We start from the raw sequence: 57,671 nt of genomic DNA on the forward strand, positions 1-57,671 counted from the left end.
CCGCGGAAAGCGAAGCGCCTGGAGTGGAAATCAACAGCCAAGTATACAGAGCCTTTTATAATAAAATTCCTACTTAAATAAAAAAGTTTATGGACAGACACAATTTCCCTTTTCCTTCATAGGAATTAATAATAGGCGAATAAGCCAAAAAAGACGGGGGTAGATGTGGATGTCTGGAATCTTAACAGCTCTCGGATATTTAATGAAGGAATTCTTATTTCTTGTTTCCTATGTAAAAAATAATGCCTTTCCTCAACCCCTATCTGCCGCAGAAGAAAGAAAATATCTTCGATTGATGGCAGAGGGAGATTCCCATGCGCGCAATATGTTAATTGAACACAACCTAAGATTGGTCGCGCATATAGTAAAAAAATTTGAAAACACTGGGGAGGATTCGGAAGATTTAATATCAATCGGAACCATTGGGTTAATTAAAGCGATTGAGAGTTACTCCGAGGGGAAAGGAACAAAGCTCGCCACCTATGCCGCACGTTGTATTGAGAATGAAATTTTAATGCATTTACGAGCTCTTAAGAAAACAAAAAAAGATGTTTCCTTGCATGATCCAATCGGTCAAGATAAGGAAGGAAACGAAATATCATTAATCGATGTGCTTAAATCAGAATCAGAAGATGTGATTGATACGATTCAGCTGAACATGGAGCTGGAGAAAGTGAAAAAATATATTGAAGTGCTGGATGACCGAGAAAAGGAAGTAATCATCGGGCGATTTGGTCTTGACCTACAAAAAGAAAAAACACAACGGGAGATTGCCAAAGAATTAGGAATATCACGAAGTTATGTTTCAAGGATTGAAAAACGTGCCTTAATGAAAATGTTCCATGAATTCTATCGAGCCGAAAAAGAGAAGAAGAAAAAATAGAAAAGCGGAAGCGTCCGTTTAGCGGCGCTGGAGCTAAACAGTTATCTTCGTTCCAAATTTTATATTTTTTACTTGTAACCTAAAAAAACAGAGCTAAAGATTATTTCAGCTCTGTTTTTCCATTTTGTAAAGGATTATTCCACTTCATTCCACCATCAATAGATTCATATACATCATTCTTATAAGTAGTGAAGGCGATTTGGTTCGGATCTCTTGGATTAATCGATAAGTAAGTAATTGGATTATCATAATCAAGGAATGGGAAAGCGATATTCTTTTGTTCTCCAGTTGCAGGATTGATTGTTTTTAATAGTACTTTTTCATTTTCCACACTTGAAAATAAAATTGAGTCTCCACTAAATGTAAGTGCCGTAACCATAAATGGATCTGTAATTTGCTTCATGGTGTTCCCATTGTCGGTCGAATAAAAAATACCAGACCTTGTCGACATCGCGATGATATTGCCATTTTTCGGATGAACCGCGATCATCCCAAATGAATCAGAGTTAAAATCCTTTAATGCACTTTTTTTCCACGTCGCTCCATTATCCAGAGAATAATTCACGCCTTGACCCAGTTTTCCATTAGGTTCTTCGTTAATTACATAAAGACCTTTTCCTGAAAAACTCGCACCTACGAAATGGAAGAGCGACTGATCATAAAAGGATATTTTCTTGAGGGTTTGTCCTTTATCAACACTCTGAATTACACCGAGAGGGTCCTTAAGACCCGAACCTTTTTGAGGTTGACCGCTTGCGATAAAACCAGCACTTATAGCTTGAAAGCCAAAGTAATCATGTTGGTTCGTTGTTGTTTCATACCATTCAGAACCATTATACATTTTTAGGCCGTCATCTGTAGCTACGTACAAAGCAAAATCATTTCCTGGATAGCCAATACCCAGAATTTGACCTACTTTTAATGATTTCGCCTGGATAATATCAAAGTTTACTTTTGCTATCTTTTCCTGTTCTGGTTTCTGTTCTTGGCTTTTATTTGTGCAGCCTGAGGCCAAAATCAGCATGATTCCTGTCAAAATAGCAAGATAGACTTTCATTGTAATCTTCACTTTTTTCCCTCCATATTAAACTATGAGGTATTCATTTATGAATCCTTATCCATCCACTTATACCCCAGTCCCCATACGGTTGTCAAATAATCGTCAACAGGAAATCCCGTTTTCCGTAATTTATCCCGTAAATTCCGAACATGGGAATCAATTGTCCGGTCTTCTGTTGGAGCCGCATAGCCCCATATCGTCCTCAATAGATGTTCCCTGGTAAACACTTTGTTATGATTCTTTAGTAAAAGCGCTAATAAAGAAAATTCCTTTGGTGTGACAGGTATATGCTGATTCTTGTATGAAACATCAAAAGAATCCTCGTTTAATGAAAGACCATTAAAGTCAATGAATGTTGGATGACCTGTTTGTCTTCTTAAGACAGCGTCGATACGGGCAGTTAACTCCTCTTCGTCGAAGGGTTTAGAAATATAATCATCAGCACCCATTTTTAGGCCTTTAACAATATCATTTTTTTCACTGCGAGCGGTTAGCATAATGATCGGGATGTCCCAGTTTTTTCGAATCTCCTTACATGCTTCCCACCCGTCCAATTCGGGCATCATAACATCTAACAAGATTATATCTGCTTTCTCCTTTTCCAAGTAACAAATTGCCTTGAGAGCGGAAGACATTTTAATGCATTTATACCCTTTGGGAGTTAAATAAAGAGAAAGTAAATCTAACATTCTTGTTTCATCATCAACGAGCAGTATTTTTTTCACTAGTTTCCTCTCCCGCATATTAAATCTTGGATTAAATTATACTACATACGGTTGAAAAACAAATTTGAAGATTAGGTGAATTTCTTTTTTATTCCCTTTTGCATTCCATCCTTCGGGAAGCGTAATGTATAGAATTTTTAGAAAAATAACTATATAATAATGAAAGTACATAAATAAAGGAGGTATATTGAATGACAGCCACTCCATATTCGGATGTGTGGGACCTGGAAATAATTTTTAAAGGCGGCAGTGATTCCAAAGAATTTGCAGACCACTTAACCCTTACTTCAGAGTTAATTGATCTTTTCCAAGCAAAAGCTAGCAGTTGGACTCCACTCAATACAACCGAGGATTCAAAATTCCTACAAGAGTTACTTGAAGACTTTGAGCATGCCGCCAAAAAGCTTCGTCAAGCTGGTGCCTTTGTTGGATGTTTGCAGGCACAAAATACCGAAGACAAGAAAGCATATAACCTTGAAGCAAGAGTGACCAGTTTAAGCGCTGCTTTCCAAACTGCTCTTGGTAGATTTGATAGCTTATTAACAACAATCAACGATGACGTTTGGGTACAGTTGTTAGCAGATGAAAAACTCAAAGTGCTCTCTTACATATTAAATGAACGACGAGATCGTGCAAAAGATAAGCTATCTAAAGAAGAAGAAGCTATTATCAGCGCCCTTGGTGTGGACGGTTACCATAGCTGGGGTCAACTGTATGATTTAATCGTTGGAAAAATTAAAATCTCATTTAACGAAAATGGCAAAGAGAAACTACTCTCTGTCGGGCAGGCTTTCAACAAATTTTCCAGCCCAGACAGGGAAATTCGAACAGCTATTTTTGAAAATTGGGAAAAAGCTTGGGGAGATCAAGCAGACATCTTGGCTAAAACTCTTAATCATCTTTCTGGTTTCCGTTTAAATGTCTACAAAAAGCGTGGCTGGGAGGATGTTTTGAAGGAACCGCTTAGTATTAACCGCATGGAAAAGAGAACGCTGGAAACAATGTGGACAGTTATTTCGGAAAATAAACAAATGCTGGTTAAATACTTAGAGCGGAAAGCTACGCTGTTAGGACTTGAAAAATTAAGTTGGTATGATTTAGATGCTCCATATGGAAAAACAGCCTCAAAGGTTTCTTATCAAGAAGGTGCTGAATTTATCGAACAGAACTTTGCTATCTTTGGTGAGAAAATGGCTTCATTTGCTCAGAAGGCGTTTAAAGAACAATGGATCGAAGGAGAAGATCGCCCTGGAAAAGCACCTGGCGGCTTTTGTACTTTCTTTCCTGAAAGTAATCAATCTCGTATTTTCATGACTTATTCAGGCACTCCATCTAACGTCTCAACCCTTGCACATGAACTGGGACACGGATTCCATACATTCGCAATGAAGGGTGTTCATCATCTCAATCGAAATTATGCGATGAACGTTGCTGAAACCGCCTCAACCTTTGCCGAAATGATTGTAGCTGACGCGGCAGTGAAGAATGCGAAGGACGAAGAAGAAAAGCTCGTTTTATTAGATGATAAAATCCAAAGAACGGTTGCACTATTAATGAATATACATGCCCGTTTCTTGTTTGAAACGCGTTTTTATGAAGAAAGAAAGCAAGGTCCTGTTGCAGTAGAACGGTTGAATGAATTGATGCTTGCCGCACAAAAAGAGGCATATAGCAATGCTTTGAAAGAATATCATCCGTTATTCTGGGCTTCGAAGCTCCACTTCTTTATAACCGGTGTTCCATTCTATAACTTCCCATATACATTTGGTTATCTTTTTTCACTTGGTATCTATGCTCATGCTCTTGAGGAAGGCAGGGGCTATGAAGATAAGTACATTGCCTTGTTAAAGGATACAGCCTCAATGTCGGTCGAGGACCTAGCGCAGAAACATTTACAAGTAGATTTGACGCAACCGGACTTTTGGGAGAAGGCAGTCCATATTTGTCTTGATGATATTAATGAATTCTTAGCTTTGACTGAAGATAAATAAGATAAAAAAATAAAGCATCGACCGATTATTTTGGTCGATGCTTCTTAATTATTCCACACTAATTTCAGCTGAAATAACACAGCCGATTGCCGCAGTAATGACGATAGCCATCACAACCATGAACATACTCTCCACCCCTTAGATAGATCCTGTTCTTTCTAATATGAATTTATCATATTTTCACAGTAACTAGCTTAAGGAAATGTGGAGATTTTGTTAACAAACACTTACGGCTATTAGCAATTCGATTTCAATATGATATCATTATGACCCTTTTTTCTTTGGTATAAAGAATAGCGACAATAATAAGATATGCAGCGGCATGATTGTTACCTCCTAAATTTTATGACTAGCTAGGTGGTATCCTTCGAAACCCAGAGACTAGCGCCACGACCTTGCATTAGTAAAAACAACATATTTAAAACCACCTTTCTAATCAGCAAATTTTTTTCTAATTACATACCACGGTACATAGATGCTTGACGGTCTTTGTTTTGTTCGTAGAGCTTCTCAACCATTTCTTGATGAATAGCTTCTTCCGTGCTTACTTTTCGTTTCTTAATCGTAATTGAAAAGAAGATTATATTTAGCGTCATTTCTGTTCACTTCCTTATTTCATTCATTAATTATTTCCACTTACATATAGCGATACATGGAAATTTGCCTATCCTTGTTTTGTTCATAAAGCTTTTCAACCATTTCCTGGTTTACTGCCTCTTCAAGACTCACTTCAAGTTTTTTAAAAGTAATTGAAAAAAAGAATATATTTAGGGTCATGATTAACCACCTCCTTTAAGTAATCATTTGTAGTGAAATCGCAACAAATTCAATTTATGCTGTACATATCCAAAATGCTCGTAAAAAGGGCACAAAAAGGCCGCAGAAGAGTATCCCTGCGGCTCTGGTTTTTTAGGCACAAAAATACCGCAAGACGTCATTCTCCCTGCGGCATGGATATGTATAGTAACTTAATTTAAAATTAAGCAATCCATTCCAGACTGGTCGAATGTTTGATATTCATATTCAATTGTTGCGATCATTCCAGTTGCTGATACCATTCCGTTTAACGCCATCGCTCCAGTTAATGTAAACATCATTTTCTTCGACCTCCTTTTTGGAATTTTTTACTTACTACGGTAATTATATCCACACACAAATCCTTTGTAAACCTTTTTATGGAAAATTTTTTAAATTAATTCAAAAGCCCAAAAAGGTGTCAGGCACCATGTGAATTTTTCACATGGTGCCTGACACTCAATCATTTTAATGCATTCTCTAGGTCTTCAATAAGGTCTTCTACGTCTTCTAGGCCTACTGAGATTCTTACTAGGCCATCGGTAATCCCTAGTTCAGCTCGGCGCTCTGCTGGAATTGACGCATGGGTCATCCTTGCTGGTACTGAGATTAAGCTTTCAACTGCGCCAAGGCTTTCTGCCAAGGTAAAATATTTCACTTTACTAAGTAATTTGTCTGCATTTTCGGCACTCCCGACATCAAACGAAACCATACCGCCAAACCCTCTTGTTTGTTTTTTAGCGATCTGATGATTGGGATGGGTTTCAATTCCTGGGTAGTAAACTTTTTTTACATTTGTGTGCCCTTGTAAAAATTCCACAATTGCTTTCGTATTTGCTTCCATCTCTTCCAAGCGAATTCCGAGTGTTCTAATTCCGCGAATTAACAGCCATGAATCTTGCGGACCCAAGATCCCACCGGTAGAATTTTGCACAAAATGGAGCTCCTCAGCAAGCTTTTCACTATTTACCACAGCTAAACCTGCGACAACATCACTGTGGCCGCCAAGGTATTTTGTGGCACTATGCAAGACAATATCCGCCCCAAGTTCGATAGGGTTTTGCCAATATGGCGTCGAAAATGTGTTATCAACAATAGTTAAAAGATTATGTTCTTTTGCAAGCTTTGCGACTGCTTCAATATCAGTAATCTTTAGAAGCGGGTTTGTAGGTGTTTCTAAATGAATGGCTCTTGTATTTGGTCGAATCGCGCTTAATATCGTTTCAGATTTACTTGTATCCACAAAGGTAGAGTCAATTCCCAATCGATTCAATACTTTCGTCATTACCCGAAACGAGCCGCCGTAAACATCATCAGTTAATATCACATGATCCCCACTGTTAAACAGCATCATCACAGCTGTCATAGCTGCCATTCCAGAGCCAAAGGCAAATCCAGCCTTGCCTCCTTCAAGTTCTTTGATCAATTCCTCAAGCGCATGTCTGGTCGGATTTCCTGTTCGTGAATATTCGAAGCCTTTATGCCCGCCGACACCTTCTTGCTTAAATGTACTCACTTGATAAATGGGAAAGGTAACTGCACCAGTAGCTGGATCGTTACTAATTCCTCCATGAATTAATTGCGTTTTTCTTTTCATTTTAAATTCCTCCTTCAAAAATCTTCTTACTTAAGTAACGCTCACTGCCGTCTGGAAAAATAACCACAATATTTGTACCAGGCATTGCCTTTTCTGCCTCTTTAAGTGCAGCATAAAAAGCGGCACCAGAAGAACTGCCGACTAGAAGTCCTTCCTTTACAACTAATTCCTTTACATGGTTGAAGGCTGTCACATCCGGAACAGTATGGATTGCATCAAAGTAGTCCGGGTCCATATACCCTGGCAAGAACTCCATTCCGATGCCTTCGGTCCGATGCGGACCAGATTCCCCGCCATTTAGGATCGATCCTTCCGGTTCAACGATAACCGTTTTAACTGCTTTTTTATGGTCCTTTAAATACCGAGCAGTCCCCATAAATGTTCCGCCTGTACCTGCGCCAGCAACAAATATATCAATTTGACCGTCCATTTGATCCCAGAGTTCAGGGCCAAGCGTTTTATAATACGTAGCGGGGTTAGCAGGGTTGGCAAATTGCTGCGGGCAATAGGACCCTGGAATTTCTTTTAGAAGCTCCTCAGCCTTTGCAATCGCGCCCTTCATCCCCATTTCTGTTGGCGTGTGAACGATTTTGGCCCCTAGTGCTTTCATCAGCTCTTGCTTTTCGATACTAAACTTTTCAGGAACACATAATATTACTTGAATTCCTTTGTTTATAGCCGCAAGCGCTAGGCCAATCCCGGTATTCCCTGCCGTTGGCTCAATAACTGTTCCGCCCGCCTGCAATTTCCCACTTGAAAAAGCTTCGTTTAACAGTTCGATCCCAAGGCGGTCTTTTACACTGCCTCCAGGGTTCATAAATTCTAGTTTTGCAAAAATTCGAACTCCCTCAGACAAAGGAAATTGTGTTATCTCGACAATAGGTGTATGCCCAATTAGTTCATGTACATTTTTGTAAACCTTCATTTTTCCACCTCTACTAACTATCGTAAAGCTGCCACCATTTTCATAACTAATGTCGCAGAATTAGTTGCCGCTTTATCGATAAATTGGTCAAAAGAAACTTCAGATTCTTTTCCAGCAATATCAGAAAGTGAGCGAATAATGACAAAAGGTACTCCAAATCGATGAGCTACTTGTGCGATTGCCGCTGCTTCCATTTCCACGGCTTGCAGGTCATGAAATTTTGACCGGACAAAATCGACACGGACAGGGTCCTCCATAAAGGAATCTCCAGTGACAATTAGGCCTTTAACAATTTGGAAGTTTTCAAGTTCTGATGCTGCTGCTTCTGCGACTGTAATTAATTTTTCGTCCGCTAAAAAGGCTGCTGGCAACTGCGGAACCTGGCCATATTCATAACCAAAAGCAGTTACATCTACATCATGATGGCGAACCTCCGTTGAAATAACGGCATCTCCTACATTTAGTGCAGGATTAAAGCCACCAGCAGACCCTGTATTGATGATGCAATCAGGCTTATATTTCTCAAGCAGTATAGTAGATGACATGGCAGCGTTGACCTTACCAATTCCAGAACGAAGCAGAATGACATCCACTCCATGCATTTTTCCAAAGGTAAATTCACAGCCTGCTATAGTTTCCTGTGTTTGATTGTCGATATTATCTCTAAGTAAAGTTACTTCTTCTTCCATTGCTCCAATGATTGCGATTTTCATACTGTGACCTCTTTCTTGTATTCATAATTATTATCAGATTTACTGCTTATAATCTTCCTCGGAACCATACATTGTATCCGCAAACACTATTCTACCGCTTTTGATAAAAGCATGCTACAATGTGCTGCACCTTCTTACATATTCACTCCTAATTGAATACATCAATCCTATGAGTATACTATGGGTTCGTGAAAAACCTGTTCCCAACTTATCATATTTTACAAATTCGTCAATATTTTCGTTGTGAGAATGCCTCGAAATGTCTAAAATACCGCAAAAAACCTCTCGAGATTTCGAGAGGCTTTTTCAATATCGATTACTGATTTAATTCAGCCAGTTCTTCTACCTTGGTAGGTTTCCAACCTTGACCATCAACCCATTGGAGATATACATTAAACTTTTGCTGTTTATCCTTTGAAGCGACGGTGCCAAACGAGCCATTTGTTGTAGATCTATCTCTTCCCAGCCAATAAACGGTCATATTACCTTTGTCTAAACCAGTTGCATAAGAAATGGCATTCAACATTTCTTGCCAGTCAGCCGAAGACTGGTCATAAACTGGAGTATGCTCGCCTGTTTGCGATGTACCAACAGGTTGCCAAGCAGGATTTTCAGTTGCTTTCACCACATTCGAATTGCCGTCTCCCTCTGTCACGACAGCCTGTGATTCATCTGCACCTTCCGGTGTCGTATTATCCTCCGATGTGGAAGAATCCTCTGTTGTCGCAGCATCTTCACTTAGTTCTTCTTCGGCAGCAGGATCAGTTACACTGTCATCGTCATTTGTAGTGACAGTTTCAGACTCTTTTTGTTCATCTTTATTATCCTTTTGCTCTGTTTTTGTACTTTCCTTTTTTGGTGATGCATTGTCATTTCCAGTAGCAAAGATATTATATGCGACAAAAATAATTAGTAAGAGCACAACGATAATTAAACTATTTAAGACGATATTGGTCTTTTTTCTTTTCGAACGGTAACCTGAACGCGAATTAGAATTCAAATCATTAGTCAAATTAATTCCCTCCTAAAATAAATACGGAAGCTCCCTTGGTACAGGAGCCAGACATTTATAGACTCTCAATATTCTAACATGATTTTATGAGAACTTGAAGGAAAAAACATTACCTATTGCATCCCTTTATCTTTTTCATACAGCATTTTAACCATATCAGCAAACAACAAATTTACCCCGCCCTCTGTATCTAGTACATCCAAATTCACTGCCACAAGTACATATTTGGGATTCTCGTAAGGAAAGTAACCAGCGAACCATTTATTATGCAACTGCCTGCCTGCTTCATATTTTCCTGTTTCAGCTGTGCCTGATTTTCCTGCTACCTCATAAGGCAAGTCCTTAAACCATCTTCCTGTGCCATTCGGGTTCAAGACAACTTCCCGCAATAACTTTTGCAACTTCATCGCGGTATAGGGAGAAATGGTATCTCCCTGGAAGCTTTGCTCCGGAAAATTAACCATCGTCGTACCGTTTTTGTATTCAATTTTTGATACGACCCTAACCATCTCTTTTTCACCACCCCTTGCGATCGTCGCCATCATATTAGCGACGGCTAAAGGGGTAGCCCGTACTTCATGTTGTCCAATTCCGGACATCGCGGCGAAATTAGCGTCCTTCCTAGCGTCCTCAGAAAGAAACACTCTTCCTTTATCCTCATCAGCGAGCTGTTTAAAATCATTCGTATGATAGATATCCCCCTGCCAGCCAACCGAACCGGTAAGCGACAACTTTTCTGCATAATCTTCTAAAAGGTTGGGATTTATTTTTTGTAATTCACTAGCTAGCTCTCCAAAGGTACGATTACAACTCCTTGCAAAGCTATTCGTGAAATCCAACATTCCATAATTGTATATTAACTCTGGTTTACCATTGATTTTCTTACTGCAATCAAATAGACGCTTCGGGTCATCAAGATTATGGTCTATGGCAGCAGCCGCTACAACCGTTTTGAAAACTGAGCCCATTATCTGTTGTTTCAACATCATATTTGTCATTCCAGCACCATTGTAAGGGTCATTTTTATTAATCGTTGGCCGCGAAACAAGTGACAACACGCTATTATCCTGAATATTAAGGAGAACCAAGCCCCCTTTTTTTATCTGATAGTGGTCAACTAAATTCTCCGCTTTTTGCTGAAGTGTCCTATCCAGGGTTGTCCGAATATTGACAGGATAAAACGGATTTGCCGGATCTACATATCTTACATTAATTCCAAAAAGCGGTGCACCACCGCCGTCTACATGATAAACCAGCTTTGATTTACCTTCAGGGAGCAGGAATTCATCAAAACTTTCCTCCAGCCCAGACACGCCAATTAAGGTTTTCTCCGACAATTCCTTACTCGGATATCGCTTCTTTAACTCTTTAGAATTTTCACCTGTCATCCCAAGCAACTGTTCCGCTGGTACTTGGGCACGTTCAAACTTTTTTTCTATCGCAAATACACCAGGTATTTTTAAGCTATTGATTCTTTCCATTTGTGAACTAGTAAGTTCATATGGTTCAGGGTCCCCATAGGCAAAAGGCTTTTTCGCCCCTTCAACAGCCATTTTAAGGACAGTTACTGGTATTCCAGAAATACTTGAAACCTTGTCGGTCTCCCAATCCATTTTTTTCAAAAAGGGAAAAAGGACGAGAACTGCCACCTTTTTATGCGTGAGCATTGCACCATTTCGGTCAAGAAAGTTACCTCTGCCATTATCAATTACCAGTTCTTGAGTTCTTTGTTTGACACTTTCTTCAAGTAAATTTACGTTATGTTTAGAAAAGGTCTCTGTCTCAATTAACTGAATTTGCATTAAACGTACTAAAAGCAACAACAAACCTGTAATAGAAATAATAAGCCACCCAATGGCTCGTCTTCGCCACATAAAAAACACCTCGTCAAAAGTTTTGACGAGGTTTTCTTATTTCAAACAATATTCAAAAGAATAGTTATAATTTCGATTATTTAATGCTGACGATACGGACGCTCATTTCACCGCCGGGAGTTTGAACCGATACTTGGTCGCCTACTTTTTTACCTAAAAGGCTTTTAGCGATTGGTGAATCGTTTGATATCTTCCCTTCAAATGGATCAGCTTCAGCGCTTCCAACAATGGAATACGTTTCTTCATCCCCATCTGGGAGCTCAACAAATGTAACGGAACTTCCTAATGTTACAGAGTCACTCGCCATAGCGGCTTCTGCAATAATCTTCGCATTGCGAACCATATTTTCTAAAGTTGTTATACGCCCTTCAACAAAAGCCTGTTCTTCTTTCGCAGAATCATACTCAGAGTTTTCAGATAAATCCCCGAAACTTCTTGCGATTTTAATTCTTTCAACCACTTCTTTACGTTTCACTGATTTTAAGTATTCAAGTTCTTGGACAAGTTTTTCTTTACCTGCTTGTGTCATTGGAAATACTTTCTCTGTTGCCAAAACCCTCACTCCTTCTATTCATTAAGAATTGTGTATGTAAAATATGTAATATTATGCCAATCGGCATAATAGATAGTAGCGCGTCCTTAAATAAAAGGGCGCGCAACAAAAATAATTTTTCCAGTCTGAATTTTTCTATTTAGACTTTTCTTTTGTTATTGTTTCATAAAATTGACTTTTGTTCAAGAATTGTTTGAATTTTTGTGACCATTAAATCAATCGCCACATGGTTATGGCCGCCTTCAGGGATAATAATATCTGCATATCTCTTCGTAGGCTCAATAAATTGGTTATGCATCGGACGAACAACATTTAAGTATTGGTCAATGACAGAATCAAACGTCCGCCCGCGATCTCTAATATCACGAGTCAAACGGCGGATTATTCTTAAATCAGCATCTGTATCAACGTACAACTTGATGTCCATTAAATTCCGGAGTCGCTCGTCCTCAAGTACTAAGATTCCCTCTAAAATAATAACATCTTGGGGTTGAACTGGAATCACTTTGTCAGAACGGGTGTGAATTGAATAATCATAAACCGGTTTTTGAATCGTCTCATAGCGTAAAAGCTTTTCGATATGTTCGATCAGTAAGTCGTTATCAAAGGCAAGTGGATGATCGTAATTTGTCTTCAAACGTGCTTCAAATGGTAAATCACTCTGGTCCTTATAATAATAATCCTGTTCTAGCACCAAAATGGAATGATCTTTCAAACTTTCATAAATTGCTTTTGTTACACTGGTTTTTCCGGAGCCGGAGCCGCCGGTTACACCAATAACAACGGGTTTGCGCATCATGCTAGTTCTCCTTTCGCATCATGTTGTTAGGGTAGACCGGTTTGTCCACTTTAAATTGTACAATTTGAAGTGGATGTCTTGCTGCGTCCAATTCAATACCTTTTTCATCCCAGATTTTATCAATGACATGGGTAAAGTTTTGTATCTCAGGTCCGAAAAACTCAACTTCTTCCCCTGGTTTAAAATGATTACGTTGTTGAAGTGTAACCATTTTAGTTTCTTCGTCATAATCCAGAACAAGGCCTACAAATTCAAAATTTGTCTTCTTGCTATGATTACCAAACATTTGCTCTTTATACCCTGGCACACCTTCAAAAAATGCAGGAGCCGTTTCCCGGTTTGCACATTTGTCGAGTTCCAATAGCCAGTCTTTCTGAATGACAAAATTCTCAGGATCCGCGCAATAGGCATCGATCACTTTCCGATAAACACTGACAACGGTTGCGATATAATGAATCGATTTCATTCGGCCTTCGATTTTCAAACTATCGATACCTAGTTCGATCATTTGTGGAATGGCTTGAATTAGATTAAGATCCTTCGGGCTCATTGCAAACGGAGCGTCACCTTCTTCATAAAGGGCAACTTCCTGGTTACTGCCTTCTAACTTGTAAAGGTCATAATCCCAGCGGCATGATTGACAGCAGCCACCGCGGTTCGAATCCCTTGCAGTCATATGGTTGCTCAAAGTACAACGTCCGGAATAGGCAATACACATCGCCCCATGAATAAAGGTTTCAATCTCAACATCGACCTTTTCTTTCATTTCTCTAATTTCTTCTGCACTTACTTCACGTGCCAAGACAACACGTTCTGCCCCTGCCTCTTTCCAAAACTGGGCAGCTTTCCAGTTGGAGAGTGATTGCTGTGTGCTTATATGGATTTCAATTTCCGGAGCAAGACGGCGGCAAGTTTCAATAATTAACGGGTCAGCGACAATTATTCCCGCAATCCCAGTTTCCTTCAACCCAAGGATATATTCATCTAAACCGTCCAAATTTTCATTATGAGAGAAAATGTTGGTGGTCACGTAAATTCTTGCTCCGTATGCTCTTGCAAACTCCACGCCTTCCTTCATTTCTTCGAAGGTAAAGTTATCGGCATTTGAACGAAGTCCATATTCTTGGCCGCCGATAAATACGGCATCTGCACCATAATGTACAGCAATTTTTAATTTTTCAAGATTACCTGCTGGAGCAAGGAGTTCCGGCTTCTTAATAATGACACGTTTTCCGTCGATAATTTCAGAAATCTTATCTTTAACTGTATTCACAGCTGAACCCCTCCAATTAATTAATGTCTAGCTACAGCGCCCCTGAGCAGGGACTTCTGCTTTTCTTCTTTTAATAAACCGTCTCTTTGAAATAAAATCCTGTATCTAATGAACGATTGGCCGGCTGAATTTCTTCAATTGCCGCTAACAACTCGTCCTTTTTATCTTCATAAGCGTCCGGGTCTTCGCTAAACAAATCAATTGCTTCACGGTAAGCCTTAGTTACTGCAAGAATATATTCAGAGCTTTTTAGGATTCCGTCGATTTTAAACGAGTCGACACCCGCTTCAAGCATCTCTTGAAGTTCATCAATGATACAAATATCATTTGGACTCATAATATGTGTACCGTTTTCGTCTTCAAAGATTGGATATTTATTTTCTCGTTCCTTATCATGTAAGAACATGTTTTCTTGCATATTTCGATTTTCAATTTCCATTACTTTTCCTTGGTACTCATAATAATTTCCTAGAAGCGAACGTTTGGATTGGAACATACAGCTCATACCGTGAACCTGCACTTCGATTTCCACTTCCGCATTTTCTTTCATTTCAACGATCGCATCCATATTAATTTCTCGAGCTATCACTGCCCGTTTCGCACCTTTTCTACCCCAATAATTGCAAGTGTACCAGTTTGTTCCTGTTGTTTCGGTACTCCAGTGCAGTTTCATATCTGGGGCAACTTCTCTTGCCGTCATTAAAACAGCAGGATCACCAAAAATGATCGCATCAGCCTTTGCCACTGACACAAATTGAATATATTCGCCGAGCTCTTCAATTTTTTCATTATGAAAAATCGCATTCATGGCCACATATACTTTTTTCCCTTTTGAGTGGGCTAGTTGGATCGCCTTTTGGACATCTTCTCGGTTAAATTCCCCTGCAAGTCGTAAGCCATACCGTTGTTCACCGACCACAAATGCGTCTGCACCAGCTTCACATAATGGCAAGATATCATTGACAGTCAAAGGAGTTACCAGTAATTCTGATTTTTTCATATCCTATCACCTCTCCTTTTGCTTATCGCAACCCCGTCCCCGACGGGCAATATAACAGAATCAAAATCCGGATGATTCATTAACCAGTGATTAAATTCATCAATCTTTTTGACGAGATTCCGTATTCTTTTTGTTTCAATTACAGGTTCTGCAACCAGGCCTTTAAACAAAACATTATCGGTAATAATTAGACCATTATCCGTTAGATATTTAGAATAAATTTCAAAAAACTTTTTATATTGACCCTTCGCTGCATCAATAAAAATCGCGTCAAAAGAGGCATGTCCACTTACGGCATCCTCAACCTCAAGTGCATCACCCTTGATTAAAGTGATTTGATGACTATGTTCCGAGCGACTGATAAACTGTTCAGCCAAGTGTATACGGTCCACATCGCGCTCGATTGTAACAATTTGGGCATTTGGGAGCGCCTCTGCCATTCGTAAAGCAGAATAACCTATCGCTGTTCCCACCTCAAGTATTTTCTTTGAATCGTGAATTCGTAATAATTGCAGCATCGTTTCTATACCTGACAGTTCCATAATAGGAACATTATGAACACTCGCATAGTTTTCCATTTCTGTAAACAATAGATTTCGTTCAGAAATAAGACCTTCAATATAAGAATGCAGCTTCTCATTTAACAAGCTGCCCTCACCTCTATCCCTAATAAGAATTGCGCTTGGGCTAGCAATTCTCTAAGTCAAATACTTTTATTATTTCTATAGATAAAACTATTTAGACATGAAAAAATAGCGTTCACAGTAATCTTCAGCATTAACGGGTAGAATTCCGACATAATGCGTTCCAGGCAGCTATGGCCAGGTTACCTTACTGTGAGTTACGCTATGGATCATTTATTAAAACACTTGAACTATTTTAACATAGATCAGTATAATATTTCAATAGAAAAACGGAGGAATGATAACATTTCCTCCGTAATGCAATTAATTTTTACTTGTAATATGCTTTGCTTTTTCCTTATTATGCTCTTCCAGAGTTTTTGTAAAAATAACATCACCATCTGCCGTTGCCAAGAAATAATAATAGTCAGTCTTCTCAGGCTCAAGTGATGCTTCAATCGAAGATTTTCCGGCATTGGCAATTGGACCTGGAGGCAGACCCGTATTTTGGTATGTGTTATATGGTGAATCCACTTCAAGATCTTCATATAACACCCTTTCCTTGTGTTTCCCTTGAGCATAGAGAACGGTCGGATCGGTTTGGAGCATCATACCCTTTTCGATCCGATTATAAAAAACACTCGCAATCGTTTTACGGTCCGCTTTTTCGGTCGCTTCCTCTTCAACTAATGAGGCCATGGTTAATAGTTGATGAACAGATAGCTTTTTTTTCTTACTTTGCTCTGAATAGGCAGATACAATCGTCCGGGTTTTATCAAGCATAGCAGTGACCATTTCTTCAACAGAGGGATTATTTTTGTAGAACGGATAGGTCGCCGGGAATAAATAACCTTCCAGTGGATATTTTACTGAAGAATTTAAGATTTCCTCGGTTAATATATCCGGATATTTAGCCATTAGCGTTTTAATAAATTCTTTGTCATTTAATTTATTAAAAACAACATCTTCCTTCTGTTTGGTTGCTTTTGCCATCATGGCCGCAATTTCTTTCAGTTGTTTTCCTTCAGGAATGGTAATTTTGAAACTGGCCTTAGCCAGTACCTTACCGGTTTTTAGACGGCTAACAATTTCGGGGACATCCATGGAAGGACTTAGTTGATACTCCCCTGCCATAAACCCGCCTTCATTCTTTAGCTTTACATAATATTTAAATACTTTTGCACTTTTTATGATCCCACTTGATTCTAACTTTTCGCCGATACCTGTGACTGATGAGCCAATCGGAATATCCACTGTTTTCAGTTTCTTACTACCTGCGTCAACAGGATTAAGTGCTGATTCTATGTACAAATATCCTCCACCACTAATTAAGACTATTAATAATAGCAATAAAATTGAAATAATCAAAACAATTTTTCTGACAACTTTTGCTTCGTTTTGATGTTCAAGCATTTTTTTACGGATAACATCTTTTTTGTCTGTTGTCATTTGACTCCCCCTTCCCTTTATACCGACGCAGATCTAGGTTTTGTAAACTACTAATGTGTAACATTAAAAAAATAGACATCTTAATTATTTCAGCACATAGTAAGAAAAATGTCAATTTAACAATAAATTTGTCAGTTTTTAATACAATAAAGACAAAAAAAAACCGGCTATTAAACCAGCCGGTTTATCCATATTCTATTCTTCTTCCGCTTCTTGGTCCTCATTGAAGGTATTGAACACTTCTTCAACCATGTCCCATTCCTCGTCCGTTTCAATTTGCAATAACGGACCATATCCGCCATCTTCCGTAGGAATATAAGCGTAAACATGAATATCAACATCTTCTTCATCATCATCAAAAGATCCTACAGGATAAAAGAATACATAAGATTTTTCGAACTCATCAGAATCAAAAGTAAAAAGCACTTCATGTAATTGTTCGTTACCATTTTCGTCTACTAGTGTAATAAATTGTTCTTCATCATGTTCGTGTTCGTGATCATGTGCCATTTCTTCACCTCATTAATTTTTACTATCCAGATAGCCTTGCAGGATCATCACTGCAGCCATCTTATCAATTACTTTCTTACGTTTTTTCCGACTTACATCGGCTTCAAGTAATACGCGCTCAGCTGCCATTGTTGTTAGACGCTCATCCCAAAGGACAGTTGGCACTGCAAATTTACTTTCAATTTCTCTTGCATATTGCATACTCGCTTCTGCGCGCGGTCCAATCGTCCCGTTCATGTTCTTAGGCAGACCGATGACAACCGTATCTACTTGATACTCTTTTATTAATTGACCAATTTCCTCAAAACCAAACACATTTTTTTCTTCATTGATTTTGAGAGTTGTAAGGCCCTGGGCAGTCCAGCCAAATTCATCGCTTAAAGCGACACCGACTGTCTTAGTGCCTACATCTAAACCCAATACGCGCATGCATTAACCCTCTCGCTGTTGTTTTAGATAGGATTTCACTAATTCTTCAATAATTTCATCTCGTTCAAGCTTGCGAATAATATTGCGGGCATCGCGATGACGCGGAATATAGGCAGGATCTCCTGATAAAAGATAACCAACAATTTGGTTGATCGGATTGTAGCCTTTTTCCTGCAAAGCTTCATAAACTTGAAGAAGAACGTCATTTATATCATGCTCAAACGGTTCTTCAGGAAAATTAAATCGCATCGTTTTGTCAAATGAGCTCATTGCATACACCTCGCTTTTTATTTGAGGAGAGAATTGTATTGTCTAGCGGAAGCGCCTGGGCACTTCCGCTTTTTAGCTTAGTTACCTACATTTTACACTACTTTGTCCTATTATCAAATGGATTTTACCCATTCATCAACGAATTGAAGTGCAGCATCCAGTTTTTCCGGATCCTTACCACCTGCTTGAGCCATGTCAGGACGACCGCCGCCGCCGCCGCCGCAGCGAGAAGCAACTTCTTTGATCAACTTTCCAGCATGATAACCTTTTTCAATTAAATCCTTGGTAACTGCTGCAATTAAGTTAACCTTTCCTTCATGGGCACTACCCAAAACAATTACGACCGAGCCCAGTTTTTGCTTCAAATCATCAGCCATATTTCTTAAGTTATTCATATCAGCACCTTGAACATTTGCAGCTAACACTGTTACCCCATCAATTTCTTTCGCCTTTGATACGAGATTTCCGGCTTCAATATTCCCAAGTTTTGTTGAAAGAGATTCGTTTTCTCTGTGAAGTTGTTTGATTTCTAGCATTAAACTATCAATTCTATTAACAATTTCTTTCGGATTGGTTTTTAGTTTCTCAGCTGCATCCTTTAACAAGCTCACTTGCTCATTTAATGATTTGTAAGCTGATTCACCGGTTACCGCTTCAATCCTTCTCGTTCCAGCACCAATTCCGCCTTCAGAAATAATTTTAAACAACCCAATCACAGATGTATTTGGAACATGGCAGCCGCCGCAAAGCTCTAGGCTATAATCGCCAACCCTTACTACACGGACAATATCACCATATTTTTCTCCAAAAAGAGCCATTGCCCCCATTTCTTTTGCTTCAGCAATTGGCTTTAGGCTGATGTCCAGCTCGATGTTTCTCCAGATTTTTTCATTGACGATTTTCTCGACTTGTTCAAGTTCTTCTGGTTTAATTTGACCAAAATGCGAAAAGTCAAAGCGAAGACGATCTGGTTCTACAAGGGAACCAGCTTGGTTCACATGTTCGCCTAGAACGTCTTTTAAGGCTTGGTGTAACAAATGGGTCGCTGTATGGTTTTTAATAATTTTCACGCGGTTTTCAGCATCAACTTCAGCTGTCACCTTGTCGTTCGTTGTTAATGTTCCTGATTTCACAACTATTTGGTGAAGGTTTTGACCATTTGGTGCTTTTTGAACATCCTTAACCGTTATACTAGAATCTACACCTGTTATCAAACCACGGTCAGCAATTTGTCCGCCACTCTCTGCATAAAACGGTGTCACATCTAGAATTAGCTGAACTTCCTCACCGCTCGATGCTTTGTCGACAAGTTCACCATTTTTAATGATTGCTGCCACAATAGAATTCGTTTTAAGTTCGTCATAGCCGACAAACTTACTTTCGACCTTAACATCTCTAAGGACACCGCCTTGGACCTGCATAGAGTCGACATCTTGTCTTGCTGCTCGGGCACGCTCACGCTGTTGCTCCATTTCTACTTCAAAGCCTTCATGATCAACCTTCATGCCCTCTTCTTCAGCATATTCCTCTGTTAATTCAACCGGGAACCCATATGTGTCATAAAGTCGGAAAATATCCGCACCAGTGATGGTTTCACTGCCTGTCTCTTTTTCCTTCTTAATCACAGTTGCTAAAATCGCTAAGCCTTCATGAAGTGTTTCATGGAAGCGTTCTTCCTCACTTTTGATGACTTTTTGAATAAAATCGGTCTTGTCTTTCACTTCTGGATAGAAATCATCCATGATTTCGCCTACGACAGGAACGAGTTCAAACATAAATGGACGATTAATATTAATTTGTTTAGCATACCGAACAGCCCTGCGAAGTAAGCGGCGCAGTACATAGCCACGACCTTCATTTGAAGGCAATGCCCCATCGCCGACTGCAAAGGCAACCGTACGAATATGGTCTGCAATTACTTTGAAGGCAACATCGGTCTCTTTGTTCTGTCCGTATTTTTCGCCGGAAATCTCTTCTGTTGCACGAATAATAGGGATAAATAAATCTGTATCAAAATTGGTAGGGACGTTTTGAACAACGGAAGCCATTCGTTCTAATCCCATTCCAGTATCAATATTTTTCTTTGGCAGCGGTGTATAGGTACCATCCGGGTTATGATTAAATTGAGAAAATACTAGGTTCCAGACCTCAAGATAACGGTCATTTTCACCACCTGGGTAGAGTTCAGGATCCGTAGGATCATTTCCATACTCTGGACCTCGGTCATAGAAAATTTCTGTATTCGGACCGCTTGGGCCTTCACCAATATCCCAGAAGTTTCCTTCGAGGCGAATAATGCGCTCCTCCGGGAGACCGATGGTGTTATGCCAGATTTCAAAGGCTTCGTGATCTTCAGGATGGATCGTAACCGAGAGAAGTTCTGGATCCCAGCCAATCCAATTTTCAGACGTTAAGAATTCCCATGCCCATTCAATAGCTTCTACTTTAAAATATTCACCGATTGAAAAGTTACCGAGCATTTCAAAGAATGTATGGTGGCGGGCTGTTTTTCCGACATTTTCAATGTCATTGGTTCTGATAGATTTCTGCGCATTTGTAATTCTAGGATTTTCAGGAACGACACGTCCATCAAAATACTTCTTTAAAGTTGCAACCCCACTGTTAATCCATAATAGTGATGGATCATCATGCGGCACAAGTGATGCACTCGGTTCAATAGTATGACCTTTTTCTTTACTAAAAAACTCTAAAAACATCGAACGAATTTGTGAACCTGTTAAATTTTTCATTATTAGACCTCCCTTTTTAATAAAAAAGCACACAAAAAAGCCCTCATCCCAAAAACAGGGACGAGAGCTTGTCTCGCGGTACCACCCTGATTACGGATACAAAACACGTATCCATCTCTCAATAATCCCTTAACGCAGGAATACGGCAGTGGTTAGCTGCACTCCAGATTAGCTTTCTGTCGTCCTTCATCTAGAGCTTCTTTCAGCCAGGGAAGCTCCTCTCTTCTACGCAAATGCGTTACAGATGGTCTACAACATACTCAATCCTTCAACATTTTCATACAAATAATCATTCTATATCACGAATTATAGCTACCCGAAAAAAGTTTGTCAATCTATCACCCGCTTATGTGGAAGGTTCTTTTGCTTTCCTGCGAATAAAATGATTTTTCGCGTGAATAATAGCCACTTTTATTACCACTAAAACAGGAACAGCCAAGATAAGTCCAAGTATTCCACCGACTTCCCCCCCAGCGGTTAACGCCATCATGATTATTAAGGGGTGCATATGAAGACTTTTACCTACAATCAATGGAGAAAGGATGTTTCCTTCTAGAAATTGAAGCCCAAAAACAATCACCATTGTAATCACAACTAATTTTACGGAAGATGTGGCAGCGATGATGATTGCTGGGACAGCTCCGATGATGGGTCCAAAATAGGGAATGACATTGGTCACTCCAACAATCAAGCCCAAAATTAAAGAGTACTTTAGATGAAATATCCAAAACAAAAGGGCTGAGACACTGCCAATGATCACACATACCAGGAGTTGACCTCTTATGTAGCTGCCCAGCGATTCATCAACGTCTTTTAGGAAAAGTGTCCCCTTCTTCCTCCACTGTTTAGGGGTAATATACCATAGGGATCGTTTAATCAATTGAAAATCCTTTAGCATATAAAAGGCAATGAATGGAATGATCATCATAATTAAAGCAGAATTAAAAAAACTAATTAAAATATTTACAATGACTGACAACAAGGAGTCAAGCTTTTCTTCAAACGCATCAATCCCATCATCAATTCTAGTTTGCAAGCCGTCGGGCCATTCTCTTGTATGCGATTGAAGTTTATCAACCCAACCTCTGTATTGCTCTGCTAAAACTGGCGCGCTCTCAGAGAGGTCTTTTATTTGGTCGATCATCGCCGGAATTCCCTTATATATGCAAATGCCCAGACCACCAAAAAATAAAATATAAATAAGAAAAATAGCGAGCCCTCGATGCAAGCCTTTTTGGTGTAATTTTTCGACAATTGGATGCAGCAAATAGGTGATAAATCCTCCGATTACAAAGGGGAGGATAATAATTATAGCTACCCTAAAGACAGGCATCCAAACAAAGCGGATTTTTAGAAACACATAGATGGCAATTAATAAAAGGAGTAAAAACCCGATGCGGTAATACCATTTCATTTGAATCTCCACGTGTTAAGCCTCCCATTCATGTTAGTTTTAGAGACACTTGGTGGAATTATGCATCAGAAAAGCGGTAGCGCATGTTAACAGGTATGAACCGAAACGCAAAAATCCCCCTCGAATTTGAGGGGGGATTCAGTTCTAAAATATCGCGCGCCTTACTTTCTTTGTCATTCTTTTCATATTTCGGGCTGACATCATATTGTTTCTTGAGGCCACAGTATAGGCAGCCATCCCAGCACCAATAGCAATCATCGTCGTCGTCATCATTTTATTCATACGTTTCACCTCTTTAATAGACGTTAAATAAGTTTCATGGTTAACTTTGATAACGGTCTAACACAAGCGTTTCGCTTTTTTATCTTAAAGGGTGTAACGACGCTCTTCTTCTTCAAACAAATCATCTAAGGAACTAAGTGACCCGTCTTCTTCGACTTGATGGGTACTGATTAGGCCTTTGTTTACTGTAAGTTCAATAAAGCAACTCCAGCAATAATATTGGTTGATACCAATTTTACCGATATCCTTACTTTGACAATTGGGACACTTAAACATGGAAAGACACCTCACGTATTATTTACATCTACGATAATGGCATCCTTTCCGATAGCTAAGGGCTTCCCGGATTGAATGACTTGTTTGCCTTCCGTAAGATCCGAAAAGAAGCCATCCGTGATTTCGTACCCTATGATTGTGCCCAATTCTTCCTGAAAATATACATCTTTTAACAATCCAAGCGATTCCCCGCTCTTAGATAGCATCATCATTCCATCTAGAGAATGCTGATGAGTAAGTGTATATTCTGGGTCATCTTTCAGTTTTACCAAATGGCCGTCGTCATCAATCATTATTCCATCTAAGCCGAAGGAAGCCACTTTCTCGATGTCCAGAAAAAAGGTTTGTTTGAAAAAAACGCCTTTTTTAATCAATAAGCCCTTTACCTTACCGTTACTTGAGATACATAAATCACAAACCTCACCAATTTTCTGGCCGCTTTTTGTATTAAAAACAGGCTGTCCTTTCAGTAACGAAAATGTCCGCAAAGAGTGTCCCACCTCCTGTGAACATTTATAGTGTTAGTCATTCAACATAAAATCATAAGGTGAAACGTTTTCCATGCCAATCATTGGATCTTCCTGTATGAATAGATCCTCGTAGGACAAGCCATCGGTAGAATTTTCACCTTCTGCTGCTTTGGGAACGATTGATTCATGATTTTCTCCAGCATTTGGTCTAGCTGTAATCGATTCTTGGAGCTTTTGGCATAAGGTTGTTTGTCTAGAGAGTTCATCCGCTCTTTCTACGCCCATTTTAAGCGCATCTACTTCCCCGCAAAGGATCAAGGATTGTTTACTTCTGGTAATCGCTGTGTAGATCAAATTTCTACGTAACATCCGATAATAACTTCTTGTCACCGGTAAGATGACAATCGGGAATTCACTGCCCTGCGATTTATGAACAGAACAGCAATATGCATGCGTGATTTGATTTAAGTCCTGCTTTGTATACTCGACTTCATTCCCTTCAAAGGAAATATAAACCATATCCTGCTTTTCGGTATTTTCCTTCGCATAAATTATCGAGATGATTTCCCCAATATCCCCGTTAAAAACATTACTTTCAGGTTGGTTTACAAGCTGTAGAACCTTATCACCGATCCGATACTTTACCTCACCAAAAGCAATTTCCTTCCTCTTGCCGTCAGGGTTCGGATTAAATATCTCTTGCAGCAATACATTTAAACGGTCGATTCCAGCAGGCCCTCTATACATGGGGGCTAATACTTGAATATCCTTTGCCGAATATCCTTTATTCTTGGCATTTAGAGCAACTTTTTCAACAACCTGAGATACCTGCGCTGTTGAACATTTGATAAATGAACGGTCTGCTTGCTTCACCGTAATATCGGCAGGTAAATAACCCTTTTTAATTTCATGGGCAAGTTCGATTATTGACGAACCTTCTGCCTGGCGATAAATATCGGTTAGGCGGACCGTGGGAATCCGTTCTGATTCCAGCATATCCTTTAAAACCTGGCCTGGTCCTACGGAGGGCAATTGATCCTCATCCCCAACTAGAATGACTTGAATATTTTCAGGGAGTGCCTTAAACAGTTGATTAGCAAGCCAAATATCAAGCATCGACGTTTCATCGACAATGATAATTTTCCCTTCAAGCGGGCTCGCATCATCACGGTCAAATCCTTCCTGCCCATTAAATCCGAGGAGACGATGAATGGTTACCGCTGGAAGTCCAGTCGATTCACTCATTCTTTTTGCCGCTCTACCAGTCGGTGCTGCAAGCAAAAATGGGAATGGCTCCCCCTTTTTATGGTAATCCTTAGGCTCTAAGGTACAGCCATGCAATTCGGCATAAAGCTCAACAATCCCTTTAATAACAGTCGTTTTCCCTGTTCCAGGTCCACCTGTTAAAATCAACATCGGCGACATTAACGCCGTTTGGATGGCTTCTCGCTGCGTCGGTGCATATTGGACCCCAAGCCGTTCCTCTAAACTTCCTAACGATAGCAGAAACTCAGATTCGGGAAATTGATCTTTATATTCGGTTTGTTCAAGGATCCGGTGGATATTCGTCACAAGCCCTTTTTCTGCAAAATATAAAGAAGGCAAGTAAACGCGTTTCTCTTCCCCAATTAATTTACCCTCTTCTTGCAGCTTAATGACCTCATTGGATATATCTATGTAGTCGATTTGATCACGCTTGTTATCTTCTAATAATGCTTTTACTTGCTCCAATAAGTCTTCAGCATTTATGTATACATGCCCTGTTTGCATACTTTCATTTTCCAGGATGTAGAGACAGGCTGCTTTGATCCGGTCAGGATGGTTCCCGGAAATACCCAGCTGGTAGCCAAGCTCATCGGCCCGGCCAAAACCGATTCCTTCAATATCCTCAACCAGTTGATATGGATTCTTCTGCATAATGTCAAGTGTTTCATCTTTATAGGCTTGATAAATCCGCATCGAAATCTGCGGTCCAAATCCATATTGATTTAAAGCAACCATTACTTGCTCGAGTCCTTGATGCTCCATCAACGTATCGTAAAGTAATTTTGCTTTTTCAGGAGGGAGTTTTGGGATGGCGTCTAGCAATGACGGCTGATTAAGAATTTTGGATATGGCGTCTTCTCCTAAGGTTTCTACAATGTTTTCAGCGGTCTTTTTTCCGATCCCTTTGAACATTTCTCCAGATAAATAGTTGATAACCCCTTGTTTCGTTTGGGGCATGTCCTTGCGAAAATGATTGGTATGAAATTGCATCCCAAACTTTGGATGATCCTTAAATTCTCCGAAAAAGATATAGGTTTCTTGTTCATGAATTTTCGGAAAATAACCGGTGACCACTGCTTCTTTGTCCTCATAAGGATGATTTGTTTCATCGACGCGAATCCTTAGCACGGTGTAAAGGTTTTGTTCATTGTGAAAAATGGTCACAATCGGTCTCCCTTTTACGAATTTTCCTTGTTCAGTAAATAAATCAAGTGTATCTTGCTTTTCCATTCGGCTCCCTCCTTTCTGAAAAAATAAGAAAAATTACTGGTTACCCTCGATTAACCTTTTCGCGTGACCAGCAAGTAAATGGTCGGGTTGAATATCAAGTGCTTTATTAAACATTTCAACTGCCTTCGCAGGATTTTCTTGAAAAGCGTAGGTGACACCTAAATTATAATAGGCATCGGAATGTTCCGAATCTAGTTCAATACATTTTTCAAATTGTATCACCGCTTCAGAAATTAACTCAAGCTGTGCAAGACATAACCCATATTGAAAACGTGCTTCCGCATCATTTTCATTTAACTCGACGCTTCTTTGTAAATACGGAAGCGCAAATTTCCCTTGGTCCAACTGAACAAGTGTCAACCCTAACATGAAGTAATTGTCACTTGATTGCAGACCTTTTTTCATAGCTGTCTCAAACATATTCTTGGCTTCGTTGAAGAGGTCGTTACTAAATAACAAGGTTCCAATACTATAATAAGCCGCCGCAGCGTTTTCATCTATTTCAATTGCTTTTCGATAAAAATTCAGTGCCTTTTCGTCGTCCCCAACAGCGGAAAGTACATTTCCGAAATTAATATAGGCAACTGGGTCGTTTGGGTTTTCTTGAATGGCTTCATTAAAGGCCTTTGCCGCCTCTTCCAGGTTGCCATCCTGCATGTATTGCACACCTAATTGGTTTTTATCCATTTATTTCAGCTCCAATCCTAAGTGAAAGTATATCATATTTTATTAAAAAAAAGCCTGACTCCTAGAAAAGGAATCAGGGTCTTTATTAGCCAACATATGTTAATCGTTCACGATTTTTAAAGACGTGGTCAATTGTCCCTCCGCCTAGACATTCATCTCCATTGTAAAAAACAACGGCTTGGCCTGGAGTGATGGCACGAATCGGTTCATCAAAAACGACCTCAACTTGAGCATCTTCTAAAAGACGCACGGTTACTTTATGGTCTTCCTGACGATAGCGGAATTTTGCCGTGCATGTAAATTCAGCATTCTTTTCTCGGTCCGATACCCAGCTTACGCCGACAGCAGTAATGGAATCTGAATAAAGTTTTTCATGATGAAAACCTTGGCCCACATAAAGAACATTTCTTTCTAAGTCCTTACCGATGGCAAACCACGGTTCACCCGCTCCACCAATTCCTAAGCCATGTCTTTGACCGATCGTATGATACATTAACCCCTCGTGCTTGCCTTTGACCTCACCATCGAACGTCTCCATGTTTCCTGGCTGAGCCGGCAGATATTGACCTAGGAAATCTTTAAAATTTCGTTCCCCGATGAAACAAATCCCTGTGCTATCTTTCTTTGTAGCAGTGGCAAGATTCGCTTCTTTGGCAATTTCACGAACTTTTGGTTTTTCAAGATTACCTATCGGGAACATAACTTTACTAAGCTGTTCCTGCGTCAACTGGTTCAAGAAATAAGTTTGGTCCTTATTGTCGTCAAGACCGCGGAGCATCTTATATTCTCCATCACGATATTCAACTTGTGCATAATGACCAGTAGCCAGATAGTCCGCACCTAATTTCATTGCATGCTCTAAAAAGGCTTTAAATTTAATTTCCTTGTTACACATTACATCCGGATTAGGTGTCCTGCCTGCTTTATATTCTTCAAGGAAATAGGTAAATACCTTGTCCCAATATTGTTTTTCAAAATTTACCGCATAATAGGGGATCCCGATTTGATTGCAAACGCGAATGACATCCTCATAATCTTCGGTTGCCGTACAAAAACCGGTATCATCCGTGTCATCCCAGTTTTTCATAAAAATGCCGATGACATCGTAGCCTTGCTGCTTCAACAAAAGTGCTGCTACAGAAGAATCTACTCCCCCTGACATTCCAACAACAACCCTTGTGTTTTTTGGATCTTTTCTTTCCATTGATTTTCACCTCTCTAATGCTGCAAAGTCGTCGAAGATTTATTTTTTCAGACGAGTAACAACTTTAGCTGTTTCCTCAGCCGCCTTGATTACTTCCTCGGTTGTCGTATTAAAGCCAAAGCTGAAACGAATCGAATTAGTTAATCGTTCTGATTGTTTCCCAAACATGGCAACAAGTACGTGGGAAGGTTCTATTGAGCCCGCAGTGCATGCCGAACCGCTCGAAACAGCAATTCCCGCTAAATCGAGATTAACTAGCATCGCTTCCACACTTGTCCCAGGAAAGCTTAAGTTTAATACATGTGGCAATGAATATTCAAGCGATCCGTTTCTGTCAAATTCTACATCTAGCTGACGGAGCCTTTCCATCAAGGTCTTTTTCAAATCAAAGAATCTATTACGCTTGGCTGTACGTTCTTCATGTGCAATCAACATTGCTTCATGAAATCCAACAATCGCCGCAATATTTTCCGTCCCAGCACGTCTTTTTCTTTCTTGCTCACCGCCGAAGGAACGAGGAGACAGTTTCACATTGGACCTGGCATAAAGAAATCCTGTTCCTTTTGGCCCGTTAATTTTATGGGCAGAGACAGATAACAAATCAATCTGGCTTTCATTGACATCAATGTTTTCGACACCGTAAGCCTGAACGGCATCGGTATGGAATTTCGCTTGATGATCTTTTAATAACTGTCCAATCTCGGTAATTGGTTGGAGTGTGCCAACTTCATTATTACCGTACATTATCGACACCAAAATAGTATCTTCCCTTAAGGCAGCACGAAGTTCAGTCATTGATATTCGCCCTGTTTCATCCACAGGTAAATACGTGACTTCAAAGTCCATTTTTTCTAACTTTTTGCAAGCATGAAGAACCGCATGATGTTCCGCTACGGAGGTAATAATATGCCTGCCATTTTTCTGATAGGTTTCCGCAACCCCAAATAACGCCATATTATCTGCTTCGGTTCCTCCACTTGTAAAAATAATCTCGTTTTCCTTTGCACCTATGCTGTCCGCTAGCACCGCGCGCGCTAAATCAATCTGGTGCCGTGCTTCCCTGCCAAAAGAATGGATGCTTGAGGGATTTCCGAAAGTTGATTTCATCACCTCGAGCATTTTTTCAATAACCCTTGGATGCATGGGAGATGTGGCAGCATGGTCGAGATAGATTCGTTCCACATTAACACCTTCTATCAAAATAATTCTCCAATGTTACTTTTTACCCTAAATATAAAACATATAACCATCCGGCTCTTCATCATTACTATGATTTGCTAAATCTTCTAACGTAGTGTTTTCCAAAACATCCTTAATAGCATCCCGAATCCGAATCCACAGCTCCCGTTTGGCTGGTTCTTCATCTTCAATACCTTCAACTGGTGTGATCGGTCCTTCTAGGACACGAATGACATCACCAGCCGTAATTTTAGATGGAATGTCTGTTAAGATATAACCACCGTATGCACCCCTAATGCTTTTTACTAAACCTGCATTACGCAATGGGGCAATTAATTGTTCCAAATAATGTTCAGATAGATCATTTGCTTGCGCAATCGTTTTTAATGATGTCGGGCCCTCACCATGTTTTTTAGCAAGTTCAATCATGATCGTCAGACCATAGCGACCCTTTGTTGAGATTTTCATACCGCACCTCTATTCATATCTATATTAAAAATAAAAATCCTTAGTAATTTGATAGGCATTAGAATTATATCATATTCTTCTTTAATATGCTTTTTCAAGGAAAAATGATAATGTAAAGCTAAACATAATCTAAATGACAATTAGAAAAACCTTTTTTTTGGAGAGATGTAACATGCAGCAAAAGCCTTTAGCCTTTCGGATGCGTCCTAGAACGATTGAAGAAGTTGTCGGACAGGAGCATCTGGTAGGTTCAGGAAAAATAATTTCAAGAATGGTGAAGGCCAAACAGCTGACCTCGATGATCTTGTATGGACCTCCTGGTATTGGCAAAACTTCGATTGCCAGTGCAATTGCCGGCAGCACAAAGTACGCTTTTCGAACACTGAACGCGGTGAGGAATAATAAAAAAGATATGGAAATTGTTGCTGCTGAAGCAAAAATGTCAGGAAAAGTTATTCTGCTCCTCGACGAAGTCCATCGTTTAGATAAAGCAAAGCAAGACTTTTTATTACCTTATTTAGAAAATGGAATGATTGTATTAATCGGTGCTACGACAAGTAATCCCTACCATGCCATTAATCCTGCGATCCGGAGCCGCTGTCAAATTTTTGAGTTAAAGCCGCTAGCTCCGGATGAAGTGAAGCTGGCCTTAATTCGCGCCCTGGAGGATGATGAACGCGGTTTTGGTAAATTAAAGGTTGAAATTGAGGATGCCGCGTTAATGCATTTTGCACAAGGTTCGAATGGTGATGTAAGGAGTTCTTTGAACGCACTAGAATTAGCAATCCTTTCAACAGATAAGGATGAATCTGATATCATCCATATCGATGTCGTAACCGCTGAAGAATGTTTGCAAAAGAAAAGCCTTGTTGCCGATAAAGACGGGGATGGCCACTATGATGTCTTGTCAGCCTTTCAAAAGTCGATTCGGGGCAGCGACGTCAATGCTGCTCTTCATTATCTGGGCCGATTAATTGAAGCCGGTGACCTGCCGAGTATCAGTCGCCGATTGATTGTCATCGCCTATGAAGATATCGGACTAGCCAACCCACAAGCAGGCGCGCGCACGTTAGCGGCGATTGAAACCGCCGAAAGAATTGGTTTTCCAGAGGCAAGGATCCCACTAGCAAATGCCGTGATTGAACTATGCTTATCACCAAAATCTAACTCGGCTGTCTTAGCCATTCAGGCCGCACTCGAAGATATTCAAAAAGGCATCGTCGGCGAAGTACCTGACCATCTAAAGGATGCCCATTATAAAGGGGCAAAAGAGCTTGGCAGAGGAATTGACTACAAATACCCACATGACTATGAAAACGGTTGGGTACCGCAACAATATTTACCCAACAAATTAAAACACAAACAATACTACCAACCAAAGAAAACCGGAAAATTCGAGCAGGCACTTGCAATTGTCTACGAGAAACTATCAAGGAAGAAATAATAATAAGGGTGTCAGGCACCATGTGAAAAATTCACATGGTGCCTGACACCCTTTTCTTTCTCTAGGCAGCCACATCTCGTTTTTTGAAGACAAGAAAGGCTAATAATTGGAATGCTATAAAGTAGATGAGGAGCATGATGACTGAGAATGACATTGACATTCCTTCCATCATGGGTGTACCGTCCACATATTGCATTAGATCGGTGTTGGCAAACAAGATGTATTTGGCCCAGCTAAACTTTATCGAAAGCAATACTGTAAATTGAGCCCCTGTGAATAACAAAAATAATGATAAGCCAATTGCTAGAGAACTGTTCCGGAAAACTGATGAAATCATAAACGCCATCGTCGCAAGCATTATCGTGTCAATCGATCTAAACCCATAATAAATCATTAGATAAACAATAATATTTTGCTCCGTTACCTGCCCATTGGCATAATTCAAATACGGCACAGGATGGTCTGGCGTTCCAAACAGGATGGCACCAAGTAAAGTAGAGAAAGCAAACAGGATAGCCAACATCAGCAACGCAAACAGTAAAACGGTAAGATATTTGGATGCTAAGATTTTACTGCGATTTATCGGACGGATTAATAATAGCTTGATGGTACCCCAGTTGAATTCACTCGCAACAATCCCTGCCGAAATAATTATCGTAAATAATCCTGCCAGGATAATGAGTTGTGAAGCGTCTTTCACGAACGTCCAGACATTATATTTTTCATTATAGGGAATATGATGCTTTATTCGGTAGTCATTAATAGCAATTTCTTCCTTATAAAACTGCTTCTCCAGCTTCGAATTGCTTTGCTTCATCTGCTTCTTTAGTGCATCATTTTCCTGCTGTAATGTTTGTTCCCAGTTTTTATCGAGGTTGAAATCCTGTTCCTGGTATTTGTGAAAAATACCAAAAATAGTTATGATTACTATCAGGATGGCAATCATCACATACGTTCCAGGGCGTCTAAAAATTTTCATCCATTCATTTTTAATTAAATTAACCACGACTTGGCGCCCCCTTTTCGGTTGTCAGTTCAAGGAAGCGATCTTCTAACGTCTTCGCTACTTCTTTGATCGCAAAAACTTGAATATCCTCTGAAACAAATGTTTTCACTAGATTCGGAATTTCTTCTTTTGGAAGTTCCACAGTTATACCATTCCTTGAACGGTTAGCTCGAACATTGGGATAGTAGGTCTCCAAAAGTGCCAACGCCTTTTCGCTAGGGACTACTTCCATTTCATAGGTCATTTCAGTTTCACCGTGGACTAGTTCATGGACAAGCTGCACATCGATCAAGCGCCCATTTTGAATAATCCCAATCCGGTCACACATCATTTCCATTTCTGAAAGCAAATGACTTGAAACGATCACGGCTAGGTTTTTTTCACGTGCCAGGAGACGGACATAGTCACGAATTTCCCTTATTCCAGCAGGGTCTAAACCGTTGGTTGGTTCATCAAGGATTAACACCTGTGGATCATGCAATAGACACTGTGCTAACCCTAATCTTTGTCTCATACCCAGAGAGTAGGTTTTTACCTTGTCATTTATGCGGTCAGTTAATCCCACGAGTTCTACTGTTTCGGCAATCTTCTCCTTGGAAATTCCTTTTGACATTCTTGCATAGTGGACCAGGTTTTGATAGCCAGTTAGAAATTTATACATTTCCGGATTTTCAACAATCGCACCAATATGACGCACCGCGTCTTCAAAATCACTTTTAATACTTGAACCGCCAACACTGATATCCCCTGATGTCATACTCATTAAACCAACTATCATTCGAATAGTTGTAGTTTTCCCAGCTCCATTTGGACCTAAGAAACCAAATACCTCGCCTTTGTTTACTTGAAAGCTAATATCATCTATTATGGTTCTTCCTTTAATTACTTTTGTAACATTTTTTAACTCAACGATTTTTTCCAACCTCTCACTCCTCTCAATGTATCCTCACATAGTTTATCTTATTGCAGAAGTATTTACCTCATAATAAGGTTATCACCAAAAATGAGTTCGGCAAATTTTAACAAAATATTCTTATACTTTCCCCTAAACCTACCCTCTTTTTTGTAAAATAAGATTATGTTCTATTAAAATGAGAGGAAGTGGATATGGCATTAAAGTCTCGTTGTGATTCGAAGGAATTAAAAATTATGAGATCTTTAAACATACGAAGTAATTTATCTTCAACAGAAAAGAAGTACTTTTTTAAGCTTGAAAAAGGCTACCAAGGTGAATTGATGTTTGATCTGTTAACCGAAAAGCTTCAAGGTGATTTGTTAGTAATAAACGACTTGTGCCTTGAGGTTAACGACACTGTGTTTCAAATTGATACTTTAATCATAGCTCAAGATAGGATTTATCCATTTGAGGTAAAAAACTTCTCCGGAGATTATTATTACGACACTGAAGGGTTCCATAAAATATCCGGGCCCGATATAACTAATCCATTAGACCAGATAAGACGCAGTAAATTATTACTCCTCCAGTTGCTTCAAAATCTTGGCTATAATATACCCGTTGAACCAACCTTCATTTTTATCAACCCCGAGTTTACCTTATATCAAGCGCCTCTTAACCAGCCGATTATTTATCCAACTCAGATTGATTGTTTTATGAAAAAGTTTGATGGGACACCGTCAAAACTAAATGACAGACACAAAAGGTTTGCGGACCGATTAATATCTTTACATTCGAACGAGTCACCCTATCCAACCCGATTACCTACTTATGAATATCGAAAACTTAAGAAAGGTATGGCTTGTAAAAAGTGCGACTCATTGATGATTTCTGGTGAGGATAATATTATTGTTGTGTGTAAAAAATGTGGGTATGTGGAACCGGTTGAATCAGCAGAACTACGTAGTGTCGTGGAACTAAAGTTCCTTTTCCCAGATATAAAAATTACCACTGTTTTGGTTTATGAATGGTGTCAGGTAGTAAAGTCTAAAAAGATGATTAGAAGGGTACTAATGGAAAATTATAAAGCAATAGGGTATGGTCGATGGTTCTATTTTGAATGAATCGTGGATTGTATCTTAAATTGAGAAAAACATTTATCATAAATACCCTTTCCTTCTTTTATTAATAAGTTTGGTCACTTAGTGGATTATCCAAAGTGACCATTTTCTTTTGCTCTTCATATTCACAGTCACATAAAACATAAGATGTTGCCATCCCATCATTCTATTTACGGTTTCGGCCACGTAAGACCTTCCTACGTTACCCTCCCATCCCTTCTTTTCACGGTTCCGGTCACGTAGAACCCCCCTACGTTACCCTTTCATCCTTCTTTGAACGGTTTAGGTCACGTAGACCCCTCCTACGTTACCCTCCCATCCCTTTATTCCAAGTTTAAGTAAGCCTAGAACCTTACTACGTAAAAAAAATAACCCTAAACGAATAAAAGTTTAGGGCCCCACTACCATTCTTATTTCTCATCAGATACTCGTTGGATTTTTATGCTGCTCAATAATTGTCTTACCACATAGCTTGCCATGATCAGACCTGCCGCAGATGGAACAAAGGCATTGGATGCTGGAGGCATCTGTGCTTTGCGGATAGGTGCATTTTCATTGCCGACTTCTTTTTTAATATCCTCACGAATAACTATCGGACTTTCATCGGAAAAAACAACCGGAATCCCTTTATGGATTCTTTCCTTGCGCAGCTTCGTGCGGATGACTTTTGCGATTGGATCCGTATGAGTTTTCGAAATATCAGCAATCTTAAAACGGGTTGGGTCCATTTTATTGGCTGCTCCCATACTTGAAATAATTGGGATATTTCTCTTCAAGCATTCCTTCATTAAATGAATCTTATAGATAATCGTGTCAGAAGCATCAACAACAAAATCCAAATTATGGCTAAAAATCTGTTCATACGTCTCTTCTGTATAAAACATTTTTAATGAAATGACTTCACAATCTGGATTGATATCTTTGATCCGCTCTTCCATAATCTCTACTTTAGGTCGACCAACAGTGGAAAGCAAAGCAATCAGCTGTCGGTTGATGTTGGTAATATCAACATCGTCTTTATCTATTAAAATTAACCGGCCAACGCCAGAACGAGCCAGAGCTTCAGCAGCAAAGGAACCTACCCCGCCGATACCTAAAACAGCAACTGTGCTATTTTTCATAATATCAAGGCCTTCTTTGCCGATGGCAAGTTCATTACGTGAAAATTGATGCAGCATTATGTTCACTCCAATTTATTAAATTCGTTAAGTTTCTTTTTCCCGATTAAAAATATATCATACACTCCATTAAAAACAAGTATCTTGATAGGAATAATAAAGTTGGAAAGCAAAATAAAACCTCCCGCAACGTTCAGGAGGTTGATTTTAAGCAAATAGAAAAGAGTCCCAATTATGCCGTCACTCTTAATTCCTTAGTTTTGATCCCGCACTCAGCAGGTGGGTGTCCTGTTCCCGAAATTGTAAGTCCCCTTACCCGTATAAGGGTGAGGCATTTACGCAATCAGGAAACTCTAGACTCCCGTATAAATAATGTTCGGTCAAAACTTCAGGCAACGCAACGTACATTTCAGGACTCTTCTTTGATGCTTTTATAATAACATATTAAAAATCGGTATTCAAGGATTCATGAAAGCGATTTCCTGCTATTTTTTTACATTTAGTGACAAATTTAATTCCTTTAATTGCGCCTCAGAAACTTCACCAGGTGCGTTCGTTAACAAGCAGCTTGCACTTGCGGTTTTTGGAAAAGCAATCGTGTCCCTTAAATTCGTACTGCCAGCAAGCAGCATGACTAATCTATCAAGACCGAGCGCGATACCACCGTGTGGAGGGGTTCCATATTCAAACGCATTTAACAAGAAACCAAATTGTTCCTTTGCTTCTTCAGGTGTAAACCCAAGTACGCTGAACATCTTTTCTTGGATATCACGTTCAAAAATCCGGAGTGACCCTCCGCCTAGTTCATAACCATTTAAGACAATGTCATAAGCCTGGGCACGTACTTTAGATGGATCTGAATCTAAATACTCTAGATCTTCCCTAAACGGCATCGTAAACGGATGATGGGCAGCGTAATAACGACCATCCTCTTCATCATACTCAAGAAGCGGCCAGTCTGTTACCCATAAGAAATTGAACAAACTTGGATCAATTAAATCTAAATCTCTAGCTAGCTTTTGTCGAAGTGCACCTAAAGCATCGGCGACAACCTTCTTCTTATCAGCAACAAACAGAAGCAAATCCCCTGCTGAAGCTTCAAGCGTACTCGTAAGTGCTTTTGCGTCTTCCTCTGAGAAGAATTTTGCAATCGGACCCTTAAGTCCTTCTGCGTCCACTTTAAGCCAAGCAAGCCCCTTTGCGCCATACACAGCAACGAAGTCTGTTAAGGCATCAATGTCTTTACGTGAGTATTTCTCAGCTGCACTTTTTACATTGATCGCTTTAACTTGCCCGCCATTTGCCACTGCCGAAGCAAATACTTTAAAGCCTGAGTCCTTGACGATTTCTGAAAGATCGACAAGCTCTAGTCCAAAACGAGTATCAGGTTTATCCGATCCAAACCGGCTCATTGCTTCGTCGTAAGTCATGCGTGGGAAGGCAGCAGGTACGTCTACTCCTTTTACTTCTTTCATTAACTTCGTCATCATTTTTTCCATCATACCCATGATATCTTCTTGGCTTAAAAAGCTGGTTTCGATATCGATTTGTGTGAATTCAGGCTGACGGTCAGCACGTAAGTCCTCATCGCGGAAACAGCGCGCAATTTGATAATAGCGTTCAATTCCACCTACCATAAGTAACTGTTTAAAAAGTTGTGGTGATTGTGGTAACGCATAGAATTCACCCGGATGAACACGGCTTGGCACTAAATAATCACGTGCACCCTCAGGTGTACTTTTTGTCAAAATGGGTGTCTCAATATCTAAAAAGCCTTCACCGTCTAGGAAATCCCTGATTTGCTTTGTTACTTGGTGACGCATTTTTAAGGTTTCAAAAATCACTGGACGGCGGAAATCTAGGTAACGGTATTTTAACCGAACGTCCTCTGAAGCATCGGTTTTGTCAGAAATCATGAATGGCGGTGTTTTCGCTTCATTAATGATCGTTACTTTTTCCGCTTGCACTTCAATTTTACCTGTTTTCAAATTCTCATTGAAGGTTGCCTCATCGCGGGCTACCACAGTTCCCACAATATCTAAAACAAATTCGTTACGGATCTTTTCAGCAATTTGCAACGCTTCTTTAGATAAATCTGGATTAAAAACTACTTGAACAACACCTGAACGGTCGCGAAGGTCGATAAAAATTAATCCGCCAAGGTCGCGTCTTTTTTGGACCCAGCCTTTCAAGGTTACTTTTTCACCAACTGATGATTCAGGTACTTCCCCACAAAAATATGATCTGCCAAACATAAAATATCCTCCCCTTATTCCTGCAACTCTTGGAATTGTTTAATAAAAGTTGCTAAATCGATTTCTACTTGCTCACCAGTCGCCATATTTTTCACATTAATTTTATTATTTTTAAGCTCCTCATCGCCAAGAACCGCCACATATTTTGCTTTTAGACGATCGGCTGCTTTAAATTGAGCTTTAATTTTTCGATTTAAATAATCTCTTTCTGCTGAAAAGCCCGCCCTGCGCAGCTGCTGCAACAGTCCGACCGTGTAATCCTTTGCTTCTTCCCCTAGTGCAGCCAGATAGCAATCAATGCTTTCGTTAATCTCCAACTCGATTCCTTCTGCATTAAGAGCAGCAATAAAACGTTCGATACTTAAGGCAAATCCTATTCCAGGCGTTTCAGGACCGCCAATTTCTTCAGCTAGCCCGTTATAACGACCGCCTCCACAAAGCGTGGTAATTGCCCCAAAGCCTTCCGCATTACTCATAATTTCGAATGCGGTGTGGTTATAATAATCCAACCCGCGCACTAAGTTGGCATCCACTTCAAAGGGAATATCAAGCTGGGTTAAATAGCGCTGTAATTTTTCGAAATAATTCTTTGAAAAATCATTCAGAAACTCAAGAATCGATGGCGCTGTTTTCATTAATTCATGCTCACGGTCCACTTTACAATCCAGAATACGGAGCGGATTTTTTTCAAGACGATTTTGACAATCCTGACAAAACTCGCCAATTCTTGGTTTAAAGTGATTGACTAACGCATCGCGGTGGGCGTTCCGACTTTCCTTATCACCCAAACTATTAATAATCAGCTTCAGCTTTTTTAAGCCCATTTCTTTATACAAGTTCATCGCGAGCGAAATGACTTCTGCATCGATAGCAGGGTCATTACTGCCTAAGGCTTCAATTCCAAACTGAACAAACTGGCGAAACCGTCCTGCTTGTGGGCGTTCATATCTGAACATTGGCCCCATATAATAAAGCTTTACAGGCTGATTAGGCAGCCCAAACATTTTTTTCTCGACATAGGAGCGAACTACCGCAGCAGTTCCTTCTGGTCTAAGTGTGAGACTCCTTTTGCCCCTGTCTTCAAATGTGTACATTTCCTTTTGAACAATATCGGTGCTATCGCCAACGCCTCTTGAAAAAAGATCGGTATGTTCAAAAATTGGGGTGCGAATCTCCTTGTATTGATATTTCTCACAAAGTTCTCTCGCTTTTGCTTCAATCAGCTGCCACTTTTCAACCTCTCCGGGTAAAATGTCTTGCGTTCCCCGTGGAATGCTTATTGACATAGTGGAAAACCTCCTCATTTAATCAGTTCTGTAAGTATAGTGTCTAGCTCCATTATAGAAAGCTTCGAAAGCGATACCTCGCACGAAAGAAAAGCGTTAGCTTTTCTAAAAGAGTGTCCAGCGGCTATTGGACCTCGCTAAACGGACGCTTCCGCTTTTCTTTTAAACAACAAAAAACTCCCATCCCTTGTACGAATACAAGGGACGAGAGTTATAATAATCCCGCGGTGCCACCCTAGTTGAAGGCATAGATTTCATGCACTTCCTCTTTAACAGTTAACGCCTGCTACGTTCTTCTCCTACTAAAGTTGATCCTTTTTCAGAGAGAAGCCTACGGAGTGTTCCTTCATTAAGTTCCATGTAGAAATGCTTTCAGCCTAGGGCATTTCCTCTCTTTTCATGACTGTGCTTAATTACTATGCTCCATCATTGGTTATGTCGCAATATGTCATTTTATTTTATTAATATTACGGAGCATCGATGGTAATGTCAATAGTGTTTTATGATCTTTCTAAATGTTTTTTTAACTTTCTGACATCACCGATCGTTAATCCAAATTCTGATGCCAGTTCAAACGAGGTAGTATGCTGTTCCTTTTGAATAAAATCATGAAAATCAACTCCGAAAAGTCGTCCATCCATTGACTGGATGTTCATTCCTTTTTCACTCGCTCTCATTCTTAATCACCTCTGCCCTTTCTTCAATACTGATATTATTTCCACCATTCGTGAAAAACTTGCATAATCAATAAGTATTTCTCAATTTATTGGACAATATTAGCAATTTAGGAATGATTTTCAGCTTTTAATACGTTAAAATTGAATTAATAGAAAAGGAGGGGGTTATGGTCAAGAAGTATAGTTTATTGCTATTATCTATAATTCTTATTTTTGGAGCCTTCCTGCCTCAAGGGAAAAGTGTAGCAGCGACAGGTTCCGTTACTATTTCCACCGATTTAGTCAATGTCCGCGGCGGCCCAGGCTTGAGTTATCCCCTTGTAAAAATAGCCAATCGGGGCGAGAAGTATCAGATTGTAAAGGAGCAAGGGGATTGGATTCAAATTCAATTATCATTTGGAAAAACTGGCTGGTTAGTTAATTGGCTAGTCACAAAAGATAACGATTTCCAACAAGAAAGTAAACCAGAAAGTACTGCTACGAAAAATAATACAGGTATCGTCAATGGTGATACATTAAACATAAGACGTGAACCCTCCACATCGAGTCCCGTTATTGGGAAATTAACAGGTGGGACAAGCGTAACCATTTATTCTAAACAAAATAATTGGTTAGAGGTTGGCTTTTCTAATTTAAGGGGATGGGTCAGTTCTGAGTTTATTGACAGTCAAACATCAATTGCTCAAAATGGCACGACTCAAAACGAAATGACTACCAGTGCCGTCACCGGAACCGTAACAGCGAATAGTCTTAGTGTTCGCTCAGCGGCCTCATTAAATTCAAACCTCATTGGGACTGTAACCTATGGTTTAAGTTATAAGATAGTAGAAGAGAAGAATAACTGGGCAAAAATAGAATACAAGACTGGTAGTTTCGGATGGGTTACCGGATGGTATCTTGATAAAAAAACAGTGAAATCCCAATCTGGACAAGCTGTGAAGGAAAGTATCATTACGATAATACATAACGGGACAAATATCCGAGAAGAACCAAATGTGCAATCAGGTGTCCTCGAGCGTGCAAATAAGGGCAGTAATTATCCCGTTAAAAGGGTAATTAATGACTGGTATGAGATTAAGCTGAAGAACGGAAAAACAGGGTATGTTGCTGGCTGGCTTGTTTCCATTAACGGAACGAAACAACAGATTGAAAAGCCAGGAGCCGAATTATATCTTAAAAATAAAACCATTGTTCTGGACCCAGGACATGGCGGAGTGGATAAAGGGGCTACTGGAGGCAGCGGAACATTTGAAAAAGAGCTTACACTTAGGACATCCCAGCTTTTATCTAATAAATTAAAAGCCGCAGGAGCCAATGTCTACGTAACGAGGAAAAATGATTCATACTTACAACTCGCTGCTCGAGTGAATATGGCACGTAATTACAAGGCGGATGCTTTTATCAGCCTTCATTACGATAGTAATTTAGATCGCAGTGTTCGTGGAATGACTGGCTTTTATTATCATTCCTATCAAAAAGCCCTGGCTGAATCCATTTTCACATCAACTATTGGACAAACAAAATTGAAAAACCGTGGAGTGCGTTTTGGCGATTTCCATGTGATCCGTGAGAATAGTCAAAAAGCCGTTTTAATAGAACTTGGCTATTTAAGTAACCCGGAAGAAGAAATGACGATAAAATCCAGTGGATTCCAAGAAAATGCCGCTTCTGGTTTGTTTAATGGATTAGCCAGATATTTTAAAGAGAATGAATAAGGGCCTTGGAAGGTTTCTACAAATTCCAGGGCTTTTCCTATCCAAAGCAAAAAGGCCTAGCACCTAATCGCAAGTGCCAAGCCTTTTTTATGATTTACTTTCGAGTATCAACGTCACGGGACCGTCATTGATGAGTTCAACATCCATCATCGCACCGAATATGCCGGTTTCAACACGAATCCCTTTTTCCCTCAGCAAGCTGTTAAGTAACTCATAAAGTTGAACAGCTTGGTCTGGCCGGGCCGCTTCCATGAAGTTTGGCCTTCTCCCCTTTCGGCAATCACCGTAAAGAGTAAATTGCGATACAGAAAGAATTTCACCGCCAACATCTAATAAAGATAGATTCATCTTTTCATCGGCATCCTCAAAAATACGGAGGTTGGCAATTTTATCGGCTAGGTAGATGGCATCCTCTTCTTTGTCAGCATGGGTGATACCGACAAGTAAGACAAACCCCTTTGTTATTTGACCAGTTACTTCCCCGCCAACAGTTACGCTGGCACCTTTACTTCGTTGAACAACTACACGCATTTTTGGAAACTCCTTAATTCATCATTCGACGGACGGAATAAATATCGGGGATCTGTTTAATTCGTTCAACCACCTTTTGTAAATGGTTCACATTGTGTATGGCAATCGACATGCTAATCGTCGCCATTTTATTCCGATCCGATTTGCCTGAAACGGCAGAAATATTTGTTTTTGTTTCACTTACAGCTTGAAGTACTTCATTGAGAATCCCTCTTCGGTCATAACCGTTAATTTCAATATCAACATTATATTCTTTTCGATCATTTAAGGACGATTCCCATTCTACCGGGATTAACCTTGACTGAGCATCATTAGAATCAATGTTCGTACAGTCCGAACGATGAACAGAGACTCCGCGCCCCTTGGTAATAAAACCAACAATTTCATCGCCAGGAACCGGATTGCAGCATCTTGATAACCGAATCAGTAAATTATCAATCCCGGAAACTCGGACACCGGATTCACGTTTTTTGGAAGATGGGAAGGTTTTTAGGTCCGTTATGGCATTGGTAATATTCGAACTCTGCTCCTGATCCCTCTTTTTGCGCCATTTCTCGGTTAATCGGTTGGCGACCTGTAAAGCCGTTACACCATTATAACCAACTGCTGCATACATATCTTCTTCACTGGAGAAATTAAACTTTTCAGCAACCTTTTTCAGATTGTCAGCGGTGAATATTTCTTTAATATCGAACTCCATATTACGGATTTCTTTTTCAACCATCTCTTTGCCCTTATCGACATTTTCATCACGGCGCTGCTTCTTAAAGAAGGCCCGAATCTTGTTTTTCGCTTGCGATGTTTGCGCCAGCTTCAACCAATCCTGACTTGGACCGTATGAATGTTTCGATGTAAGGATTTCGATGATATCACCAGTCTTAAGCCGGTAGTCCAGCGTCACCATTTTGCCATTCACTTTTGCGCCTATCGTCTTATTGCCAATTTCGGAGTGAATTCGATAAGCAAAATCAATAGGAACAGAACCAGACGGCAACTCAATGACATCACCTTTTGGTGTAAACACAAAAACCATATCCGAAAATAAGTCAATTTTCAATGACTCCATAAACTCTTCCGCATTGGCGGTATCATTTTGGAACTCGAGTATTTCTCTGAACCAGGTTAATTTCTGTTCAAAAGAAGTGCTCTCGTTAAGTGCTTCTTTGCCCTCTTTATAAGCCCAGTGTGCTGCCACCCCGAATTCAGCAATCCGATGCATCTCATACGTTCTAATTTGAACCTCAAGCGGATCTCCTTTTGGGCCGATTACGGTAGTATGCAAGGATTGATACATATTAGGCTTCGGCATCGCGATATAATCCTTGAAACGGCCGGGCATTGGTTTCCAGCAAGTGTGAATAATCCCTAAAACAGCATAGCAATCTTTAATACTGTTTACGACGATTCGAACAGCTAGCAAATCATAAATTTCACTGAACTGCTTGTTTTGCAAGGCCATTTTCCGATAAATGCTATAAATATGCTTCGGACGGCCAGAAAGCTCTGCTTTAATGGACACTTCACCCATTCGATTCTTTACTTCTTCAATGACATCCACTAAATATTGCTCACGTTCAGCGCGCTTCTTTTTCATTAAGTTAACAATTCGATAATATTGCTGCGGATTTAAATACCTTAAGGCTGTATCTTCCAGTTCCCATTTAATCTTAGAAATACCAAGACGATGTGCCAAAGGTGCAAAAATTTCAAGTGTTTCATTTGAAATCCGACGCTGCTTTTCTATAGGAAGGTGTTTAAGTGTCCGCATATTATGCAAACGGTCGGCAAGCTTAATAAGGATGACCCGGATATCCTGGGCCATTGCCACAAACATTTTTCTGTGGTTCTCTGCCTGCTGTTCCTCGTGAGATTTATATTTAATTTTCCCTAATTTGGTTACGCCGTCGACAAGCATGGCCACTTCGTCATTAAAAGAAGACTCAATATCTTTTAAAGATATACTCGTATCTTCAACGACGTCATGAAGAAAACCAGCTGCAACCGTGGCAGGATCCATCTCCAAGTCAGCTAGAATGCCAGCAACCTGGATCGGATGAATAATGTACGGTTCCCCCGATTTTCGATATTGTTCACGATGAGCATGTTTTGCAAATTCGTATGCTTTTTCCAAAAATTTAACATGTTCATCATTTAAATAATTCCGAGTCTTGTCGATGACTTGGTCGGCTGTTAACACTAGATCATTCGCCATGAAATCACCTTTATTTTCGTCTCATTTTATTTATATAAATGTCATTCTCTAAAAATTTGTTCTAAATAGGAATGATTGTTATTATTATCGAAAAAAAAAGCCAAGATGTAAAGAGATTGAGAGTCTTTTTCCACACTATTCAGGAAAAAGTATGCTAAATGGGCACTTCCGCTTTAAATTATATAAAGAGAGCACTCGTCCCGAGTGCCCTCTTTAATGGTTTAATAATGCATCAATGTTAAAACATCATAACCATCAAGTTTTTTTCTACCTTCTAAATAACTTAACTCAACTAAGAAAGCAATCCCTGCAACCACACCGCCAAGTTGCTCCACTAATTGAATCGTCGCATCGATTGTACCGCCTGTAGCCAACAAATCATCCGTGATTAGGACACGTTGGCCTGGTTGGATGGCATCTTTATGGATGGTTAGAACATCTTTACCATATTCAAGCCCGTAACCAACTTTAATCGTTTCCCGTGGAAGTTTACCTTCTTTACGGACTGGGGCAAAGCCTATGCCTAAGGCATATGCAACCGGACAGCCAATAATAAATCCTCGGGCTTCAGGTCCGACAATCAGATCAATTTGTCTTTCTTTTGCATAAGCAACGATTTGGTCTGTTGCATATTTATAGGCCTCACCATCATTCATTAAAGGGGTGATATCTTTAAATTTAATTCCTTCTTTTGGCCAGTCAGGTACGATTGTAATAAATTCTTTTAAGTCCATTCTTCAATTGCCTCCTCAGTTTCAACCGACTCTTGAAAAACTTGATCGAACCAGGCTTTTAAATCCTGAAAGGATGAAAACAATAATTCCCTTTCAAGTTCATATTGTGCTTGTTTTATTTTGTAGGTTCGAGAGTCAGTTAGGTCACGCTTTTGCGCTCCGGTGTTTAAAGTTATAAATCCATTGTTTATTGTAACAAAATCCAGGTCAGAAAACACCTTTGACATAAAGTTTATCGTTTCCTGCGACCAACCGCGATGCTTCGCGAGGTCACCCCCATGTCGTTTAAGATCAATCGGACCCTTTTTTAACAGAAAAGCATAAAACCATTTAAAATGGTCACGGGTCGGGACAGTACTAAAGAAATCACTGGATTCTTTATAAAAATATGCATAAATCCTAGCTGGCTGTTTCCCTTTAAATAAAACCTTTAGGATTTCTTTTGATGAAGGAAAGTCAACTAGAACAATATTTGCCTTGTTCCCATCGAACGATTTTGCATCTTCCACATCTTTAATAAAAATGGTCTCATCGATCAAATTAGGGTTTATTTTTTCAAGGTGTTCTTGATTAAAAATAATAAACTTCCTGTTATCAGCAGGGACAGCATTTGAAAGGCTGTTGATCCGCTTTTGTCCGCGATAGTCAAATAATTGCCATGACTCCACGGCAATATCGTGGATGAAAATTTGTGGTTTACGCATATTGTTCCATTCATTAACAGATAATTCTCCAATTAACGAAATTTTTGATGCAGGTGAGATATGATCCACTAAGGGTCCTAAACCAAAGCCTACCCCATCCAGATTAGCACCACTTTCATTCACTAATACCTTTAAGTGGTTTTGCTCACTGCCAATTTTTCTGATATTTGTAATATCGACATTGTTGATTAAAACCTTTGGTTTGGGGTTGTCCATTCCAAAAGGAGCAAGTAGACTCATTTCATCTAATGAAGATAGATTTACATGTTGAAGTTTAATTTCCTCATCGAGATATGTTACTGGAATTAAATCTTCATGAGTCAGTTGAGCATCTGCCAGTAAATTTAACCTTGTGCGGAGTTCCGTAACATTCTCTAGGTTTAAGGTCATCCCTGCTGCCATGGGGTGACCTCCAAAGTGCGGCAAAATATCACGGCAGGTTGATAAATTTTTAAATAGGTCAAAACCTGCAATACTGCGGGCCGAACCCTTTGCCACTCCCTTATCCGGGTCAAAATTCAGTACAATCGTTGGCCGGTAATACTTTTCAACGAGTCTTGAGGCAACAATTCCGATGACTCCGGCATTCCAACCTTCCTTACCGATGACTAGAACTTTATTAGACTCGATCGGGAAATTCTTTTCAACCTCTTCCATCGCCTCAGTCGTAATCGAATTAACAATCGACTGTCTTGACTTATTGAGAGCATCCATTTCTGATGCAAGGCTTTCTGCTTCAAATGGATCATCGGTTAAGATCAGCTGAACAGCTAAGTCAGCATCTTCTAAACGCCCCACGGCATTAATCCTTGGCGCGAGGGTAAAGCCAATTGTTTCTTCATTTATCGACATGGGATCGACCCCTGCCAGCTTTAAAATGGCTCTAAGGCCAATATTATTCGTTGTTTTTAGTTTTTCAAGTCCTTTTTTGGCGATCAGGCGATTCTCATCTTTTAACGAGACTAAATCAGCAATCGTCCCAATCACAGCTATTTCTAACAAATGCTCTGGAACCTCTCCATAAAGGGCATGGGCAAGTTTAAAGGCTACACCCACTCCTGCCAGTTCTCGAAACGGATAGGTACTATCAGGAAGTTTGGGATGAATGATCGCAAGTGCCTCAGGTAATACCGGCCCAGGCTCATGGTGATCGGTAATGATGAGATCCATGCCTAGCTCTTTTGCAACGGATGCCTCATAGGTAGCTGATATTCCAGTATCCACAGTAATAATTAAATTTATTCCATTTTCCGCTGCACTCCGGAATGCGGCCTCATTTGGGCCATATCCTTCAGTGAAACGATTAGGGATGTAAAATTGAACATTTGCACCAAGGTCACGAAGCGTGATCATTAAAACTGATGTGCTGCTTACTCCATCAGCGTCATAATCGCCGAAAATGAGGATCGGCTCTTGGTTTTCGATGGCTTCACGAATTCTCGTAACTGCAATATCCATCCCTGTTAAGAGAAAGGGATCGTGGAATTCTTCCTTTCCAAATAAAAAATACCGTGCAGATTCAACGGTATTAAAGCCACGGTTGACAAGCAGTGAAGCGACAAGAGGCGTTATTTTCAATTCAGTTTCTAGCTTATTGATCAGTTGTTCATCGGATTTCCGAACAATCCATCTCGTTTTCGAACTTAACATGTGTATGTTCACCCCTCAGACCTTCTTATTATACAGGAGTGGAATACAGGATTCAATAAAAGAAAAGCGGAGGCGCCCGGTTAGCGACGTATGGACTGGAGCGCTCTGACTGAGATAAAGGAAACACGAAGAGCGTAAGCGCATTCGTTCTTGACTAATCGTAAGGAAGAGAGCGAAGTTCACTAGTCGCTGGGCGCCGGAGCTAGACAAAAGAAAAACCGCAGGATATCTGCGGTTTTCAACTAAATTTATACTTGTGGTTGATCAGAATACTTTCTTTTCTCTTTTACCGTTTTAATAACGCCCTTCTTCTTCAACTCTTTACATTTCAATACATACCATAAAGAACCTGCGACAAAGACGGAGGAATATACCCCAATAATTAATCCAACGAATAAAGCGATAGAGAAATTGCGAATTGCTGGGCTTCCAAAAATCATTAAGCATACTGTCGTAATGAGGACTGTTAAAACGGTGTTAAACGACCGTGTTAAAGTTTGGCGAATACTAACATTTACCACTTCAGCAATATCCTGAACCGTTTTAAGCCGTTTTTTCTTTTGCATATTCTCGCGAACCCTATCGAAAGTAACAATCGTATCATGGTTTGAGTAACCAATAATGGTCAAAATTGCGGCGATAAAGTTTAAATCTACTTCAAGTCTTGTAATACTAAAAATAGCAATCATGAAAAATGCATCATGAAGGATGGCAGCAATCGCGGCGATAGCCATATATGCTTCAAACCGAATCGAAACGTAGAGAATGATACCAATTGATGCAATCAAGACTGCAAAAAAGGCATTTTTCGCTAGTTCTTTTCCAATCGTCGGAGAAACGGTGCTAACATTCGGCTCATAGCCAAATTGCTTTTTAAAATCTGCTTTTAAAGTTGAAATTTCATCTTTTGACAGTACCCCAATCATTCGGACGGCACCAATTTGCTTTTTATCACCAGAAATGACGACATCATCTGGAGTTAAATGAAGTTTGTTAAAAGCACTTTCCACCTGGGTAGTGGTTAAAGGTGTTCTTGATTGAACCTCTACACGTGTTCCGCTTGAAAAATCAATTCCTAAATTCATACGGAAAATAGCGAGAATGATTACACCGGCAACAAGGAGAACTCCGGATAGGATGAATACTTTATTCCTAAGTTTAACAAAATCAATTTTATCAAATCGAGTCGGAAGATCGATTGTATCTACATTATCGTTAATAGATTTAATTTGGGACTTGCGTACTGAAAACCAACCAGGTTTATTATTTAATAAACCGCTTTGGACCCATAGCCCTAGCAATAACCTTGCACCGTATACATTCGTGAGGAAGCTCATCAGGACACTCACTATTAACATTGTCGCAAACCCTTTTACTGAGCTTGTCCCGTAAAAGAATAAAACACAAGCTGTTAAGATTGTTGTTAAGTTGGCGTCAAGAATAGCTGTAAAGGCATGCTGCTCACCAGCTTGGAACGCTGATTTAATGCTTCTACCTACCTTTAGTTCTTCTCTAATCCGTTCATAAGTAATAATGTTGGCGTCGACGGCCATACCGATTCCGAGAATAATCGCGGCAATTCCCGGCAAGGTCAGAACCCCATTCATCCAATCAAAAATTAATAAGACGAGAAATATATAAATTGATAACGTAACAGTAGCAATGAAACCTGGAAAACGGTAATAGAAAAGCATGAAAAGATATATGATTACAACACCAATGATCCCAGCTAAGACCGTATCATGTAATGCTTGTTCCCCGAACTTAGCTCCGACGGAAGTTGAGTACACCTCTTTTAACTTAACCGGTAAGGAGCCTGCATTTAAAAGCGAAGCCAAGGTTTGAGATTCTTTTGCAGTAAAACTGCCAACAATCGAAACTGTATTTTGATTAAATATTTGCTTTACTGTTGGGGCTGATAAAAATTTAGGGTTCTCTTTTGTTACTTCCTCTTTAAATGAGTCTTTTCCTTCTTCAAAATCCAGCCAAATAACAAGAACATTGTTTGGTGCCATTTTCATAATTTCTTCGGACACCTTGCGGAATTTATCGGCACTTTTTAATGTTAAAGAAACGCTTGGTGCACCATTTTCATCAAAAGTTTGCTTAGCTCCGCCTTGTTTTAGGTCAGAACCATCCATCATCAGACGGTCATTAGCATCACGGAAGGTTAGATTTGCTTGAGTAGATAAGATTTCGCGAGCTTTATTCTGGTCTGTTACCCCAGCAAGCTGCACACGAATCCGGTTCTTTCCTTCAATTTGAATACTAGGTTCACTTACCCCAAGGACATTGATCCGCTTGTCGAGTGCCTCAGCGGTGCTAGCCAAAACCTCTTTGTCAATTTTTTGACCTTTTTTCGCTTCCTTAACATCGTACAAAACTTCAAATCCACCTTGAAGGTCTAGTCCTAGCTTCATATTGTTTAAGATGTTCTTTGTTGTTGCTCCCATTGTGCTTCCTATAATTAGAACGACAAGAAAAAAAGCAACAATTCTACTGCGCTTTACCATTATGTATTGTTCCTCCTTAGTGCATGTGCATTAGCACTGTTCCGTATAATCCTTATATAAATTACCAAAAAGTCACTTCCTTCATTATGAAAGAAGTTAGATTGGCTGTCAATTTACAATAATATGAATTCATAAGGCATTTTCATTTTAAAAGCTCTTTCAATTCATCTTCATTATCAAATGAGAATTCGGTCGTTTTATATGCCTCAATCGTCGCGAAGCTGAGATAATCGCTCGCCTTAACAGACAGGATTTCTTGGATAATTTCGTACAGTTTCATTTCTTCCTTTACCTTTTTCCACTTTTTCTTAATTAAAAAATCCCAAAGTTCCTTCTCCGTTACAGAATCAATCCCTAGCAATTGAAACTCCGTGAGTTTACTTGCTACTGCTGGTTGGACCTGGGTGCGAAAATGTTCGAATCTGTGACTATTATCCATTATGACTGCCTCCTTGGGAGCTCTCCCACCTGAATTGAACTTTTCAAAAAGCTTTTACTACTTGTCATGCTTTGTCCACCATTAGGCATATAGATAATTGTATATGAATTCTTCTTATTTGAGAAGGTGGGAATCCGCATGTCGAAGTTTTTAAAGGGGACTTTTATCCTATTAATCGCAGGTCTTGTTACAAGAGTCCTTGGTTTTATTAATCGGATTGTAATAGCAAGGAGTATTGGGGAAGAAGGTGTTGGCTTATACATGATGGCGTTTCCTACATTCATCCTTGTAGTGACGCTTACACAGTTAGGGCTCCCTGTTGCTATTTCAAAAAATGTCGCGGAGGCAGAAGCAAAAGGAAATTTTGCAGAAATTAAAAAAATTCTTGTTGTATCCTTAGCGACGACTATTTCTTTATCACTTATATTTACGCCAGCGCTAATCTTACTTGCACCCATTCTATCAAAAACATTGTTTACTGACCCAAGAACCTTTTATCCTTTAATTGCAATAGCTCCTGTGGTTCCAGTAATTGCGATTTCCTCTGTGCTTCGGGGCTACTTTCAAGGCAGACAAAACATGCGTCCCTCGGCAATCTCACAAATTTTAGAACAATTTGTGAGAATTTCTTTGATTGCTGTGATGACAAAAGCGTTCCTTCCTTATGGAATTGAATATGCCGCCGCAGCAGCAATGGTTTCCTCAGTAATCGGCGAACTTGTCTCACTCATCTACTTAATGACTGCCTTTAAATTAAAAAAACGTTTTAAGCTTAGGAAAAATTTCTTTCAATTTGTCCACAGCGGGAAACAAACCTTCAAAGAACTCATGGATATCGCTTTACCGACAATGGGGAGCAGAATGATTGGATCTGTGGCATGGTTCTTTGAACCAATAGTTGTCGTCCATAGCTTAGCCCTTGCTGGTGTCATCACTGTAGAAGCTACCAAACAATATGGTGCCTTAACTGGTTTTGCGATGCCCCTGTTAATGTTACCGTCTTTCATCACCTTTTCTTTAGCAACATCACTTGTGCCAGCGATTAGCGAAGCCAATACGCAGAACAACAAAAAATTGATTGAATACCGATTACAGCAAGCATTACGCTTTGCCTTTTTATCGGGTGGACTGGCCGTTGTCGTTCTATATGTGCTGGCTAACCCATTGATGGAACTCATGTATGGCTCAGCGAAGGGCTCTTATTTTATTAGATTGATGGCTCCCTTCTTTTTATTCTATTACTATCAAGGACCGTTACAAGCTGTGTTACAAGCATTGAATCTTGCACGAGCAGCGATGATTAATAGTCTTATTGGTGCCATCGTTAAGACAGCTGTGATTTTTTTACTGGCTTCGCAAGCCTCATTTGGAATTAACGGGGTGGCATTAGGAATTATCGTTGGCTTTGTATTAGTCACTGTTCTTCATTTTGCAACGGTGTTAAAAAAGATTTCCTTCTCATTTTACGTTCGCGATTATCTGAAGGGATTTCTAGTCATGGGAGTTACAGGCTGGTTAGGCTATTGGTTATTTGAGAACACCTTCCTAACTGAACCGTTAACCATTAAAGTTATATTTTCGTTAATGGCCATGTCCATTTCCTATTTGGTCATGATTATTTTGTTAGGGCTTATTAAAAAGGAAGAGCTAAAACGTATTCCCTGGCTTCGAAACTTGTTTGCCTAATTACTTTCTTTACAAATAAGACACGCATTCTTAGCGTGTCTTTTGTTCATTCATCTTGTAGATCAATAAAGAATTTCCCATTTTCATAACTGCAAAAAGAAATCTTCTTCACATCGCGATAGCCCTGTTTTTTCAATTCCTGCCGAAGCCAGAGATTTGTTTTGTTAATTCTTTTCAAATTTTCTTCTTCAATGTTTCCATCTAGGATTAAAGGGATGGTTATATCGCCTAGCTCAGGTTCATTATTATTATTCTTTAATTTTTCAATGACGGACAAACTTCCAGAGGATTCTAATATCGCAAATTCCACGTCAGCAATACTGCGAATGTTCTTTTCTCGAAGCTGGGTCATTAAATCATCAAAATTGTACCGCTGCTTCCGCATTGCGTTCTCATCTATTTTCCCCCTATTAATAATAATGCTTGGCTGCCCATCAATCAGATTACGAAATTTTTTACTTTTCAACGAAAAAATCGCTAAGGTAATTTGAATCAGCATGAGCAACACCATTGGAACCAACGTATGGAACAAAGGTGTATGAACTCTTTCGATGGCCACAACTGCCATCTCACCAATCATAATAAAAACAACTAGATCTAAAATGCTTAATTCCCCAATTTCCCTTTTCCCCATGACTCGAAAAATGACTAGGATAACTGCATATAATAAAAGCGTTCGAAATACAATCGTTAAATAATCCTCCACAACCGTCGCCCCTTTTTTTACGTTCAACGATATTGTTTGCCGAAATGGATAAAAAATTAGCGGAATAAAATACCAGCCCACTCTTCATAGCAGAAAATTAAAGAAAATATATTCTACTTTTCTCCTTTTACGAATACGCTTGTACTAGGAAAGAAACATGTATCTAGGGTCTGGCAGTACTGATTTTTAAGGATAATTTGCCAGCCTGAAGGCAACTGAAGGGGGAGAGTTAAAATAGAACCGAAAAGCTTTCGTGTTTCCATTTTGTACGGATTAATTTTTATTCTTGTTTTTGCCGTGATATGCAGCATTATTTTTGCTTTTATTCTCAAGTTTACGTCTGCACGTGAAGTATCACTACAATATGTCATCACGGCATTATCATTCATCGGGCTATTCGGAGGCGGTTTTCTATCTGGCGGGAAAAGAAAAGAAAAGGGTTGGCTTATTGGCGGACTAACTGGGCTTATCTACTCGATCGTTGTTTTTTTATTCCAATACTTAGGATATGATCGCCTATTTAACGCCGAACAAGTAATTTATCATACTTGCTATACCTTAATTGCGATGATGGGTGGAATTTTAGGGGTAAACATTTCTACCAACAATTCACGGAGATCCGCTTAGCATCGAAAAGCGGAAGCGCTGGAGCTAGACAATTAAAAAAGGAAGCCATACAGGACGGCTTCCTTTTCGTTTGTTCCTATTTCGTTAGATTGACGCTTCCTTCACTTGCATCCGCAGTGACTTCGCGAATGGCATTACGGTCAAATGTAAGACGGCTTCCGTCACCACATTTAATTACGGCTTTATTCTCATCAATTGAATCTATAAAACCATGTAATCCACCAATCGTGACTACTTTATCACCCTTTTTTAAATCACTTTGCATTCTCTGTACCGCTTTCTGGCGCTTTTGCTGCGGGCGAATTAATAGGAAATAAAATAACACAAACATTAATATTAATGGAACTATGGTACCAATTCCTCCTGACATCTTGTTTCCCTCCTTTCAAAAATCATCTATTAGAAATTTTTCGCATTCGGTTTGTTAAAACCATATTGCTCAAAAAATTCTTCTCTAAAATCACCAAGCCTGTCTTCCATGATGGCTTGTCTGACTTTCTCCATTAATCTTAACAGAAAATAGAGATTATGGTAAGACGTTAAACGAATTCCAAATGTTTCGTCACATTTAATTAAGTGACGAATGTATGCACGGCTATAATTTCGGCAGGTATAGCAATCGCAATTTTCATCTAGCGGGCCAAAATCTCTCGTAAATTGTGCATTTTTTACAACAAGTCGGCCAGTGCTTGTCATCAATGTACCATTTCTGGCAATTCGTGTAGGCAGCACACAGTCGAACATATCAATTCCGCGGATTGAGCCATCGATTAATGAATCAGGTGATCCTACACCCATTAAATACCTTGGTTTATTTGTAGGTAAAAGTGGTGTCGTGTGTTCAAGCATGCGATTCATAATGTCCTTTGGCTCACCCACTGACAAACCACCAACCGCATAGCCAGGGAAGTCTAACGAAACAAGATCTTTCGCACTCTGCTTGCGAAGCTCCTCATATTCTCCCCCTTGGACGATTCCAAATAAGCCTTGGTCATTGGGACGGCCATGTGCATTTAAACAGCGCTCCGCCCATCGTGATGTTCTTTCGACAGACTTCTGCATATACTCATATGTTGCCGGGTATGGAGGGCATTCATCAAAGGCCATCATAATATCGGAACCAAGGGCATTTTGAATTTCCATCGCCTTTTCTGGTGATAAAAATAATTTTTCACCACTCATATGGTTACGGAAATGGACTCCCTCTTCTTCGATTTTACGGAATTCACTTAAACTAAAAACCTGGAATCCGCCCGAATCTGTAAGGATGGCTCGGTCCCAGTTCATAAATTTATGTAGTCCGCCTGCTTCTCTGATGATTTCGTGCCCCGGCCTGAGCCACAGGTGATAGGTATTACTTAAAATGATCCCCGCTCCCATTTCTTTTAAATCTTCGGGGGACATTGTTTTCACAGTTGCCAGCGTTCCTACCGGCATAAATGCAGGGGTATCAAACGAACCGTGCGGGGTATGGACTCTGCCAAGCCTGGCCCCCGTTTGTTTACATGTCTTGATTAATTCATAACGAATCGCAGTCAAATTTTATTCTCCTTCCTTATGTACCTCTTAGATGATGAACATTGCATCGCCAAAGCTAAAAAAACGATACCGCTCTGTAACGGCAGTTTGATAAGCATGTAAAACATGTTCTCTGCCTGCTAACGCGCTGACGAGCATAATCAGGGTTGATTTTGGCAAATGAAAGTTCGTTATCATGCCATCAATTGCTTTAAATTCGTACCCTGGGTAAATAAAAATATTGGTCCAGCCGCTGCCCTCGATAAAACGTCCATCATTTGCGGAGGCAATCGTTTCAAGGGTTCGTGTTGAGGTAGTCCCAACGGTAATAATTCTGCCCCCATTGCTGCGTACCTCGTTAAGCAAACGTGCTGTCCCCTCTGTGACGATATAAAATTCGGAGTGCATATCGTGTTCCAATACATCATCTACACTTACAGGACGGAAGGTTCCGAGCCCTACATGAAGGGTAATAAAGGCGATATGAACACCTTTTTCTTTAATCTCTTCTAATAAGCTGTCTGTAAAATGAAGCCCTGCCGTTGGTGCCGCGGCTGAACCAGGTTCACGGGCAAACACGGTCTGATACCTATCCCGGTCCTCGAGCTGCTCTTTTATGTAGGGAGGAAGCGGCATTTCACCTAATTGGTCAAGGACCTCATAAAAAATACCCTCATATTTAAAATCTAATATTCTCCCGCCATGGTCCGAGGTCCCTGTGCAAACGGCCGTAAGAAGGCCATCACCGAAATCTATTTCCGTTCCTTCTTTTACTCTTTTTGCAGGCTTGATAAGTGTCTCCCATTGATCACCTTCCAGCTGCTTCAAGAGTAAGACTTCTATTTTTGCACCTGTATCTTTTTTGACGCCAAAAAGACGTGCTGGTAGTACCTTGGTATCATTTAAAACAAGGCAATCTCCTTCACGCAAATAGTCGATAACATTTTTAAAAACTTCATGCTTTATTTCGCCTGATTCCTTATCTAGGACCATTAATCTGCTATCCGTCCGATTATGAAGCGGAACCTGTGCAATTAATTCCTCAGGCAAATGAAAATCAAACAAATCTACCTTCATATTATGACACCCTAATCTTTATTTAATAATCAATCAGTGGCAGGCGAATCCATCCCAAAATGGTGATAGACCAATGGGGTTACCACCCTGCCCCGTGGAGTTCTTTGCAAAAAGCCAATTTGTAATAAATAAGGTTCATACACATCTTCAATCGTTTCGGCTTCTTCCCCAATCGATGCGGCAATAGTGTCAAGTCCGACAGGGCCGCCGCGGAATCTCTCGATAATGCCCTTCAGCAGTTTATGGTCGATATGGTCTAAACCAAGTCGATCTACTTGGAGGAGTTCGAGTGCTTCTCGCGCTAGGGCCAGCTCAATCGTCCCATTCCCTCTTACTTGGGCAAAATCTCTAACCCGGCGTAGAAGACGATTCGCAATTCTCGGCGTCCCTCGTGATCTCCTGGCTATTTCTGATGCTGAGAGGTCATCGATTTCGGTACCGAACACTTCCGCTGTTCGCAGGACAATATTTTTTAATTGATCTTCCTTATAATACTCGAGTCGGCTTAAAACTCCAAACCGGTCTCTTAAAGGAGCTGATAGGGAGCCTGCCCTTGTTGTCGCTCCAACAAGCGTAAAGGGTGGGAGTTCGAGGCGGACTGATCTCGCACTTGGGCCTTTACCAATGACAATATCAAGACAAAAATCTTCCATCGCTGGGTAAAGTACCTCTTCAATCGTCCTTTGCAGGCGATGAATTTCATCAATAAATAAAACGTCCCCAGGTTCGAGTGCGGTAAGAATCGCAGCTAAATCACCAGGCCTTTCAATCGCAGGTCCTGAAGTGGTGCGGATGTTCACGCCCATTTCATTGGCGATAATGACAGCGAGTGTTGTTTTCCCTAATCCGGGCGGACCATAAAGGAGCACATGGTCTAACGTTTCCTTACGCATTTTTGCTGCCTTAATATAAATATCAAGATTTTCCTTTACTTGATCCTGTCCGATGTATTGTCTTAAGGTTTGCGGCCTAAGGCTTTGTTCTATGCTGATTTCACTCTCATTGACTTCATTCGAAATAATTCGGTCATCCATGAATCATCACCTATTTTAAAAGCCGCTGAAGGGCTTTCTTAATGTATTGGTCCGTTGACATTTGTTCCTTTCTTAACTCAGGTGAAATCTTTTTGATTTCTTTTTCGGAATACCCCAATGCTTTCAGAGCAAGAATGGCTTCTTCCAAGTTCGAGTTGTTTGCTTGTGTATGTAAGTGAAGTTGGTCGGTATTAAATAAATTGGGGAAATAGTCGGGAACGATATCCTGCAATTTTCCTTTTAGGTCCAATATCATTTGCCGGGCTGTTTTTTTGCCAACCCCGGGGAATTTGACTAGGAAGCTTTCATCTTCGTTTTCAACGGCGGTAACCACCTGTTGTACTTCACCGGAAGCAAGGATGGCCAACGCCCCTTTTGGACCGATTCCTGATACATTTAGTAATTTTGTAAAAAGCTTTTTCTCTTCTCTTGTTTCGAAACCGTACAGGGCCATTACATCCTCACGAACGTAGTGGTAGGTATAGACGGTTACCATTGTTTCCATTTTACTAGCATAAATAAACGGATTGGGTGTAGATATTTGATAGCCAATGCCGCTGTTCTCGACAACTATATATTCTGGTCCGACAAAATCGACGGTCCCTTTTATAAATTCGTACACTACATTCTCTCCCCTAGTTTTTCACTGTATTTCATTCTATCATACAATTTTAGGTTAGTTGTAGAAAATAGGCTGGTAGACGAAACATCAAACTATTCGGAATTCGGGATTCGCTCATTGAACGACGAAATTCGCTCATAAAACCTCAAAATTCGCCCATTGGATTGCGGCATTCGCCCATTAAACCTCAAAATTCGCCCATTAAACTCTATTTTCCGCTAATAAATCATTTAGATTCACAAAATTACGACTCGAACAAGGAGAATTCAAAAAAAAACCAGGCTGAAGTGGCGGCATCAGTCTGATTCGGTGATATTACTATTCTTTTTTTAAAGAATAAGGCTTAAATGTCTCTAAAACTTCAACATATCGATCTTTTGTTTTGATTGGTATG

At 39.9% G+C, this 57,671-nt stretch carries 55 protein-coding genes, 1 other RNA gene and 2 other annotated features (1 of these 58 running past the window's edge); of the genes, 7 read left to right on the forward strand and 49 right to left on the reverse strand.

Annotated features, from left to right (window positions below):
- Positions 1 to 169 precede the first annotated feature (169 nt).
- Positions 170 to 883 (forward strand): RNA polymerase sporulation sigma factor SigK, encoded by a 714-nt coding sequence (sigK, locus tag COE25_RS23800; protein ID WP_066257756.1) that lies wholly within the window; start codon positions 170 to 172, stop codon positions 881 to 883.
- 100 nt (positions 884 to 983) lie between these two features.
- Here sigK and COE25_RS23805 read toward each other — a convergent pair whose 3' ends face one another.
- Both COE25_RS23805 and COE25_RS23810 read right to left on the reverse strand, forming a co-directional pair.
- On the reverse strand, positions 984 to 1,952 hold the full coding sequence (locus COE25_RS23805; protein WP_098934399.1) for a F510_1955 family glycosylhydrolase: 969 nt from the start codon (positions 1,950 to 1,952) through the stop codon (positions 984 to 986).
- A gap of 35 nt (positions 1,953 to 1,987) precedes the next feature.
- Positions 1,988 to 2,668, reverse strand: a complete 681-nt coding sequence (locus tag COE25_RS23810) for a response regulator transcription factor (protein ID WP_098934400.1) — start codon at positions 2,666 to 2,668, stop codon at positions 1,988 to 1,990.
- Between the two features lie 191 nt (positions 2,669 to 2,859).
- On the opposite strand from COE25_RS23810, the gene COE25_RS23815 reads away from it, so the two are divergent.
- Positions 2,860 to 4,659, forward strand: a complete 1,800-nt coding sequence (locus tag COE25_RS23815; protein ID WP_098934401.1) for a M3 family oligoendopeptidase — start codon at positions 2,860 to 2,862, stop codon at positions 4,657 to 4,659.
- A gap of 455 nt (positions 4,660 to 5,114) precedes the next feature.
- Here the strand turns inward: COE25_RS23815 and COE25_RS23820 are convergent, their stop codons facing one another.
- The 27 genes from COE25_RS23820 to cymR form a co-directional block, all read right to left on the reverse strand.
- Complete coding sequence (locus COE25_RS23820) at positions 5,115 to 5,255, reverse strand: YrzI family small protein (protein ID WP_098934402.1); 141 nt, start codon at positions 5,253 to 5,255, stop codon at positions 5,115 to 5,117.
- 40 nt (positions 5,256 to 5,295) lie between these two features.
- On the reverse strand, positions 5,296 to 5,436 hold the full coding sequence (locus COE25_RS23825; protein WP_088089062.1) for a YrzI family small protein: 141 nt from the start codon (positions 5,434 to 5,436) through the stop codon (positions 5,296 to 5,298).
- A gap of 191 nt (positions 5,437 to 5,627) precedes the next feature.
- On the reverse strand, positions 5,628 to 5,756 hold the full coding sequence (locus tag COE25_RS31835) for a hypothetical protein (protein WP_256942456.1): 129 nt from the start codon (positions 5,754 to 5,756) through the stop codon (positions 5,628 to 5,630).
- Between the two features lie 161 nt (positions 5,757 to 5,917).
- Complete coding sequence (locus COE25_RS23830) at positions 5,918 to 7,051, reverse strand: bifunctional cystathionine gamma-lyase/homocysteine desulfhydrase (RefSeq protein WP_088089063.1); 1,134 nt, start codon at positions 7,049 to 7,051, stop codon at positions 5,918 to 5,920.
- Between the two features lies 1 nt (position 7,052).
- On the reverse strand, positions 7,053 to 7,976 hold the full coding sequence (locus tag COE25_RS23835) for a PLP-dependent cysteine synthase family protein (protein ID WP_088089064.1): 924 nt from the start codon (positions 7,974 to 7,976) through the stop codon (positions 7,053 to 7,055).
- A 17-nt stretch (positions 7,977 to 7,993) separates the two neighbouring features.
- Entirely contained in the window at positions 7,994 to 8,689 is a 696-nt protein-coding gene (gene mtnN / locus COE25_RS23840; protein WP_098934403.1) for a 5'-methylthioadenosine/S-adenosylhomocysteine nucleosidase, read from the reverse strand.
- 316 nt (positions 8,690 to 9,005) lie between these two features.
- The gene (locus COE25_RS23845; RefSeq protein WP_098934404.1) at positions 9,006 to 9,701 is read right to left on the reverse strand and encodes a YrrS family protein; all 696 of its coding nucleotides are present in this window, start codon (positions 9,699 to 9,701) and stop codon (positions 9,006 to 9,008) included.
- Positions 9,702 to 9,814: 113 nt separating this feature from the next.
- The gene (locus tag COE25_RS23850; RefSeq protein ID WP_098934405.1) at positions 9,815 to 11,575 is read right to left on the reverse strand and encodes a peptidoglycan D,D-transpeptidase FtsI family protein; all 1,761 of its coding nucleotides are present in this window, start codon (positions 11,573 to 11,575) and stop codon (positions 9,815 to 9,817) included.
- 76 nt (positions 11,576 to 11,651) lie between these two features.
- Positions 11,652 to 12,128, reverse strand: a complete 477-nt coding sequence (gene greA, locus COE25_RS23855; protein ID WP_098934406.1) for a transcription elongation factor GreA — start codon at positions 12,126 to 12,128, stop codon at positions 11,652 to 11,654.
- Positions 12,129 to 12,291: 163 nt separating this feature from the next.
- Entirely contained in the window at positions 12,292 to 12,927 is a 636-nt protein-coding gene (gene udk / locus COE25_RS23860; RefSeq protein WP_088089069.1) for a uridine kinase, read from the reverse strand.
- Between the two features lies 1 nt (position 12,928).
- Positions 12,929 to 14,200 (reverse strand): peptidase U32 family protein, encoded by a 1,272-nt coding sequence (locus COE25_RS23865; protein ID WP_098934407.1) that lies wholly within the window; start codon positions 14,198 to 14,200, stop codon positions 12,929 to 12,931.
- Between the two features lie 70 nt (positions 14,201 to 14,270).
- A complete protein-coding gene (locus COE25_RS23870) occupies positions 14,271 to 15,200 on the reverse strand; it encodes a peptidase U32 family protein (protein ID WP_098934408.1) in 930 nt (309 codons plus the stop codon).
- Positions 15,197 to 15,847, reverse strand: a complete 651-nt coding sequence (locus COE25_RS23875) for an O-methyltransferase (protein ID WP_098934409.1) — start codon at positions 15,845 to 15,847, stop codon at positions 15,197 to 15,199. The genes COE25_RS23870 and COE25_RS23875 overlap by 4 nt, the downstream gene beginning before the upstream one ends.
- A gap of 300 nt (positions 15,848 to 16,147) precedes the next feature.
- A complete protein-coding gene (mltG, locus tag COE25_RS23880) occupies positions 16,148 to 17,272 on the reverse strand; it encodes an endolytic transglycosylase MltG (protein ID WP_088089073.1) in 1,125 nt (374 codons plus the stop codon).
- Between the two features lie 195 nt (positions 17,273 to 17,467).
- Positions 17,468 to 17,782 (reverse strand): DUF1292 domain-containing protein, encoded by a 315-nt coding sequence (locus tag COE25_RS23885; RefSeq protein WP_088089074.1) that lies wholly within the window; start codon positions 17,780 to 17,782, stop codon positions 17,468 to 17,470.
- A 12-nt stretch (positions 17,783 to 17,794) separates the two neighbouring features.
- Positions 17,795 to 18,211: a Holliday junction resolvase RuvX gene (gene ruvX, locus COE25_RS23890; protein WP_088089075.1), complete on the reverse strand. Its 417-nt coding sequence runs from the start codon at positions 18,209 to 18,211 to the stop codon at positions 17,795 to 17,797.
- A gap of 3 nt (positions 18,212 to 18,214) precedes the next feature.
- Positions 18,215 to 18,481, reverse strand: coding sequence for an IreB family regulatory phosphoprotein (locus tag COE25_RS23895; protein WP_066257787.1), 267 nt, complete (start codon positions 18,479 to 18,481; stop codon positions 18,215 to 18,217).
- A gap of 113 nt (positions 18,482 to 18,594) precedes the next feature.
- Entirely contained in the window at positions 18,595 to 21,231 is a 2,637-nt protein-coding gene (gene alaS, locus COE25_RS23900) for an alanine--tRNA ligase (protein ID WP_098934410.1), read from the reverse strand.
- Positions 21,232 to 21,284: 53 nt separating this feature from the next.
- Positions 21,285 to 21,512, reverse strand: a binding site (T-box leader).
- A 65-nt stretch (positions 21,513 to 21,577) separates the two neighbouring features.
- Positions 21,578 to 22,657, reverse strand: coding sequence for an AI-2E family transporter (locus COE25_RS23905; RefSeq protein WP_098934411.1), 1,080 nt, complete (start codon positions 22,655 to 22,657; stop codon positions 21,578 to 21,580).
- A gap of 132 nt (positions 22,658 to 22,789) precedes the next feature.
- Entirely contained in the window at positions 22,790 to 22,927 is a 138-nt protein-coding gene (locus COE25_RS23910; RefSeq protein ID WP_088089078.1) for a YrzQ family protein, read from the reverse strand.
- Positions 22,928 to 23,011: 84 nt separating this feature from the next.
- A complete protein-coding gene (locus tag COE25_RS23915; RefSeq protein WP_088089079.1) occupies positions 23,012 to 23,203 on the reverse strand; it encodes a hypothetical protein in 192 nt (63 codons plus the stop codon).
- Between the two features lie 11 nt (positions 23,204 to 23,214).
- On the reverse strand, positions 23,215 to 23,691 hold the full coding sequence (locus tag COE25_RS23920; protein WP_088089080.1) for a PRC-barrel domain-containing protein: 477 nt from the start codon (positions 23,689 to 23,691) through the stop codon (positions 23,215 to 23,217).
- A 33-nt stretch (positions 23,692 to 23,724) separates the two neighbouring features.
- On the reverse strand, positions 23,725 to 26,169 hold the full coding sequence (gene recD2 / locus COE25_RS23925; protein ID WP_098934412.1) for an SF1B family DNA helicase RecD2: 2,445 nt from the start codon (positions 26,167 to 26,169) through the stop codon (positions 23,725 to 23,727).
- A 33-nt stretch (positions 26,170 to 26,202) separates the two neighbouring features.
- Positions 26,203 to 26,856 carry a tetratricopeptide repeat protein gene (locus tag COE25_RS23930; protein ID WP_088089082.1) on the reverse strand — a complete coding sequence of 218 codons (654 nt, stop codon included), beginning with the start codon at positions 26,854 to 26,856 and terminating at the stop codon, positions 26,203 to 26,205.
- 85 nt (positions 26,857 to 26,941) lie between these two features.
- Positions 26,942 to 28,060, reverse strand: coding sequence for a tRNA 2-thiouridine(34) synthase MnmA (mnmA, locus tag COE25_RS23935; protein WP_088089083.1), 1,119 nt, complete (start codon positions 28,058 to 28,060; stop codon positions 26,942 to 26,944).
- A gap of 39 nt (positions 28,061 to 28,099) precedes the next feature.
- On the reverse strand, positions 28,100 to 29,242 hold the full coding sequence (locus tag COE25_RS23940) for a cysteine desulfurase family protein (protein WP_088090540.1): 1,143 nt from the start codon (positions 29,240 to 29,242) through the stop codon (positions 28,100 to 28,102).
- Positions 29,243 to 29,287: 45 nt separating this feature from the next.
- Entirely contained in the window at positions 29,288 to 29,707 is a 420-nt protein-coding gene (gene cymR, locus COE25_RS23945; RefSeq protein WP_088089084.1) for a cysteine metabolism transcriptional regulator CymR, read from the reverse strand.
- A gap of 172 nt (positions 29,708 to 29,879) precedes the next feature.
- On the opposite strand from cymR, the gene COE25_RS23950 reads away from it, so the two are divergent.
- On the forward strand, positions 29,880 to 31,151 hold the full coding sequence (locus COE25_RS23950) for a replication-associated recombination protein A (RefSeq protein WP_098934413.1): 1,272 nt from the start codon (positions 29,880 to 29,882) through the stop codon (positions 31,149 to 31,151).
- Positions 31,152 to 31,212: 61 nt separating this feature from the next.
- Here the strand turns inward: COE25_RS23950 and COE25_RS23955 are convergent, their stop codons facing one another.
- Positions 31,213 to 32,157, reverse strand: a complete 945-nt coding sequence (locus tag COE25_RS23955; protein ID WP_098934414.1) for an ABC transporter permease — start codon at positions 32,155 to 32,157, stop codon at positions 31,213 to 31,215.
- Positions 32,150 to 33,079: an ABC transporter ATP-binding protein gene (locus COE25_RS23960; protein ID WP_098934415.1), complete on the reverse strand. Its 930-nt coding sequence runs from the start codon at positions 33,077 to 33,079 to the stop codon at positions 32,150 to 32,152. Before COE25_RS23960 ends, COE25_RS23955 begins: the two co-directional genes overlap by 8 nt.
- 185 nt (positions 33,080 to 33,264) lie before the next feature.
- On the opposite strand from COE25_RS23960, the gene COE25_RS23965 reads away from it, so the two are divergent.
- On the forward strand, positions 33,265 to 34,176 hold the full coding sequence (locus COE25_RS23965) for an NERD domain-containing protein (RefSeq protein WP_098934416.1): 912 nt from the start codon (positions 33,265 to 33,267) through the stop codon (positions 34,174 to 34,176).
- 407 nt (positions 34,177 to 34,583) lie between these two features.
- Here COE25_RS23965 and COE25_RS23970 read toward each other — a convergent pair whose 3' ends face one another.
- The 5 genes from COE25_RS23970 to COE25_RS31010 all read right to left on the reverse strand — a co-directional run bounded on the left by COE25_RS23970 (position 34,584) and on the right by COE25_RS31010 (position 39,509).
- On the reverse strand, positions 34,584 to 35,351 hold the full coding sequence (locus COE25_RS23970; RefSeq protein WP_088089089.1) for a tRNA threonylcarbamoyladenosine dehydratase: 768 nt from the start codon (positions 35,349 to 35,351) through the stop codon (positions 34,584 to 34,586).
- A gap of 161 nt (positions 35,352 to 35,512) precedes the next feature.
- Positions 35,513 to 35,710, reverse strand: a non-coding RNA gene (gene ssrS, locus COE25_RS23975) — 6S RNA.
- A gap of 66 nt (positions 35,711 to 35,776) precedes the next feature.
- The gene (aspS, locus tag COE25_RS23980) at positions 35,777 to 37,546 is read right to left on the reverse strand and encodes an aspartate--tRNA ligase (protein ID WP_098934417.1); all 1,770 of its coding nucleotides are present in this window, start codon (positions 37,544 to 37,546) and stop codon (positions 35,777 to 35,779) included.
- A 14-nt stretch (positions 37,547 to 37,560) separates the two neighbouring features.
- Complete coding sequence (hisS, locus tag COE25_RS23985; protein ID WP_088089091.1) at positions 37,561 to 38,832, reverse strand: histidine--tRNA ligase; 1,272 nt, start codon at positions 38,830 to 38,832, stop codon at positions 37,561 to 37,563.
- A gap of 197 nt (positions 38,833 to 39,029) precedes the next feature.
- Positions 39,030 to 39,271 (reverse strand) — a binding site (T-box leader).
- Positions 39,272 to 39,332: 61 nt separating this feature from the next.
- On the reverse strand, positions 39,333 to 39,509 hold the full coding sequence (locus tag COE25_RS31010) for a hypothetical protein (protein ID WP_166253587.1): 177 nt from the start codon (positions 39,507 to 39,509) through the stop codon (positions 39,333 to 39,335).
- Positions 39,510 to 39,676: 167 nt separating this feature from the next.
- Between COE25_RS31010 and COE25_RS23990 the strand changes: the two genes are divergently transcribed.
- Entirely contained in the window at positions 39,677 to 41,224 is a 1,548-nt protein-coding gene (locus COE25_RS23990; protein ID WP_098934418.1) for an N-acetylmuramoyl-L-alanine amidase family protein, read from the forward strand.
- 87 nt (positions 41,225 to 41,311) lie between these two features.
- Here the strand turns inward: COE25_RS23990 and dtd are convergent, their stop codons facing one another.
- From dtd to COE25_RS24020, 6 genes are all read right to left on the reverse strand, one after another.
- Positions 41,312 to 41,755 (reverse strand): D-aminoacyl-tRNA deacylase, encoded by a 444-nt coding sequence (dtd, locus tag COE25_RS23995; RefSeq protein ID WP_088089111.1) that lies wholly within the window; start codon positions 41,753 to 41,755, stop codon positions 41,312 to 41,314.
- Between the two features lie 13 nt (positions 41,756 to 41,768).
- A complete protein-coding gene (locus COE25_RS24000; protein WP_088089112.1) occupies positions 41,769 to 43,967 on the reverse strand; it encodes a RelA/SpoT family protein in 2,199 nt (732 codons plus the stop codon).
- 221 nt (positions 43,968 to 44,188) lie between these two features.
- Positions 44,189 to 44,701 carry an adenine phosphoribosyltransferase gene (locus COE25_RS24005; protein ID WP_088089113.1) on the reverse strand — a complete coding sequence of 171 codons (513 nt, stop codon included), beginning with the start codon at positions 44,699 to 44,701 and terminating at the stop codon, positions 44,189 to 44,191.
- Positions 44,692 to 47,055 carry a single-stranded-DNA-specific exonuclease RecJ gene (gene recJ, locus COE25_RS24010; protein WP_098934419.1) on the reverse strand — a complete coding sequence of 788 codons (2,364 nt, stop codon included), beginning with the start codon at positions 47,053 to 47,055 and terminating at the stop codon, positions 44,692 to 44,694. Before recJ ends, COE25_RS24005 begins: the two co-directional genes overlap by 10 nt.
- Before the next feature lie 248 nt (positions 47,056 to 47,303).
- A complete protein-coding gene (gene secDF / locus COE25_RS24015; protein WP_088089115.1) occupies positions 47,304 to 49,568 on the reverse strand; it encodes a protein translocase subunit SecDF in 2,265 nt (754 codons plus the stop codon).
- Between the two features lie 142 nt (positions 49,569 to 49,710).
- A complete protein-coding gene (locus COE25_RS24020; RefSeq protein WP_098934420.1) occupies positions 49,711 to 50,007 on the reverse strand; it encodes a post-transcriptional regulator in 297 nt (98 codons plus the stop codon).
- 138 nt (positions 50,008 to 50,145) lie between these two features.
- Here COE25_RS24020 and spoVB point away from each other — a divergent pair, with 138 nt between their 5' ends.
- Positions 50,146 to 51,693 (forward strand): stage V sporulation protein B, encoded by a 1,548-nt coding sequence (gene spoVB / locus COE25_RS24025; protein WP_088089117.1) that lies wholly within the window; start codon positions 50,146 to 50,148, stop codon positions 51,691 to 51,693.
- Between the two features lie 46 nt (positions 51,694 to 51,739).
- Here spoVB and COE25_RS24030 read toward each other — a convergent pair whose 3' ends face one another.
- On the reverse strand, positions 51,740 to 52,399 hold the full coding sequence (locus COE25_RS24030) for a DUF421 domain-containing protein (protein WP_088089118.1): 660 nt from the start codon (positions 52,397 to 52,399) through the stop codon (positions 51,740 to 51,742).
- Positions 52,400 to 52,663: 264 nt separating this feature from the next.
- Between COE25_RS24030 and COE25_RS24035 the strand changes: the two genes are divergently transcribed.
- Entirely contained in the window at positions 52,664 to 53,026 is a 363-nt protein-coding gene (locus tag COE25_RS24035) for a TIGR04086 family membrane protein (protein WP_088089119.1), read from the forward strand.
- Between the two features lie 76 nt (positions 53,027 to 53,102).
- On the opposite strand, the gene yajC is transcribed toward COE25_RS24035, so the two are convergent.
- From yajC to COE25_RS24065, 6 genes are all read right to left on the reverse strand, one after another.
- Positions 53,103 to 53,396 (reverse strand): preprotein translocase subunit YajC, encoded by a 294-nt coding sequence (gene yajC, locus COE25_RS24040; RefSeq protein WP_088089120.1) that lies wholly within the window; start codon positions 53,394 to 53,396, stop codon positions 53,103 to 53,105.
- Positions 53,397 to 53,425: 29 nt separating this feature from the next.
- On the reverse strand, positions 53,426 to 54,565 hold the full coding sequence (gene tgt, locus COE25_RS24045) for a tRNA guanosine(34) transglycosylase Tgt (RefSeq protein WP_088089121.1): 1,140 nt from the start codon (positions 54,563 to 54,565) through the stop codon (positions 53,426 to 53,428).
- A 27-nt stretch (positions 54,566 to 54,592) separates the two neighbouring features.
- Entirely contained in the window at positions 54,593 to 55,621 is a 1,029-nt protein-coding gene (gene queA / locus COE25_RS24050) for a tRNA preQ1(34) S-adenosylmethionine ribosyltransferase-isomerase QueA (RefSeq protein WP_098934421.1), read from the reverse strand.
- Between the two features lie 29 nt (positions 55,622 to 55,650).
- Positions 55,651 to 56,655 carry a Holliday junction branch migration DNA helicase RuvB gene (gene ruvB, locus COE25_RS24055; protein ID WP_098934422.1) on the reverse strand — a complete coding sequence of 335 codons (1,005 nt, stop codon included), beginning with the start codon at positions 56,653 to 56,655 and terminating at the stop codon, positions 55,651 to 55,653.
- A 10-nt stretch (positions 56,656 to 56,665) separates the two neighbouring features.
- On the reverse strand, positions 56,666 to 57,277 hold the full coding sequence (ruvA, locus tag COE25_RS24060; protein ID WP_088089124.1) for a Holliday junction branch migration protein RuvA: 612 nt from the start codon (positions 57,275 to 57,277) through the stop codon (positions 56,666 to 56,668).
- Between the two features lie 318 nt (positions 57,278 to 57,595).
- Positions 57,596 to 57,671, reverse strand: the final stretch of a protein-coding gene (locus tag COE25_RS24065) for an intercompartmental signaling factor BofC (protein WP_088089125.1). 470 nt of this gene lie beyond the right edge of the window; the window shows 76 of its 546 coding nt (coding positions 471-546); its start codon lies off the right edge, out of view; it ends in the stop codon at positions 57,596 to 57,598.

Source organism: Bacillus sp. AFS031507, from assembly GCF_002584635.1.
Taxonomy (GTDB): Bacteria; Bacillota; Bacilli; order Bacillales; family Cytobacillaceae; genus Neobacillus.

Coding starts and splice junctions, on each gene's coding strand:
- sigK (WP_066257756.1), top strand. CDS start 170: ATGTCTGGAATCTTAACAGCTCTCGGATATTTAATGAAGGAATTCTTA.
- udk (WP_088089069.1), bottom strand. CDS start 12,927: ATGATGCGCAAACCCGTTGTTATTGGTGTAACCGGCGGCTCCGGCTCC.
- COE25_RS24020 (WP_098934420.1), bottom strand. CDS start 50,007: ATGGATAATAGTCACAGATTCGAACATTTTCGCACCCAGGTCCAACCA.
- COE25_RS23990 (WP_098934418.1), top strand. CDS start 39,677: ATGGTCAAGAAGTATAGTTTATTGCTATTATCTATAATTCTTATTTTT.
- COE25_RS23885 (WP_088089074.1), bottom strand. CDS start 17,782: ATGGCACATGATCACGAACACGAACATGATGAAGAACAATTTATTACA.
- hisS (WP_088089091.1), bottom strand. CDS start 38,832: ATGTCAATAAGCATTCCACGGGGAACGCAAGACATTTTACCCGGAGAG.
- ruvX (WP_088089075.1), bottom strand. CDS start 18,211: ATGCGCGTATTGGGTTTAGATGTAGGCACTAAGACAGTCGGTGTCGCT.
- secDF (WP_088089115.1), bottom strand. CDS start 49,568: ATGGTAAAGCGCAGTAGAATTGTTGCTTTTTTTCTTGTCGTTCTAATT.
- COE25_RS23950 (WP_098934413.1), top strand. CDS start 29,880: ATGCAGCAAAAGCCTTTAGCCTTTCGGATGCGTCCTAGAACGATTGAA.
- COE25_RS23830 (WP_088089063.1), bottom strand. CDS start 7,051: ATGAAAAGAAAAACGCAATTAATTCATGGAGGAATTAGTAACGATCCA.
- COE25_RS23895 (WP_066257787.1), bottom strand. CDS start 18,481: ATGAGCTCATTTGACAAAACGATGCGATTTAATTTTCCTGAAGAACCG.
- COE25_RS23915 (WP_088089079.1), bottom strand. CDS start 23,203: ATGTTTAAGTGTCCCAATTGTCAAAGTAAGGATATCGGTAAAATTGGT.
- COE25_RS23870 (WP_098934408.1), bottom strand. CDS start 15,200: ATGAAAAAATCAGAATTACTGGTAACTCCTTTGACTGTCAATGATATC.
- COE25_RS31835 (WP_256942456.1), bottom strand. CDS start 5,756: ATGATGTTTACATTAACTGGAGCGATGGCGTTAAACGGAATGGTATCA.
- aspS (WP_098934417.1), bottom strand. CDS start 37,546: ATGTTTGGCAGATCATATTTTTGTGGGGAAGTACCTGAATCATCAGTT.
- spoVB (WP_088089117.1), top strand. CDS start 50,146: ATGTCGAAGTTTTTAAAGGGGACTTTTATCCTATTAATCGCAGGTCTT.
- recJ (WP_098934419.1), bottom strand. CDS start 47,055: ATGTTAAGTTCGAAAACGAGATGGATTGTTCGGAAATCCGATGAACAA.
- COE25_RS23970 (WP_088089089.1), bottom strand. CDS start 35,351: ATGCTGCATCAATTTTCACGTAATGAACTTGCCATCGGCAAAGAAGGC.
- recD2 (WP_098934412.1), bottom strand. CDS start 26,169: ATGGAAAAGCAAGATACACTTGATTTATTTACTGAACAAGGAAAATTC.
- COE25_RS24000 (WP_088089112.1), bottom strand. CDS start 43,967: ATGGCGAATGATCTAGTGTTAACAGCCGACCAAGTCATCGACAAGACT.
- COE25_RS23820 (WP_098934402.1), bottom strand. CDS start 5,255: ATGACGCTAAATATAATCTTCTTTTCAATTACGATTAAGAAACGAAAA.
- COE25_RS24005 (WP_088089113.1), bottom strand. CDS start 44,701: ATGGACTTAAAAGAATTTATTACAATCGTACCTGACTGGCCAAAAGAA.
- cymR (WP_088089084.1), bottom strand. CDS start 29,707: ATGAAAATCTCAACAAAGGGTCGCTATGGTCTGACGATCATGATTGAA.
- COE25_RS23835 (WP_088089064.1), bottom strand. CDS start 7,976: ATGAAGGTTTACAAAAATGTACATGAACTAATTGGGCATACACCTATT.
- COE25_RS23930 (WP_088089082.1), bottom strand. CDS start 26,856: ATGGATAAAAACCAATTAGGTGTGCAATACATGCAGGATGGCAACCTG.
- yajC (WP_088089120.1), bottom strand. CDS start 53,396: ATGTCAGGAGGAATTGGTACCATAGTTCCATTAATATTAATGTTTGTG.
- COE25_RS23815 (WP_098934401.1), top strand. CDS start 2,860: ATGACAGCCACTCCATATTCGGATGTGTGGGACCTGGAAATAATTTTT.
- dtd (WP_088089111.1), bottom strand. CDS start 41,755: ATGCGTGTAGTTGTTCAACGAAGTAAAGGTGCCAGCGTAACTGTTGGC.
- mtnN (WP_098934403.1), bottom strand. CDS start 8,689: ATGAAAATCGCAATCATTGGAGCAATGGAAGAAGAAGTAACTTTACTT.
- COE25_RS23910 (WP_088089078.1), bottom strand. CDS start 22,927: ATGAATAAAATGATGACGACGACGATGATTGCTATTGGTGCTGGGATG.
- alaS (WP_098934410.1), bottom strand. CDS start 21,231: ATGAAAAATTTAACAGGTTCACAAATTCGTTCGATGTTTTTAGAGTTT.
- COE25_RS31010 (WP_166253587.1), bottom strand. CDS start 39,509: ATGAGAGCGAGTGAAAAAGGAATGAACATCCAGTCAATGGATGGACGA.
- COE25_RS23850 (WP_098934405.1), bottom strand. CDS start 11,575: ATGTGGCGAAGACGAGCCATTGGGTGGCTTATTATTTCTATTACAGGT.
- COE25_RS23965 (WP_098934416.1), top strand. CDS start 33,265: ATGGCATTAAAGTCTCGTTGTGATTCGAAGGAATTAAAAATTATGAGA.
- COE25_RS23825 (WP_088089062.1), bottom strand. CDS start 5,436: ATGACCCTAAATATATTCTTTTTTTCAATTACTTTTAAAAAACTTGAA.
- mnmA (WP_088089083.1), bottom strand. CDS start 28,060: ATGGAAAGAAAAGATCCAAAAAACACAAGGGTTGTTGTTGGAATGTCA.
- mltG (WP_088089073.1), bottom strand. CDS start 17,272: ATGACAACAGACAAAAAAGATGTTATCCGTAAAAAAATGCTTGAACAT.
- queA (WP_098934421.1), bottom strand. CDS start 55,621: ATGAAGGTAGATTTGTTTGATTTTCATTTGCCTGAGGAATTAATTGCA.
- ruvB (WP_098934422.1), bottom strand. CDS start 56,655: ATGGATGACCGAATTATTTCGAATGAAGTCAATGAGAGTGAAATCAGC.